At 43.8% G+C, this 57,671-nt stretch carries 56 protein-coding genes (2 of these 56 cut by a window edge); 14 read left to right on the top strand and 42 right to left on the bottom strand.

The features are described from left to right. The 7 genes from essC to hisS all read right to left on the bottom strand — a co-directional run. Positions 1-2,681 carry the 5' portion of a type VII secretion protein EssC gene (gene essC, locus FKX92_RS10955; RefSeq protein WP_149566320.1) on the bottom strand. It extends 1,747 nt beyond the left edge of the window, so the window shows 2,681 of its 4,428 coding nt (coding positions 1-2,681); the start codon lies at positions 2,679-2,681; the stop codon falls past the left edge of the window. A 2-nt stretch (positions 2,682-2,683) separates the two neighbouring features. Next, positions 2,684-3,943 carry a type VII secretion protein EssB gene (gene essB, locus FKX92_RS10950; protein WP_023917054.1) on the bottom strand — a complete coding sequence of 420 codons (1,260 nt, stop codon included), beginning with the start codon at positions 3,941-3,943 and terminating at the stop codon, positions 2,684-2,686. A 1-nt stretch (position 3,944) separates the two neighbouring features. Beyond that, positions 3,945-4,184, bottom strand: a complete 240-nt coding sequence (locus tag FKX92_RS10945; RefSeq protein ID WP_002894139.1) for an EsaB/YukD family protein — start codon at positions 4,182-4,184, stop codon at positions 3,945-3,947. 1 nt (position 4,185) lies between these two features. Next, positions 4,186-4,644, bottom strand: a complete 459-nt coding sequence (gene essA, locus FKX92_RS10940; protein WP_002911012.1) for a type VII secretion protein EssA — start codon at positions 4,642-4,644, stop codon at positions 4,186-4,188. A gap of 6 nt (positions 4,645-4,650) precedes the next feature. Next, a complete protein-coding gene (esaA, locus tag FKX92_RS10935; protein ID WP_149566319.1) occupies positions 4,651-7,551 on the bottom strand; it encodes a type VII secretion protein EsaA in 2,901 nt (966 codons plus the stop codon). A gap of 235 nt (positions 7,552-7,786) precedes the next feature. After that, positions 7,787-8,074 (bottom strand): WXG100 family type VII secretion target, encoded by a 288-nt coding sequence (locus FKX92_RS10930; RefSeq protein ID WP_032909143.1) that lies wholly within the window; start codon positions 8,072-8,074, stop codon positions 7,787-7,789. Between the two features lie 167 nt (positions 8,075-8,241). Further along, the gene (gene hisS / locus FKX92_RS10925; RefSeq protein WP_149566318.1) at positions 8,242-9,522 is read right to left on the bottom strand and encodes a histidine--tRNA ligase; all 1,281 of its coding nucleotides are present in this window, start codon (positions 9,520-9,522) and stop codon (positions 8,242-8,244) included. A 180-nt stretch (positions 9,523-9,702) separates the two neighbouring features. Between hisS and FKX92_RS10920 the strand changes: the two genes are divergently transcribed. Next, positions 9,703-10,044 (top strand): metal-sulfur cluster assembly factor, encoded by a 342-nt coding sequence (locus tag FKX92_RS10920; protein WP_002899327.1) that lies wholly within the window; start codon positions 9,703-9,705, stop codon positions 10,042-10,044. Positions 10,045-10,126: 82 nt separating this feature from the next. On the opposite strand, the gene ilvD is transcribed toward FKX92_RS10920, so the two are convergent. After that, positions 10,127-11,830, bottom strand: coding sequence for a dihydroxy-acid dehydratase (gene ilvD, locus FKX92_RS10915; RefSeq protein ID WP_032907459.1), 1,704 nt, complete (start codon positions 11,828-11,830; stop codon positions 10,127-10,129). A 288-nt stretch (positions 11,831-12,118) separates the two neighbouring features. On the opposite strand from ilvD, the gene rpmF reads away from it, so the two are divergent. Both rpmF and rpmG read left to right on the top strand, forming a co-directional pair. Continuing rightward, positions 12,119-12,301: a 50S ribosomal protein L32 gene (rpmF, locus tag FKX92_RS10910; RefSeq protein WP_002894148.1), complete on the top strand. Its 183-nt coding sequence runs from the start codon at positions 12,119-12,121 to the stop codon at positions 12,299-12,301. 15 nt (positions 12,302-12,316) lie between these two features. Continuing rightward, on the top strand, positions 12,317-12,466 hold the full coding sequence (rpmG, locus tag FKX92_RS10905) for a 50S ribosomal protein L33 (protein ID WP_001265622.1): 150 nt from the start codon (positions 12,317-12,319) through the stop codon (positions 12,464-12,466). A gap of 102 nt (positions 12,467-12,568) precedes the next feature. On the opposite strand, the gene FKX92_RS10900 is transcribed toward rpmG, so the two are convergent. The 23 genes from FKX92_RS10900 to FKX92_RS10790 form a co-directional block, all read right to left on the bottom strand. Then, positions 12,569-12,793 (bottom strand): helix-turn-helix transcriptional regulator, encoded by a 225-nt coding sequence (locus FKX92_RS10900; protein ID WP_061591895.1) that lies wholly within the window; start codon positions 12,791-12,793, stop codon positions 12,569-12,571. Between the two features lie 2 nt (positions 12,794-12,795). Next, the gene (locus FKX92_RS10895; protein ID WP_149566317.1) at positions 12,796-13,392 is read right to left on the bottom strand and encodes a DUF3796 domain-containing protein; all 597 of its coding nucleotides are present in this window, start codon (positions 13,390-13,392) and stop codon (positions 12,796-12,798) included. A 196-nt stretch (positions 13,393-13,588) separates the two neighbouring features. After that, complete coding sequence (locus FKX92_RS10890; RefSeq protein WP_002907534.1) at positions 13,589-14,623, bottom strand: SepM family pheromone-processing serine protease; 1,035 nt, start codon at positions 14,621-14,623, stop codon at positions 13,589-13,591. A gap of 51 nt (positions 14,624-14,674) precedes the next feature. Next, a complete protein-coding gene (locus FKX92_RS10885) occupies positions 14,675-15,565 on the bottom strand; it encodes a hypothetical protein (protein ID WP_002894163.1) in 891 nt (296 codons plus the stop codon). Between the two features lie 48 nt (positions 15,566-15,613). Next, positions 15,614-16,528 carry a hypothetical protein gene (locus tag FKX92_RS10880; protein ID WP_149566316.1) on the bottom strand — a complete coding sequence of 305 codons (915 nt, stop codon included), beginning with the start codon at positions 16,526-16,528 and terminating at the stop codon, positions 15,614-15,616. A gap of 160 nt (positions 16,529-16,688) precedes the next feature. After that, positions 16,689-17,288, bottom strand: coding sequence for a glucosaminidase domain-containing protein (locus FKX92_RS10875; RefSeq protein WP_002894168.1), 600 nt, complete (start codon positions 17,286-17,288; stop codon positions 16,689-16,691). A gap of 34 nt (positions 17,289-17,322) precedes the next feature. Then, positions 17,323-18,135: a prepilin peptidase gene (locus tag FKX92_RS10870; RefSeq protein ID WP_187759433.1), complete on the bottom strand. Its 813-nt coding sequence runs from the start codon at positions 18,133-18,135 to the stop codon at positions 17,323-17,325. Next, positions 18,132-19,196, bottom strand: a complete 1,065-nt coding sequence (locus FKX92_RS10865; protein WP_149566315.1) for a VanW family protein — start codon at positions 19,194-19,196, stop codon at positions 18,132-18,134. Before FKX92_RS10865 ends, FKX92_RS10870 begins: the two co-directional genes overlap by 4 nt. Positions 19,197-19,203: 7 nt before the next feature. Further along, positions 19,204-20,289 (bottom strand): PRC-barrel domain-containing protein, encoded by a 1,086-nt coding sequence (locus FKX92_RS10860; RefSeq protein WP_149566314.1) that lies wholly within the window; start codon positions 20,287-20,289, stop codon positions 19,204-19,206. A 55-nt stretch (positions 20,290-20,344) separates the two neighbouring features. Continuing rightward, a complete protein-coding gene (locus FKX92_RS10855) occupies positions 20,345-22,057 on the bottom strand; it encodes an SSA_2305 family type IV pilus system protein (protein WP_427150311.1) in 1,713 nt (570 codons plus the stop codon). Between the two features lie 289 nt (positions 22,058-22,346). Further along, the gene (locus FKX92_RS10850) at positions 22,347-23,933 is read right to left on the bottom strand and encodes a hypothetical protein (RefSeq protein WP_002899351.1); all 1,587 of its coding nucleotides are present in this window, start codon (positions 23,931-23,933) and stop codon (positions 22,347-22,349) included. After that, positions 23,917-24,498 (bottom strand): PilN domain-containing protein, encoded by a 582-nt coding sequence (locus FKX92_RS10845; protein WP_002899352.1) that lies wholly within the window; start codon positions 24,496-24,498, stop codon positions 23,917-23,919. The genes FKX92_RS10850 and FKX92_RS10845 overlap by 17 nt, the downstream gene beginning before the upstream one ends. Next, on the bottom strand, positions 24,498-25,910 hold the full coding sequence (pilM, locus tag FKX92_RS10840; RefSeq protein WP_002899606.1) for a pilus assembly protein PilM: 1,413 nt from the start codon (positions 25,908-25,910) through the stop codon (positions 24,498-24,500). The genes FKX92_RS10845 and pilM overlap by 1 nt, the downstream gene beginning before the upstream one ends. A 43-nt stretch (positions 25,911-25,953) precedes the next feature. Continuing rightward, complete coding sequence (locus FKX92_RS10835; protein ID WP_002899605.1) at positions 25,954-27,414, bottom strand: type II secretion system protein; 1,461 nt, start codon at positions 27,412-27,414, stop codon at positions 25,954-25,956. A 12-nt stretch (positions 27,415-27,426) separates the two neighbouring features. Next, complete coding sequence (locus FKX92_RS10830) at positions 27,427-28,815, bottom strand: prepilin-type N-terminal cleavage/methylation domain-containing protein (RefSeq protein ID WP_149566313.1); 1,389 nt, start codon at positions 28,813-28,815, stop codon at positions 27,427-27,429. A gap of 17 nt (positions 28,816-28,832) precedes the next feature. Continuing rightward, positions 28,833-29,327 (bottom strand): hypothetical protein, encoded by a 495-nt coding sequence (locus tag FKX92_RS10825; RefSeq protein WP_004184883.1) that lies wholly within the window; start codon positions 29,325-29,327, stop codon positions 28,833-28,835. 136 nt (positions 29,328-29,463) lie between these two features. After that, on the bottom strand, positions 29,464-29,910 hold the full coding sequence (locus FKX92_RS10820; RefSeq protein WP_004184884.1) for a prepilin-type N-terminal cleavage/methylation domain-containing protein: 447 nt from the start codon (positions 29,908-29,910) through the stop codon (positions 29,464-29,466). 71 nt (positions 29,911-29,981) lie between these two features. Continuing rightward, complete coding sequence (locus FKX92_RS10815) at positions 29,982-30,437, bottom strand: type II secretion system protein (RefSeq protein WP_004184885.1); 456 nt, start codon at positions 30,435-30,437, stop codon at positions 29,982-29,984. Between the two features lie 107 nt (positions 30,438-30,544). After that, the gene (locus tag FKX92_RS10810) at positions 30,545-31,039 is read right to left on the bottom strand and encodes a prepilin-type N-terminal cleavage/methylation domain-containing protein (RefSeq protein ID WP_004184886.1); all 495 of its coding nucleotides are present in this window, start codon (positions 31,037-31,039) and stop codon (positions 30,545-30,547) included. A 122-nt stretch (positions 31,040-31,161) separates the two neighbouring features. Continuing rightward, on the bottom strand, positions 31,162-32,388 hold the full coding sequence (locus FKX92_RS10805) for a type II secretion system F family protein (protein WP_004184887.1): 1,227 nt from the start codon (positions 32,386-32,388) through the stop codon (positions 31,162-31,164). 3 nt (positions 32,389-32,391) lie between these two features. Continuing rightward, a complete protein-coding gene (locus FKX92_RS10800; RefSeq protein ID WP_002894192.1) occupies positions 32,392-33,456 on the bottom strand; it encodes a type IV pilus twitching motility protein PilT in 1,065 nt (354 codons plus the stop codon). 1 nt (position 33,457) lies between these two features. Next, positions 33,458-35,140, bottom strand: a complete 1,683-nt coding sequence (locus tag FKX92_RS10795; RefSeq protein ID WP_002894193.1) for a GspE/PulE family protein — start codon at positions 35,138-35,140, stop codon at positions 33,458-33,460. 1,122 nt (positions 35,141-36,262) lie between these two features. Then, complete coding sequence (locus FKX92_RS10790) at positions 36,263-37,150, bottom strand: cation diffusion facilitator family transporter (protein ID WP_149566312.1); 888 nt, start codon at positions 37,148-37,150, stop codon at positions 36,263-36,265. 169 nt (positions 37,151-37,319) lie between these two features. On the opposite strand from FKX92_RS10790, the gene FKX92_RS10785 reads away from it, so the two are divergent. Then, the gene (locus FKX92_RS10785; RefSeq protein ID WP_023917100.1) at positions 37,320-37,841 is read left to right on the top strand and encodes a TetR/AcrR family transcriptional regulator; all 522 of its coding nucleotides are present in this window, start codon (positions 37,320-37,322) and stop codon (positions 37,839-37,841) included. A gap of 38 nt (positions 37,842-37,879) precedes the next feature. Further along, complete coding sequence (locus tag FKX92_RS10780) at positions 37,880-39,046, top strand: CynX/NimT family MFS transporter (protein ID WP_149566311.1); 1,167 nt, start codon at positions 37,880-37,882, stop codon at positions 39,044-39,046. Positions 39,047-39,071: 25 nt separating this feature from the next. Here the strand turns inward: FKX92_RS10780 and FKX92_RS10775 are convergent, their stop codons facing one another. Together FKX92_RS10775 and FKX92_RS10770 are read right to left on the bottom strand one after the other, a co-directional pair. Beyond that, complete coding sequence (locus FKX92_RS10775) at positions 39,072-40,334, bottom strand: S41 family peptidase (protein ID WP_149566310.1); 1,263 nt, start codon at positions 40,332-40,334, stop codon at positions 39,072-39,074. Between the two features lie 3 nt (positions 40,335-40,337). Next, positions 40,338-40,919, bottom strand: coding sequence for a DNA-3-methyladenine glycosylase (locus tag FKX92_RS10770; RefSeq protein WP_187759432.1), 582 nt, complete (start codon positions 40,917-40,919; stop codon positions 40,338-40,340). A gap of 280 nt (positions 40,920-41,199) precedes the next feature. On the opposite strand from FKX92_RS10770, the gene FKX92_RS10765 reads away from it, so the two are divergent. From FKX92_RS10765 to FKX92_RS10755, 3 genes are all read left to right on the top strand, one after another. After that, the gene (locus FKX92_RS10765) at positions 41,200-41,595 is read left to right on the top strand and encodes a hypothetical protein (RefSeq protein ID WP_002899368.1); all 396 of its coding nucleotides are present in this window, start codon (positions 41,200-41,202) and stop codon (positions 41,593-41,595) included. A 163-nt stretch (positions 41,596-41,758) separates the two neighbouring features. Then, positions 41,759-42,505 carry a DeoR/GlpR family DNA-binding transcription regulator gene (locus tag FKX92_RS10760; protein ID WP_149566308.1) on the top strand — a complete coding sequence of 249 codons (747 nt, stop codon included), beginning with the start codon at positions 41,759-41,761 and terminating at the stop codon, positions 42,503-42,505. Positions 42,506-42,537: 32 nt separating this feature from the next. Further along, complete coding sequence (locus tag FKX92_RS10755) at positions 42,538-43,362, top strand: Cof-type HAD-IIB family hydrolase (protein WP_149566307.1); 825 nt, start codon at positions 42,538-42,540, stop codon at positions 43,360-43,362. A 30-nt stretch (positions 43,363-43,392) separates the two neighbouring features. Here FKX92_RS10755 and FKX92_RS10750 read toward each other — a convergent pair whose 3' ends face one another. The 6 genes from FKX92_RS10750 to FKX92_RS10725 are packed head-to-tail and all read right to left on the bottom strand — an operon-like array spanning position 43,393 to position 48,381. Further along, a complete protein-coding gene (locus FKX92_RS10750; protein WP_149566306.1) occupies positions 43,393-43,878 on the bottom strand; it encodes a GNAT family N-acetyltransferase in 486 nt (161 codons plus the stop codon). Positions 43,879-43,918: 40 nt separating this feature from the next. Beyond that, entirely contained in the window at positions 43,919-45,187 is a 1,269-nt protein-coding gene (dltD, locus tag FKX92_RS10745; RefSeq protein ID WP_149566305.1) for a D-alanyl-lipoteichoic acid biosynthesis protein DltD, read from the bottom strand. After that, positions 45,180-45,419 carry a D-alanine--poly(phosphoribitol) ligase subunit DltC gene (dltC, locus tag FKX92_RS10740; RefSeq protein WP_002894204.1) on the bottom strand — a complete coding sequence of 80 codons (240 nt, stop codon included), beginning with the start codon at positions 45,417-45,419 and terminating at the stop codon, positions 45,180-45,182. Before dltC ends, dltD begins: the two co-directional genes overlap by 8 nt. Positions 45,420-45,438: 19 nt before the next feature. Beyond that, the gene (gene dltB / locus FKX92_RS10735) at positions 45,439-46,683 is read right to left on the bottom strand and encodes a D-alanyl-lipoteichoic acid biosynthesis protein DltB (protein ID WP_149566304.1); all 1,245 of its coding nucleotides are present in this window, start codon (positions 46,681-46,683) and stop codon (positions 45,439-45,441) included. Beyond that, on the bottom strand, positions 46,680-48,230 hold the full coding sequence (dltA, locus tag FKX92_RS10730) for a D-alanine--poly(phosphoribitol) ligase subunit DltA (RefSeq protein ID WP_002910971.1): 1,551 nt from the start codon (positions 48,228-48,230) through the stop codon (positions 46,680-46,682). The genes dltB and dltA overlap by 4 nt, the downstream gene beginning before the upstream one ends. A gap of 19 nt (positions 48,231-48,249) precedes the next feature. Next, positions 48,250-48,381, bottom strand: a complete 132-nt coding sequence (locus tag FKX92_RS10725; protein WP_002894209.1) for a teichoic acid D-Ala incorporation-associated protein DltX — start codon at positions 48,379-48,381, stop codon at positions 48,250-48,252. A 258-nt stretch (positions 48,382-48,639) separates the two neighbouring features. On the opposite strand from FKX92_RS10725, the gene FKX92_RS10720 reads away from it, so the two are divergent. The 4 genes from FKX92_RS10720 to FKX92_RS10705 all read left to right on the top strand — a co-directional run bounded on the left by FKX92_RS10720 (position 48,640) and on the right by FKX92_RS10705 (position 51,683). Beyond that, positions 48,640-48,978: a PadR family transcriptional regulator gene (locus tag FKX92_RS10720; protein WP_002899377.1), complete on the top strand. Its 339-nt coding sequence runs from the start codon at positions 48,640-48,642 to the stop codon at positions 48,976-48,978. Further along, positions 48,953-49,552: a DUF1700 domain-containing protein gene (locus FKX92_RS10715; protein WP_002910970.1), complete on the top strand. Its 600-nt coding sequence runs from the start codon at positions 48,953-48,955 to the stop codon at positions 49,550-49,552. The genes FKX92_RS10720 and FKX92_RS10715 overlap by 26 nt, the downstream gene beginning before the upstream one ends. After that, on the top strand, positions 49,545-50,585 hold the full coding sequence (locus FKX92_RS10710; protein ID WP_002927373.1) for a DUF4097 family beta strand repeat-containing protein: 1,041 nt from the start codon (positions 49,545-49,547) through the stop codon (positions 50,583-50,585). The genes FKX92_RS10715 and FKX92_RS10710 overlap by 8 nt, the downstream gene beginning before the upstream one ends. Positions 50,586-50,729: 144 nt before the next feature. Beyond that, positions 50,730-51,683: a S66 family peptidase gene (locus FKX92_RS10705; RefSeq protein ID WP_149566303.1), complete on the top strand. Its 954-nt coding sequence runs from the start codon at positions 50,730-50,732 to the stop codon at positions 51,681-51,683. A 79-nt stretch (positions 51,684-51,762) separates the two neighbouring features. Here the strand turns inward: FKX92_RS10705 and FKX92_RS10700 are convergent, their stop codons facing one another. The 3 genes from FKX92_RS10700 to FKX92_RS10690 form a co-directional block, all read right to left on the bottom strand. Beyond that, the gene (locus FKX92_RS10700) at positions 51,763-53,013 is read right to left on the bottom strand and encodes a carbohydrate-binding domain-containing protein (protein WP_187759431.1); all 1,251 of its coding nucleotides are present in this window, start codon (positions 53,011-53,013) and stop codon (positions 51,763-51,765) included. A gap of 19 nt (positions 53,014-53,032) precedes the next feature. Beyond that, positions 53,033-53,746 (bottom strand): polyphosphate polymerase domain-containing protein, encoded by a 714-nt coding sequence (locus FKX92_RS10695; protein ID WP_149566302.1) that lies wholly within the window; start codon positions 53,744-53,746, stop codon positions 53,033-53,035. 189 nt (positions 53,747-53,935) lie between these two features. Further along, the gene (locus FKX92_RS10690; protein ID WP_149566301.1) at positions 53,936-56,359 is read right to left on the bottom strand and encodes a YhgE/Pip domain-containing protein; all 2,424 of its coding nucleotides are present in this window, start codon (positions 56,357-56,359) and stop codon (positions 53,936-53,938) included. 373 nt (positions 56,360-56,732) lie between these two features. Between FKX92_RS10690 and FKX92_RS10680 the strand changes: the two genes are divergently transcribed. Both FKX92_RS10680 and FKX92_RS10675 read left to right on the top strand, forming a co-directional pair. Beyond that, positions 56,733-57,437 carry a DUF4947 domain-containing protein gene (locus tag FKX92_RS10680; protein WP_149566300.1) on the top strand — a complete coding sequence of 235 codons (705 nt, stop codon included), beginning with the start codon at positions 56,733-56,735 and terminating at the stop codon, positions 57,435-57,437. A gap of 232 nt (positions 57,438-57,669) precedes the next feature. Then, a protein-coding gene (locus tag FKX92_RS10675; RefSeq protein WP_002894223.1) for a TetR/AcrR family transcriptional regulator crosses the window boundary here: on the top strand, positions 57,670-57,671 show a 2-nt sliver of it. The gene runs 529 nt beyond the window's last position; only 2 of the gene's 531 nt are visible here; its start codon straddles the right edge of the window (only 2 of its three bases are visible, at positions 57,670-57,671); its stop codon lies beyond the right edge, outside the window.

Raw genomic sequence — 57,671 nt, 5'->3', positions numbered from 1 at the left:
TCGTTGATTAGGTAAATGGTATGGTCTTCGATACCCATCTCGTCCTTATCCGGCTGGTAGTCTGCCCCTGACCAGGCTGACTGGAAGAGTTCATAGACTTCATTATTGCCGACCTGCAGATAAGCCCGGCCAGTCTGGGTAATCTCTGCCGCATCTGGTGTCTTAAGCATTTCCATTGAGTCCGTCCGGTCTGCCACCTTGAGCGCCAGCTTAAAGCGGGAGTTGGACCAGATCTGGTCATCCACCACCCCAGAGGGCTTCTGAGTAGCTAGGATTAAGTGGACCCCGAGGGAACGCCCGACCCGAGCGATAGATACCAGCTCCTTGATAAAGTCAGGCTGGTTGACCTTGAGCTCTGCGAACTCATCCGAGATGAGGAAGAGATGAGGCAGAGGTTCAGTCGCTTCCCCGTTCTTAAATTTCTTTTGATATTGGTTGATATGATTGACTTCAAACTCTCTGAAGAGCCGCTCCCGACGGTGAATCTCCGCATTGATGGAAGCCAGCGCCCGCATGGATTGGGCCCCGTCCAAGTTGGTAATGGTGCCCAAGAGATGGGGCAGGTTTTTGAAGAGGTTGGCCATTCCCCCACCCTTGTAGTCGATGAGCAGGAAGGCCACATCGTGTGGGTGGAAGTTGACGGCTAGACTCAGGATATAGGATTGGATGGTCTCTGACTTCCCAGATCCGGTTGTCCCGGCAATCAGCCCGTGCGGGCCGTGAGCTTTTTCATGCAGGTTGAGGTAGACCAGGTCTTCCTTGCCCCGCAGGCCGATAGGCACCGCCAAACTCTTATAAGGCGCATTCTGTTGCCACTTTTGCAAGACTTGCAGGTCTGAGAAGGTCTCTGCCCCATACATCTCCATAAAGGTCACAGTATCAGGGATTGAGCTCTTGAGATTCTGTAAGTGGTTGAGTGGCGCCAAGGTCCGAGCGATTCGCTCCTTGTCATAGCCTTCTGGGAAATGATCCAAGCGGAAATCAATCTCTCTAAGGATTCCTTCTTCCATGACCAACTGCCCAGTGTTGCGGTCCTTGATATTGACAACCGTCTTGATATTCTCAGACAGCGAGCTCATCACATCCTGCACGAAGATCAGTGAGCAGCCCAGGTCAGTCGGATCCTCTGTGAAGAACTCCATGATGATATGGTCGAGAATCAGCTTTTCATCTGTGACCAAGACCACATAGTGAGGGCTGTAAAGCGTCGTCTCCTGCCGAGTCGCTTCTTCCTTCTGCGCCTTGCGCAATTTCAGGATTTGGTTGAGACTGTTTAGAACCTGATCGTGCGTCCGTTGGTTATAGACAAAGCCACGGACGTTCAGCTCTTGCAGAGTTGCATGCGGCAGCCAGCGCAGCCAATCCCACTGGTCGCGCTCCTCCTCTGGCATGATGGTAATCACCTGCACATCGTGGTAGGAGTGAAAGACCGCTAACTGCATGACCAAGAGCTGGAGCTGTTCTAGGACCAGATTGCGCGGACCGATATAGCCGACCGGCCCATGGCTGAGATTAGCCACGATAGGAAGATCGGGAATTTTCTTATGCCGAGTGTAGAGAGCATAGCCTTCCTCTTCCAGCGCATCTTTCTTTCCGCTCCGCTCCTCTTGACCATAGGTCAGCTTATAGGAGGTTGGCACCTGGCCAAGTCCCAAGCGATAGTAAAGAAAGTCAAAGTGAAGCGGTGTCTTCTCGTAGATGCGGTGGCTGTAGTCTGTCACCAGACCTGTCAGTTCGTTAATGTTTGGGAAATGGTAAAGCATGCCATCACGCTGCTCACGTTCCAGCTTGTTCAGCTCAATAGCCTTGTCTTTTAGATAGAGGTGATAAAGATCAATGCGCTCTTTCTTGTCTTCCTTGAACTTCTTGCGGTTTTTGAAGAAACCTCGAACCGAAAAGATAGCACTGGCGATTGACATAGTAACTGTAACGAGGATATAAATCCCCCGCGGCTGAACTAGTGTAATCAGTACCGTCACCCCAACCATAAGAAGCGGCGGCACAATCAGTCTCAAGAGCTCATCATTGGGCTTTTGAGGCTCCTTGCTTGGCGGAGCAATCTGGATTTTGTCCTCTGAGCTCCGATAGATAATCCGTGGTGAGCGGTGATAGTCTGGATAGTCTGGGTAAAAACCATGGCGAGAAGCGCCCCGCAAGGTCAGGTTAGAACTGACCGTAGCTGGACCAGTCACCCAGATTTCTTCTGAATAGACCTTGAGACAAATACCTTCCAAGCTCAGCTCGTCGCCGGCTTCCAACTGGATTTGGTCTCCCGTCCACTCAACGTGATTGAGATAAACTTGACCTCGCATCTTGGTCAAAAGCCAAGAATCATTCGTTCGTTTCAAGAGCAATTCCAAAGGCGCTTCCAGACTGATGTCTGCTCCCTTCTGGTCACTGATGAGTAATTCTTTTCTGTCCAGCAGGTCGTAAACGGCCGGTTCTGAATCAGATTGATACAAGGTCAGATTACCCAAGGTCAGGCCGTCAGTTACGACACCCGTTTCTTCCCCCATCTGATAAAAGACTTGCCCTTTAGCTAGCTGAAGCTGGATAGGAGTCTCCTGATGGGGCAGATAAAGCTGAGCCTTCTCGCTCGCTGCCAAGAGAACTTTCTTGTCCTCTGTCAGCTGCAGCTCATAGCGCAGATGGTCTGTATAGATGATGATTGTCTTGCTCATACTTACTCCTTCGCGCTACTGCTAGATGACGCTTCACTGCTGGAGGAAGAGCTTGCTCCTGAAGAACCTTCCTCGCCAGAAGCGCTTGAGCTAGAATCACCAGTTAGAAGCTCCTTGCGGCTATCCCAGTATTTCTTATACTCGCCTTCCAAGGACTCAAGCTTAGTCTCCCGATCCTTACCAGACAAACTATCGTCCTCACGCACCTTTTTCATCTCCTGCGTCAAGGCGTAGATGATTAGATCTGAGTCATTAATCCGTTTGGCTGTGTCTAAAGCATCTTCAAAATCATTACGTCCAACTTGAATCCAGTAATTGAGATACAAATCATCTGATTTTAGTGTGACATTGTTCAAGATGACCTTACGCTGATCATCGGAAAATTCCAGCCCCTGGATATAAGAATAGGCTAGTTCATATTTCTGTGTATTCGGCAGACTCTTAGGAGAGATTCCCTCCAGCTCATCGATGACTTTACTGTAGTCCACTTTGATGAAGGCAGTATCCGCCTGTAACAGCTTTTCCTTGAAAGGATTTTGTATGAAAATCAAGTAAATCAAAGGAATGGTCAAAATCACAACAGCTGCTGTCAGCCAGATGGTCGCCAGTTTGAAAATCTTATGCTGGCGCTTGGAGACCAGTGTCTGCTTCTCTGCTTCTTCTGCAGCCTTTTCCTGATAAGATTTCTCCAAAACAGCAACTGCATCTTCCAAACTGTCAGCCTCACGCAGTTCCACTAGGAAATCTGGCAGAGTTTCTAGCTCCAACGAGCCCTTGTAAAGCTCCATAAAGTCCAGATCTGCAAAGAGCGTCACCGCAAAGCACTTGGCCTGACGCAAAAAGTCCTCCCGAGAAATAGCCTGAGGTGTCATGATGCTGGGAACTCCGCGATAAGCAATCTTCGCCTGCGCATCCTTGGTAATAAAGAGATTGCTAGGATGCAACAAAAAAGTAACCGGCAATTCCAGTGCCGCTTCTAGAGCAAACACATTGAGAGCCAGACGAATCCGCTCAGAAATCGTGCGCTTTTCAATCTCTTCTTTAGAAAGCCCTAAAGGCTCAATCTGATAGGTGAAGTAGACACTATCGTGGTCGGCCTTAGTCTCCTGTTCCAAGAAAAGCGGATGGTGCAGGTCCAAAAGCAAGAGCTCCCGCAAATCCTGCGTTGCTACATCCGAACGCTTCAGTGTTAGGCTCCAATTCTTATCATTTTTTTCATAGATAAACTCTTGTTCAGCAAATACAAATTTTTCCTCAGTCACCTTAAATCTCCTCAATCTCTACTAAATCTCCTGTTGTGACTGGATAATCAGCCAAAACCTTGCCCTCATCCAGTATCAGCCCCTTGTTAATAATCCGCAGCTGATACTTATGGCGCTTTCCTTCGATATTGAAAATCTGATCAATCTCCCGAATGAAACGACGGACCTCAATCCGCTTAGGAATGCGAATATCCACGTCCTTATCCCGCAAACGGAGGGTGATATTGATATGTCCTTCCATTTTATACTTCTCCCTTACTGATACGATAGCTGACAAAGACAGTCATACTGACCAAGAGTATGGCTGCTACAAAGTAGACTACTCCTGGCAGAAAATCATCCCAGCTGCTTTCATCATCGCTTTTCAAACTCGTCTGCAGCTTGGACAATTTTTCCGTTCCCGGCTGAAAAAGCTCCTTGGAATGGTAAATATCCGTCGGCCCCTGTATAGCAGAAAACAGTTGTCCCGCTTCTGTGGCCAACTGTTTATTTTGATACTGCTTCATTTCCTGAATTTTTTCCTGATTCTCAGCAACGAAAAGAGACTTGGTGCCTTCCGATTGTGCACCAAAGTTCAGTTCTTGCTCTTTTTCAATCCGCGAATTATCTATCTGCAGACGATTATCCTTTAGCTCATCTGCGGCGACAGCCGTCACCGCAAACGAACTTAGGAGTAGGAATAAAAACAGAATTCTTTTCATACTCTTTTAAACTTCCTCAGTTTTTAATGTTCTAGTCTTGATAAAGATATTAGCTGCAACTAGCAGAGCCAGCAAGACAATCAAACCAAAGATGGCAAAGAAGCCAGCGGTCTTGCCGTCAAAGTAACCTGACAGCATGCCTTCTAGCACAGACAAGGCATTCAAGCTCTTGATAAAGGCTGGGAAGCCAGTCAGACTAGCTGTCGTACCAATAGCATTAGATAGGTAGACAAAGCTGATAATCATGAAGAAAGCCAAGCCCATGCCCATCACGCGCAGATGCTTGAGGAACAAATACTGTCCCTGAATCAAGACAAAGCTAGCAACCACAATCAACAAGACCCAAGATGGAACATATTCCTTGCCGATATGAAGCTGCATGCTGGAGACAATCCCAATGACCAGACCAATCGTCAGAGACAGGAAGCCTAGAATGCCCACAGTCGTAATATCTGTATCTTGTAGTTTATTAAGCTTAAAGCGGTCTTTAACCTTGCGCACAATATTTTGCGTTGCAAAGAGATAAGCCGTAAAGAGACTGACAATCTCCAACAAGAGAATCCAAGTAAATGGACGGTAAACATTGACAGTCGCTTTGACAGATGAAGAAGATTGAGCAACTGGATTAGATAGGAAGTCCAGCAATACTTCATTAGGAACACCGTTCTCATAGGCATTGTTAAGAACCTTGACAAAGGACTCCACAAAGTTGCCATTATCTTCCAATTCCTTATTGAATTGCCCCATCAAGCTTTCAGCATTCGCAGACAGTTTCTCTGTCGTTCCTTGCGCATTTTCCAACTCACGATTGAAGCTGCTGAAGATCTGGTTGACACTATCAGCTGCCTGCACATTGGTCTGTGAAGAAGACTTAACGCCAGAAGTCGAAGACAGCAAGGATGAGAATTCTGAATTCAGAGATGACAAATCGGTGTCTGTTTTAGCCAATGCCTCTGTAGAAGAAGCCTGAGCTTTTGAAATATCTGACATTCTAGTTTGTAGATTTTCATAAAGTTTGAGCTGTTCTCCAATCTCTGCTGCGAGTTTAGAGTTCGTTCCTTTGACATCTTCAATCTTGTTTTTCAAGTTACTAATCGTTTCATCCAAGGTTTCTTTAACCCCTTGACTCTTACCATCGTTACTTTTAGACAAGCTATTTTGATAACTATCTAGATTCGAATTAATAGCATTTATCAAAAGGGTAGATAAAGATTCGGACATATCTTTATTTTTTAACTCATCAAAAGAATTATAAACTTGGATTAAAGACATAACGTGTTGATAGGCAGAAGAAATCTCCTGTACTTTAGCTCCATATGCCGCTGCCGCTTTTTGTGCATCCTCTACATTCACCGGCGCACTTGCAACCTTAATACCATTCAGAGAAATATCAATTGAGCTGTCAACTGAAGTGGCTGCAGCATCACTAGCTACACTGAACTGCACATTAAAATTAGCGCCTTCAGCCAAATTAATTTCTTGCCCATTTGTTACTGTTTCGCCATTGTATGTAATAGTTTTAATTGTTACACCTGTTGGTGGAGTGACTGACAAAGTAGCCTTTCCAACCTGGCTATTAACCGGGCCGGCTGTAGAGCTAGCCGCTTTCTCTGCAGCTGCTGCCAAATTGTCTAACTCAGCACTTCCATTTCCTTGTGGTGTTCCAAATTGCGAAATGGTTGAATAGTCAAGAGCAGGAACAGGCAATCCAAATTTCACCTCTGTTGGTTGAGAAGCTGGCAAAGCTTTTACTGCTTCAGCTATTTGTGCCTTCAAAGAAGCATCGTAGCTTGTTATAGCATCTCCTAACACTGCGCTAAGAGTAATAGGCTTGCCTTCTTCAACACCATAGTAAGTTCTTAATTTATTATCAACAAAGTCCTTAATCTGCTGTTTATGGACATCTAATTGACCACGTTCAGTTTCCAAAGCAGTTTCCAAATCCTGTAATTGCTGACTGACATTATCAACATCCACATCTTTCACATCATCTGTTGAGCCAAGCTGTTTAGTGAAATCTTTTTGTGTTTCTTCTAACTTAGCGTAGAGTTTTTGAGTATCATCATGGACAACTTTTTCGTCCATTTCCATCAGTTGCTTCATAAATGCGGCATAGTTAACTTGGTCATCCGCTCGCTGTTTGAGAAGACTATCAAAATTCTTGCCATAAGTGGCCTGAGAGTTATCCAAGTCATCAAAAGCCTTAGCATAAGTTTCCAGAGTCGTCTTCAGAGAGTTATTGGCTTCAACAGATGAAGCAGACATACTGACTAATGTTGGGAAGATATTCTTAGAGCCAATGGCAGACTCCAACAAGTTGGTTCGATAATTGCCAATATTGGTAACTTGCACCTCTGAACTAGCCTGCACATTTTGCTGAGCTGTATATAGATTGCTCAAGATACTTGCCATATACATATCAACCAACTGGCTATTCAGATCTGCGATAATATCCTTAGCCAGACTATTGGCCTCATTTTCAATCTGCTGATTTCCTGCAGCGTTAACTTTATAAGTGACGATTGTCCGATCTGCACTGATAGCATTGACATCTAGCACTTTTTCCGAAAAGTCACTTGGAATCGTCACGACCAGTTGGTATTTCCCATTTTCCAGGCCAGCATCTGCAGCTCCACGCGTCACGATGTACCAGTTTTGAGAGTCATCCCGTTCTAGATTTTTGACATAGCTAGCTCCAAGATTATACTCTTTCTTGTCAACCTTAACAGCCCGATCTTCATTGACGACCGCGACATTCAGTTTAGTCTTTTGATCTGTTTTGATTTTGCTGTCTCTAGCGCTGCTTGTATTCTTCTGCACTGCGACATTCAGCGTCACTACTGCAGCCAGCAAGGCAATGACTAAAACAACGTTTCCTATATACTTAAGTAATTTTTTATTTCCCATGGATGTAAATTTCTTTTTCTTTTTAAATTTCTTTAGTTTATTGTTACATAAAAAAGCACACAGAAAGACACAAACAGCTCTAACAGTCTAATTCAGATATTGATTCAGATTGTCAGAGCTTGCCTTTACATTGCAGCGATTTTCTTATCAAACATGAAAGAAACTGCCATTTTTTCATTTTTAATCTTTACAAAAATAGGAAGGCTCTTGCCTTCCTAAAGCCGTTATAACAAAATTAGTGAATTTGTGCAGCGATATCTTGGTCAGTTTGCTCAACAATGTCAGCAACTTTAACCAATTGAGCATTAATATCTTGAAGCAAGGTTGCAAATTCTCTGATTTTTGGAGTCAATTCATTGAATTGTGCTTCAAAGCTATCAAATGCAGAACCATCCCAGTTATCTGAGATAATACCTTGTTCACGAGTCAATTCATTAAGAACTTGAGTTACATTTTCAGAACCTTGAGTGTATCTTTGCGCAGATGTGCGTAGATCTTCTGGAGTTAATTTAATTTGTGCCATAGTTGTTTCTCCTTTAGCAAATTTATATAACGGGTACATTATATCAATAATCACTTTATGTTTCAAGTTTTTAAAGATATTTTTTTAGAAAATATATTGACATGTTGTCAACTAAGTTCGTTCAAGCCTCTGATACTATAGCGTTTTTGACTGTCAAGTTCAAATCTTTAAAACCCCAATTTCTCAAAAATAAGCTGATAGTTTTCTTGGATTTGGTATAGGCTAACAGTAATCTCCTCACGATTATGATTGTTCTTAACAGTCACCTGACCGCTCTCCACTTCGCTTTCACCCAAGGTGATAAGAGTTTTAGCTTTAAAGATATCAGCCGACTTAAACTGGGCCTTGAGCTTGCGGTCTAGATAATCCCTTTCTGCCGCAAATCCTTGTGCGCGGAGAGCCTGCACTAACTCCAAAGCTCTGCCATTAGCACCAGCTCCTAAAACAGCTACATAAACATCCAGAGCGGTTTCAATCGGCAGCTCTACTCCTTGCTTGTCAAGTACGAGAAGTAGGCGTTCTAAGCCCATACCAAAGCCAACACCTGGAGTTTCAGGGCCACCAAAGTAGGCCACCAGCCCATCATAACGGCCGCCAGCACAAATAGTCAGCTGACTACCAGCCACCTCTGTCGTAAACTCGAAAATTGTGTGATTATAGTAGTCCAAGCCACGGACCATATTGGTATTGATGACATAAGGAATCTGTAAGGTCTCTAGCATGGAACGAACGGCCGCAAAGTAGGTACTGCTCTCCTCATCCAGATAGTCCAGAATAGACGGAGCACCTTGTACAGCCGCCTTGTCTTCAGGTTCCTTAGAATCCAGCACGCGCAGCGGATTCTCCTCCAAGCGCCGTTGGCTATCGGCTGAGAGGCTAGCCTTCAGTGGAGTCAGATAATCAATCAAGGCCTGACGGTAAGCAGCTCTGCTCTCAGGATTCCCCAGCGAGTTAAGCTCCAAGATGACATTGGTAATGCCAATATCCTTGAAAAATTGAGCCGCCATGGCAATCATTTCTACATCTGTAGCAGGATTACTGGATCCAAAACACTCTGCTCCAATCTGGTGAAATTCCCGCAGACGGCCAGCCTGAGGCCGCTCATAGCGGAACATAGAGCCCATATAGTAGACTTTGACAGGCTTTTGCACTTCAGGAGCAAAAAGCTTGTTCTCCACATAAGAACGCACCACAGGCGCTGTCCCCTCTGGACGCAGCGTGATATGGCGGTCGCCCTTGTCATAGAAGTCATACATTTCCTTAGTCACAATGTCTGTCGTATCCCCGACCGAGCGGCTAATGACTTCATAGTGCTCAAAAATTGGCGTGCGGATTTCGCCGTAATTGTATTTTCTAAATGTCTTGCGGGCAAAGTCTTCTACATACTGCCACTTGGCTGATTCTTGAGGAAGAATGTCCTGAGTTCCTTTAGGTTTTTGTAATTTCATCTTCTGACCTCCGCCTTCTTTAGTACTTATATTCTATCATAAGTCCGCCATTTTGAGGAGCCCGAAAGGGATTTTTCATTTGGAAGAACTAAATCCGTTTTCATGTTCCAAAATAGCTTGAAAAAAAGTCAGAATTGTGAGAAAATAAAAACAATTCAAATCAGATAGAAGGGAATAGCCATGAGAGACGATATCAAAATCAATGATCGAGCAGCTGCAATTCAGGATAAGTTGGTGGAGAAGCTCGAGCGTATTTACGATCCGGATGTAGAGCTGGATGTCTATAACTTAGGGCTGATTTATGAAATCAACTTAGACGAAAACGGCCACTGCAAGGTTGTCATGACCTTTACCGATACAGCCTGTGACTGTGCTGAGAGCCTGCCCATCGCCATTATGGACTCTCTTAAAAAAATAGATGAGATTGAAAGTGCCTCTGTCGAAGTTACTTGGTCTCCTGCTTGGAAAATCACCCGTATCAGCCGCTTCGGCCGCATTGCCTTGGGGATTAGTCCCAGATAAGAAGGTACTTAGTTTATCTACATTTAAAATAAAAATATCAAACCCGCTAGAAAAACCAGCGGGTTCTTTTATCATATATAAGCTATTTCTTGCCCGTTTCTTCTGGTTTCCAGAAATCAGTAACAGCACCTTTAGCTGCAGAGGATACCATGTGAGCATATTTACCAAGTACCCCGCGACTATAAAGCGGTGGAATGGTTGTTTCTGCCTTACGTTTCGCCAGCTCTTCGTCAGAGACTGCCATGGAAATTTCCTTGGTATCTTGGTCAACCGTGACCATATCACCTGTACGAAGATAGGCAATCGGACCACCATCCTGAGCTTCTGGAGCAATGTGTCCGACAACCAAGCCGTAAGTACCGCCTGAGAAGCGACCGTCGGTTAGAAGGGCCACCTTGTCCCCTTGGCCTTTCCCTACAATGATAGACGAAAGTGACAGCATTTCTGGCATACCAGGACCACCCTTTGGTCCAACGTAGCGAACTACAACCACATCGCCATCGACCACCTCATCGGCAAGTACCGCATCAATAGCAGCTTCTTCCGAGTCAAAGACCTTAGCCGGTCCGACGTGACGGCGTACTTTAACACCAGAAACCTTAGCAACAGCGCCGTCTGGAGCCAGATTACCATGCAAGATAATGAGTGGACCGTCTGCACGTTTTGGATTTTCAAGCGGCATAATGACCTTTTGACCTGGTGTCAGATCAGCAAATTCTGCCAGATTCTCCGCTACCGTCTTACCTGTACAAGTGATGCGATCACCGTGCAGGAAGCCGTTTGCCAAGAGATATTTCATCACAGCCGGCACCCCACCAACCTCATAAAGGTCTTGGAAAACATACTGACCAGATGGTTTCAAGTCAGCCAAATGCGGTACCTTCTCTTGAATGACATTAAAGTCATCAAGCGTCAATTCAACATTGGCTGCATGAGCCATGGCCAGCAAGTGCAGGGTAGCATTTGTAGAACCACCCAGAGCCATGGTCACCGTGATTGCATCTTCAAAGGCTTCACGTGTCAAGATGTCAGACGGCTTCAGCCCCATTTTCAGCATTTTTACAACAGCACGGCCAGCTGCTTCGATATCCTCTTGCTTGTCTTTCGACTCAGCAGGGTGAGAAGAGGAGCCTGGCAGACTCATGCCCAGAACTTCAATAGCCGTCGCCATAGTATTGGCTGTATACATACCACCACAGCCACCAGGGCCAGGGCAGGCATTACACTCAATGCGCCGTACTTCCTCAGCCGTCAAGTCACCATGGTTCCATTTCCCGATTCCTTCAAAGACAGAAACCAAGTCAATGTCCTTACCATCCAGATTCCCCGGCGCAATCGTTCCGCCGTAGGCAAAGATAGCAGGAATATCCATGTTAGCAATGGCAATCATGGAGCCTGGCATATTTTTATCACAGCCCCCGATAGCTACAAAGGCATCCACATTGTGCCCGCCCATGGCAGCTTCGATGGAGTCTGCGATGATGTCGCGTGAGGTCAGAGAGAAGCGCATGCCCGGTGTTCCCATGGCAATCCCGTCCGCAACGGTAATAGTCCCGTACTGAACAGGCCAAGCGCCCTCTGCTTTGATGCCTTCCTTGGCCAGCTTGCCCAAGTCATGCAAATGGATGTTACAAGGTGTATTTTCCGCCCAAGTGGAAATCACCCCAACAATAGGCGTTTCAAAATCTTTATCAGTCATCCCCGTCGCGCGAAGCATGGCACGGTTAGGAGATTTAACCATACTGTCATAAATCTTACTTCTGTGACGAATATCCTTATCTGTCATAGCTTTCCCTTTCATTGCAGTAATCTTTGTGCTTTATTATACCACACTTAGGCTGTATTTTACAGAGGAAAATTTTTAAATTTTCAGAAGATTAGGAAAATATAGAGACGAATTTGAAACTTTTTCCTCTCAAGCAGAAAGATGACAACTAGAAGCTCAGTTTTTTCTCAAAAAGAAGAAAAAATCTGTCAAGTAACTTTACTTTACAAAAAAGTTTTGTTATACTGTTAAAGTTGATGAAAATCATCAAATTGAATCGAATTCACAATCTAAAAGGAGAAACAAACAATGGCAGTACCTGCACGTCGCACTTCCAAAGCGAAGAAAAACAAACGCCGCACTCACTACAAAGTGACAGCTCCAACTGTAACTTTTGACGAAACTACTGGTGATTACTCACGCTCTCACCGTGTATCCCTTAAAGGATATTACAAGGGCCGTAAGATTGCCAAAGCTGCTGCAGCAGAATAATAGAAGGGAGCTACCATGCGCGTAAATATCACACTTGAACACAAAGAATCTGGTGAACGCTTGTACCTTACTTCTAAAAACAAACGCAACACACCAGACCGTCTTCAATTGAAGAAATATTCACCAAAACTTCGCAAGCACGTTGTGTTTACAGAGGTTAAGTAATTTATATAACAAAAATCCTTTGAAATCAACGTTTCAAAGGATTTTTCTTTTTGCTTCAAGCCCTAGCTGAACAACAAACTTAATAGCAAGTCTCGAAAAGAATTATGCCTCCTCTTTCTGTCTGAGTTCAAAGAGATCTTCTACTTTTAGATTGAAGACTTGAGCAATTTTGAGAGCCATTTCCAGCGAAGGGTTGTAGCGGTTATTTTCCAAGTGCAGAATTGTCTCGCGCCGCATGCCGATGCGGTCGGCTAGCTCCTGCTGAGTCATACCCATAGACTCACGAACGGATTTGAGATTGGTGATAATCTTGCTTTCTCTGGCCATGTTTATCCTCTCCGTTCTAAGATAAGATAGACAACCGCAAAGATGCAAATCAAGGCAGCTATGCTAATAAAGATCTGACCCATGTAAAGATTGAAAGAACCCACGTACCCAATGATAACTGCTAGGATCATCAGTGCGCCTAGTATAAAGACAAACATCAAGCTAGCTGCCTTAGCTAGATTAGCATAGAAGCGTTCGTCTGGAGTTTCCTTGACATTTTTCAAAGAGAAAAAACCAAATACAATCACTTCAATAACGAGGCCAACTCCCAAAATCCATTCTTTAATGCCGAATCTTTCGCTTGGGGTCGCAACCCAAATCCCTACTGTATAAAAAATGGTTGCTGCAAACAAAAGCATCGTGTACAGCTTAGCAGACAAGTCAAAAATAGTCCTTCCCTTACCTTTCTGACTCTTATGAGGCCATGGTTTCATGTGTAGCCAGCCCCAAATAGCTACAATCTGACCTAACACTGAAATACCAGCAATAACTAACTTGGGTCCCCAACTAAGACTAGAACCAAATAAAACAGTAAAATCAATAAAGAGAGCTGCGGCAATCATCGCAATGAGGCCACCCGTTTTTTGACTTTTTTTCATGATAGACTCCTTTCCTTGTGTTAGAAATATTTAACACTCTTTATGTTATAAATATATCACACTTCAATTTGGAAAGCAAGAATTTATGTGCCAAGGTGGCAATTATTTGAAAAAATTTTATAATAAAAGCCCTTGCCAGATAAATAACCAGCAAGGTCCTATGTTTTTATTGATTATTCAAGAATAGCAAAGTCCCTTATTCCATCTCTCTGAGATAGTTCAAAGCTTCGTTGAAGGTTTTGACAGGGACGATTTTCATTTTACTCTTGATTTTGATAGAAGCACGAAGTGCCTCATGGTAGTTAGAGCGCAACTTGGGATTGTACTGGGCAATATCGGCGTCAATAGTATCATCAGGAACAAAGAAAATCTCAGCGCCTGCCTTATCTGCAGCCATGACCTTCATCTCTATCCCGCCAATCCGGCCAACATTTCCCTTGTGGTCAATCGTTCCAGTACCAGCAATAGTTTTTCCTTTAGTAATGTCTTCAGACACGAGCTGATTGTAAAGCTCCAAACTGAACATGAGTCCACCAGAGGGACCTGCTACACCGTTGCTCTTAAACTCCGTCAGAGGATTCATGGCAACACTAGCTTTAGAACCCAATTCGATTCCCAAACCAGGCTTACCAGTTGTCTCATCCACAATCACAGGACCGCTAGCCAAACCGATTACACCATTACGACTGTACTCAATGGATACCACATCGCCAACTGGCCGCTGTTCCATCTGATCAACGATGTCGTATGGGCTAGTGTAAGTCTGATTGTCAATCTTTAAAATCACATCGCCTCGCTGCAACTCCTTTGACAGAGGCGTCTCGCTGCTGATACCACCTACGTAAATCTCTTTATGCCTAATCTCAACTGTACGACCAGCAGCCTGATAAGCCACCTGCAAGGCATTAAGATGGGAAGACCCCATTGTGCTGTTCTCTCGCTCTTCCCGTCCCTTCTCCTTATCGAAATAGTTTTCAGGAACAGAGACATACTCTGTTTCCAGCCTGTAATTAGGCAGCAGAGTCAAAAAGAGACTGAACACTCGGGCCTTGGAAACACCAACAGCCATGACATAGATTTTACCTTTTCCTTTATCAGTTCCTCCTTGAACTTGGACAAAGTCTTTGGCATTCAAAGCCGGCCTCACGGTCTCTAATTCATAAGGGAGAGGAATAAAGCCTATCCCAGTTAGCACCAAAGCTGTTATTAAGATTCTTGTTACTGATTTCATATCCTTCCTCTTGTTTCTATCAAGTATTGTCTGGTCTTGCTACTTCCTAAATTAATCACCAAAATCCACCACTTCTGCATCATTTTCCATCAGAGTATCAGCAAAAACTGTCCGAACAACCAGAACAAATACACAGTAAAAGCTACTGAAAACTAGGACAGGAATCATCTGAATCAGGCCAAGTAAATCATCCAGTTCCCCCAGCAAGGGACCAATATACTGCCTTATCAGATCCATCAGGAGATGAGTGCCCAGCCCAATCAGCCCACCAAAAGAAGCTAGAAAAAAGCTGAGCAGAACATAACGACCCCTGCGCTCCTTCATCAACAGGACTGACTTTCTCAAACAGCCATAAAAAGAAAGCGGCTTGGCCAGATTGTCCCTGGAGCTAGTATCCTGAATGATATAAGACAGCAAAAAGAAGTGCGAATCAACCAGATAAGTGAAGAGCAGGTAAAAAACCATGAACAAGAAAGGAAAAAGAAACTGGAAAATTACAATGGCCTCTGGACTTACTGCTCTCCGATAAAAGGCAAAGAGACTAGCCACCCCAAGATTGATGCCGATTGCCGACCAACCCATGTACAAAATCAGAACCTGGACTGCACTGACAATGAAGGAATAAAAGAGGCGAGTAAGCAAGCCATCTGAGATACTGTACCAAACCGCATAGCCAAAATAGAGCTTAACCATCTGCGGATTTCGTATCACTGTCAAGGCAAATTTATTGACGTAAGCAAAACCGAAGGCAATTATAAATGCCAAACAAGTCAAGACTAAAATGGACCGGTAAGACCAACTCGAAACCAGCGGAAAAAGAAACCAGCCCAGCACTGCAAGCGGGATTCCGACCAGCAAAAGGCCTTTCAGCCAGACAAAATAATATTCTGTAACAAAAATCCAAGCTTCTCTGAAAACCCTTGTTACTTTTACATCATTCATCGTTCATTATCCTAAATCCTAAAACCCTTTCTAATTTTTTCATAAATATTAATCTCCAAAATTAACTATTTCCCGATCATAAGACATCAGGATGTCAGCCATAACCGAGCGGGCTGCCAAGGTATAAATCAGCAAAAAGCCATTAATCATACTAACAATCATTCCCACAATATTAGACACACCAGCACTAAAAAGTAAACTCAGAACTTCTATCAGACCCAATACTACAGGAATAAGCTTTAAGACAAGCTCTACCAGTAAGTAACGCCCCCTCTGACCATTCATACAAGAAAAGGACTTGCCCAAGCTGCCAAAGGCTGACAGAGGACGCAAGAGGTTATCAGAGGAGTTGGTATCCTGAATAATATAGGGCAACAAGAAGAAGTGAGAGACTATAAAATAACTGTAAAACAAATGGAATACCAAGTTAAACATTGGTGCTATTAAAAAAAGCAGGAAGAGCATGCTAGCTATCTTCTCTTGGTTATTTGCAACCCAAATCATCCAAGTTCCCATATTCTCTCGAAAATTTGCATCTGGCATCAAGACATTATAGAAGTATACAAAAAGAAGTAACATAGCCAAGAAAAACATGAATACGTAAATAGACACAGAAAGTAAACGCCCAAAAAAGCCATCAGAAATACTGTAGCCAACAGCTCTCCAGAAGTTTCTTCGCACCATCTGCGGATTACGAACCATGGTCAAGGAAAACTTATGGATATAAGCAATCACAAAAGAACATAGAAATCCCAGCAGAATTATACTTGGAAGAAATGTAGAAGTCAATGGAGAAAAAAATAGAATTAACAGCCCCAGAATAAAAAATGGCAGTTGAATGATAGCAAGCCCTGCTGTCCATACAAAAAAGTAATCAACAGTCAGTCCCCAGGCTTCCTTTAAAACATCGCTTACATCAAACTTTCTTTTCATAAATCCCCTAATTAAGTCATTTTTCGCCATAAAAGACGATGTCGCAGAAGCAAGTTTTTATTTTTTAGTCCTGAGAGGATGATTAGGAATTTTTAGAGCCCCAGAGAACAAGAAAAACCCCGTCATCCACCTCACCAAAAGAAATTCTTTCTATAATAAAGCAAGCTGAGACATGATTGTCCCAGCCTCCTTAACCTTTTTTCAAAAAATTTCGAATACGAATCATAATCTTGCTTGACCAAGTTTTGTCAGATGCGTATCTTACATTGATAGCAGCCATGCTCTTACCATTGTAGAACTGACCGCCAGGCTTGAGATAGTGTTCGCTGAGATAGCGGGCAACGGTATCTATGCCATCGTCAAATGTTGCGAAATTTCCTGCACTGGAAAAAGGACTGGAGTCATAAGCCATGAAACCAAACAAGTTGTGCTTGGCCTGAGCAATCTGACTGCGGCCGTAATCCGATTCGTGAATAGCCAGCCCTACGAGAAAAATTGCATTAACTCCATGATCTTTCTCTGCTTTTTTGAAAGCTTTTCCCAATCCAGCCATCGGTGTGCCAGCCAGACGACTATCAATGAAATCAGCTGACACTGTGCTTGGCACTGTTACATCTTCTGAAAAGACGACTGCTCCTGTTTTCTTGGCCTGAAACTGATCTGACACCTGCACTAAAGACGGATCCAGACTTGCCTTTTCATTTGCCGCTAGGCGGCTGACAGGCAGTACACTGCCTGAAAGAACAGTAGCTGTCGCTAATGCTATGATAACTTTTTTCTTCCTAAACATTTTTTCTATCCATTTCTATGTCGCTTTTGGTTTCCTAGATTCCTCCCCAGAAATATAGGATGACCGCCATGATACTCATAGCAGGACCAAAAGGGACTTCTTCTTTCAACTTAAATTTGAATTTCTTAAAGATGGTTGCGATTAAGAGAATCGCTCCAGCTACAAAGAAAGAACCATATCCCAAAATCAGCGTATTCAAGGGGCTAAACCAACTGCTCAGGGCAGCTAAGTAGAGAATATCCCCCATCCCGAAAGCCTCTTTCTTGTAATAAGCCTTGGCCCCAAAATAAATGAGAGAGTAGAGACCAGCACCTACTAGCAGCGAAAGGAGCAGTTCCCAATTGAACTCATTGGTAAAAAACGTAACAGCCATGCGGCCCAGCCAGAAGACCAGCAGAACCGAGTCCGAGATGTACTGAGTATCAAAATCGATATAACCGATAATGAGGCAAAGCGACACCAAGAGACAGGCTGAAACAACCATCCATGGCCCCTGATCCTGAAAGATCAGATAAGAGGCTAGCCAGAGCAGACCTGTCAGGAGCTCCACAATGAGATAGCGCGGTGAAATCGGCTCCTTGCAGTGCTTGCATTTAAAGCCCTGCATGATAATCGACACAACCGGAATCAGCTCCACCGAAGTCAAGACATGGCCGCAGGACGGGCACATAGACCGACCTTTGGCAATGCTCTTTTCCAGTGGCACACGGTAGATGACGACATTGAAAAAGCTCCCAAATACGACACCTAATATAAATACTAAACTTGCAATCATAATTTTTCCCTTTTTATACTCTTTGAAAATCTCAGATGACGGTGTCAAACTTAGACTTCCCTTGAGTATCACTTAGATGCCAAAATAATGGATACTTGCCCCTCCTCCAAACTTAATGAAAATACCATATCTGTTTCTGTATTGTTTTGAATGGTCAATTCGGTCAAACCTTCAGCAGGCGTTCCGATGTTGAAATACTGTCCTCGATAGGAAATAACATTGGTCCGTGAAAAGGCGAGCTGCTGAATGGCATCTACAATCTGCTCAGCACCCTGACCGTAAACTTCTTTATTATCCTTGCCCTTGACTGGCAGATAGCCAGACTCTGCATTCAAAGCACCCAGCAACTCTGAGATAGACTTGGTCTCACCAGGAGCCAAGTAAACATTCTGCAGCTTGTAAAAGGCTGTCTTCATGTTTTGAGCTTGAGCAGCGTTAGTCGGCAGCGGTACTTCCTTACGCTCTATAAAGTGCGTATACTGGCTCAGAAGCTCACTCTGATCTTCTGCTTCGACAGACATACTCTCAACCTTGACATCATCAAATTTACCAGTCTTGGCAATCTCCTCAGATGCTTGGATAAAAGCAGCAGGGTCAATCTTATAGCCATTAGACTTGTCTCCCACCTTTACATTAGACTCGCCGTCCATGATCAGATGATTGGTCGTTGGAAGCTGACTGAGAACATCAGGATGGGCAGCTAAGACATCGTTTAAAGGTCTAAGCCAAAAGAGTCGATTGGGATAGATGGAAATCTGCAGGTTTTCCTTGGTATCGAAAAACGGTGTAAACTTATCCCAGACTGTCTTGGCTGAAATATTATCCAGCCGCTTGAGCTCTTCTTCTGTGAAATAGCTCAGTCCTAAAAAGCGCATATCTACAGAGAAGTGTTGCCCCGTAGACAGCTGAAATGTCGCCTTATAGGGCAGCTCCCTGTAAACTTCAATCTCAGCTTCGCTCCGAGAGCGTACCTTCATAGAGGGACGGCCATTGATACTCAGGTCAATCGTTGGATTAAAGACAAAAATGACATAAAATAAACTACCCAGCAGAAAGGCAGCAAGTGTCGCTGCTGGAAGTAGTTTTTGATATTTTGATGAAACCTTTCTTTTTCTTCTTGACATGAATCTCATCCCAACCTTATACTACGCATTCAGCTAAGCGGATAAGGAATTTACGGTCGATACGGCGAAGAAAATCAATGATGTCATCTGAAACAGTATCTCCGGCATTCAGGATAACTCCTCCATCTGCATTAACAAGATCTTTTTGCAGTGTTTTGCCTACTAGAAGACGTTTTTGCCGATCGATAAAGTCGTTAACAGCTTTCTTTGCTCCTGACTCTTCTTCAGCAACTGGCGCTGTGCTGATAGTTGTTTCTACTTCCTCAGCAGGAGCTGCCAATACTTCTTCCAAAGCAGCATCCAGACTCAGTGCTGCATCTGTTTCTTCAACTTCTTCTTCAGCTGGAGCTGCCATATCTACCAAGTCTTGAACTTCTGGTTCTTCTGCTGTCTCTACGACTGCTTCAGAAAACTCCAACTCAGGAGCAGCAGATCCCAGACCTACAGCAGCCAAGGCCTCTGTCAAATCTGTCGCAGCTTCTTCTTTCACATCTGCTTTTTCATCTACAACTGGCTCGAATACAGGTGCTTCAGCAACTATTTCTTCAATTTTTTCGGCAGGTTCTGCAGCTTCAGTTTCATGAAGCAGATCTGCTGCAGCCAGACGGCCCATTTCTACATCTGCTTCAAGATGAGGAGCTGTCTTTTTTTCATCATTGAGGATGATGTACTCTTTACCAATCATCAAGATGCGTGATTTAGGAATCTGAATTTCCTCGCTGGCATCTTCAGAATTAACCACCAAGTAGCCAATTTCATTCTTTTCGTCAATATGATAGTCAACAACAGTTCCCACCTTGTTTCCATCAATTGTGATGACAATTTCGTCAAAGACGCTACCCTGCTTGTCGTTCAAGACCTTCAGATCTGCCTCTTCCAGCTCTTGAAAGACTGTGCTGTTCTCTACCATGACCGCAAAGTCACCGATGCCTTGGATGTTCTTGCTAGACAGCAAGGCAAAAGGCTGTTCAGACTGCTTTGACTTAATGACAAAAGTCAGATTGACCCCCTCGTCAACAAAGACTTCATGGACTTCACCCAGTCCCATCCCTTTTTCAATCTCAATGACAACGGTCCCTGTGATTGTTTTACAACTTTTCATAATTTCCCCTAAAACCCTTCTAATTGATTACAATCAATTGTATGTTTATATAGTATTAATTTTTCACGATTTTGTCCAGCATGTTGAACGCTTCTTGACGAAGATTTTGATCTGAGCTGCCTTGGACAATTTCTTTCAGATAGCTCTCAGCTTCTTGAACTGCATTAGAAGCCAATAATTCCTGACTTTCCAGTAGGAGGAATTGGAAATAGACTTCTTTATCTCCCGCAGTTGCTGCAGCTGGTCTTGCTTCTGCCGCTTCCTCAGCCTTGAGGATGTCAGTGATTTTCTGAAGCAAATCTTCTTCTGTCTCATCTGTAGCCGGAACGACTGGAGCCGCTTTGACTTGTGCTTCCTCAGCTTTGAGGATGTCAGCAATTCCCTTGAGCAAGTCTTCTTCTGTTTCATCTGCAACTGCTTCTTGGATAGGCTCAGCCTGTGTCCAAAGAGCGTCTTCAGAAACTGATTGAACAACTGTTGGTTCAGCAGCTGCTTCAAACTCAAACGTTTCTGCAGCAGGTTCGAAGCTGCTTTCTTCCTCCCAAGTCTCTGCCACTTCAGCAGTCAAATCTTCCTCTTCAGCCCCAAGCAAATCATGCTGAATCTGGCTAAGAATATCTTGATAACCCTGAATATCAGCACGATCACGGCTAACCATAGACTCTTCAGAAGCAGAAAACTCTGGCTCTGCAGCAGCTTGGCTGAAGGCTGAATCCATCTTAGCTTGTGGCTCAGTGTCTGAATCAGCAAAGAAGAGAGATTCTAAGCTGTTTGTTGCTCTTGACTCTTCTGCTCTAACTGGCTTGATATCTCCCGTAGCAGCAAAAACATCTTCTAGGCTGTTGCCTACTTCTTCTGCCACTGGCTGCTGAGCTTGTTCTTGCTCAGTGAAGAATTCTTCCTCATCTTGAGAAACAACACCTGTCACCTCAACCGCCTGCGGTCTGAAGTTGCCATAGCTAGACTCCGTATAGGACATCGGTCTGATCTTAGACAGAACAGCAGTCTCAAAGGCTGGATCATCTATATCTGTATAGCCTTGATTGCCGGCTGCATTTGCTTCCGTAGGCTGAATCAGAGAGTTGGCCACCTTAATCTTAGTAGAACCCTTTCGGTGATGAAGCAGGGACTGCAAAAATTCATCATTGGCCTTTTGTGCGCTGTGGTCCATACCCACCATACCGACCTCAGCTGCCGCTAGCTGACTGTTTGGCTCATATTCTCCAAAGGCAGGAGCTGTAGCCAGATTATCAACCGGGTAGAGAGGTTTTACTTTCTCAAATCTTGTCATATCCTTTTTGATAGAACGGTCTGCTAGGGTACGACCAGAAGCAGATACTCTCTGCCTTGCCGGACTTTCCTCAGCCTGAACCCTTTCTTTACTTTCCTTTCTCATCCTACCGGTTGAAGCATTGGAAAAGTTCAAATCTCTAGCAGATGACAAGCCTGCGCTCGTCGCTTCCACTTTTTTGCGTGAGCTCTTAGCATGCTTCTGGCTTCTGCTTCGCGCAGAAGCAGTTGCTCTCTTCTTGACTGGAGCTAGCTCCTGTGAAAAGAGCAGCACCATATAGACAGCCAAAGCCAAGGCACAGAGCCCAACAAAGGCTATGCCAGGAACTTGTTGAAAGAGGAATGGAGCACCAATCGCAAATAGCATGACCCATACTACGAGAAAAAGGCGCTTTATTAATGAAATCCTAGAAACAAATAAAATGCTAATCGTATGCAGCGCTATAAGCCCTGCTCCAAAAGGTAAAAAATATGCCATTTGAATATTTTCGACACCCCCCACTTTCTAAATGATATTAAACTTTTTCAATGCAAAACCAGTCTTGATTTTGTTTTTCCATAAACTCCATTAAAACCCAGAATAGACTCGGACATCTATTCTGAGTTTGCTTGTATTATACTTCAAATATCTCTATGTTTTAGTTTACTATAAATGCACCGTGAATACTAGTCTAATAACTTGGTTTTTAGCATTTTTTTAAGAAAAAATTTAGCCATGCTCTTGAAATTTTAAACCATAGACTTATTTGGTATTTTTTCAAAGTATTTTAGCTAACTACCAAGTTATTCACAGATAGGTTATCCAGCTTCATAGTCGTTTCAGGGCTTTCTCCGCTCGGAGTTTCGAAGTAGTAACCCACAATAGTCATTGGATAGCTGAATCCTGGAATGTTTTCAGGATCGAAGCTAACTTCGCGCCAGCCAGTCCAGCTGTTGGGACGAATGACGTGAAGGTAAATCTTCTGCCCACTGGCATTCTTGACAATCAAGCCAATCTTGCCCTGCCATTGATTAGACAGAGATAGAGAGAAGCTGATAGCATCAGGCTTATTGTTCAAGGATACATACGGTGCTGCAAATTCCATTTCATACATAGTAGAAGACTTGGTTGCTGGAATCTTAACTACATTGGAACCTGAACCCTCAAGGAAGTCCGTATTGTCAACCGTCACATCATACTGATTGCTGCCGCCTGACTGAGTCAGCTTAAGAGGTGACTCGAAGCGGTAGATAGTTGATGAATTGTAATAAGCTGACAGACCATCGTTCCGACTAGACTGAGTGCTAAGCTGCTCCAGATAAGACGGAGCCAGATTGGTACTGCTGTTAGCATTCGCGCTGCTAGTTGTATTGGTTGTTGCAGCCCCCAAACTGCCCTTATTGCCAGTTGCATCTGTGCCGCCACCAGCTGTTGTTACAGATATAGAGCCTGCCTGCCAAGTCGGAATCGCAAATGGAGACTCCCAATTGGCAAATTGAATCGGTGTCTTATCGACATTACTCTCCAGAGTCACATAGCGCTCAACGTCTTTAACCTGATAGAAACGCAGCTTGATTTTACCACTGGTTAGATCAGGGTTTTTGTTTTCCTCTGTGCTAGATAGGCTTTTCTTTCCGCCCAATTCCAGCTCACTGGAAACGATTTTTTGTTGATTGCCATCAATCAATTCCAACAATTTCAGAACCTGTGTATAAGTTCCTTCGAACTCAATGTCCGCTGTCATCTGAGTGATGTTGGTATTATTGGTCGTTCCGTTCCCTGGTGTCGCTGTATTAGCTGCAGTTGTTGTTGCAGTATTCGCATCAGATGAAGAACTGCTGCTAGATGAAGATGAGGACGATGTACCAGACGAGCTAGAGGTCGTACTGGATGAAGAAGACGTCTCACTCGAGCTTGAACTGCTAGTCGTACCAGAAGAGTTGGAGTTTTGACCCTTAGACGAAGTCGCAGCCAATCCCTCCTGCTGGAGTTCCAACTCTGTGCTCTCAGTGTAGTTGACAGACTTGAATTTAATACCGCTTTCGTTGACCAACTTGTCAATCAAGAAGATGAACTCCCCTTGATTGGTCGTACCATAGTATTTCTTAGCCTGATCCAGAGTCTTAGCATTCAAAGTTTGGAGCTGTTTGGTAAGAGACTTTCTCTGACTAATCTTGGCATTCTTGCCTTCCAACTCTGTCGAGATAGTTGCATGCTCTTCAGCTAACTGCGCCATCCGTGTATAAGAATTTGTTACCAGATAACCACCACCAGCAAGTACCGCTACTCCTCCGACACAGGCCAACAATTTCTTGTCACGCTCATTTAAATTACTCAGGATTTTTTTCTTTTCTTTCTCATTTTTGCTCTTCATTGAAATCTACATCCTTCGTCAAAATTTTAATGTTAAACTTGTACACTGTATTATTATCCTTTTCCTCGCGAGTAATGTTATCCACAAAAATATGGTTAAACTTCTCAGACTTACGAAGCTCTTCCTCAAACTTAGCGATAGAAAGATGCTCTTGAGACGAACCATTGATTTCTACATTGTCGTTATTAATCTTGATATCGTCAAAGACCAGGTTCCGTGTCACGTTTTTATTAAGGAAGTCCATAAAGGCTTTGTTTACTCGGTGCAGGCGGCGGAAGTCGCCTTCCAGGCTGGTAAAGAGAAGTTCGTCATTCTTGACCGTAACAATCTTATCTTCAGTCTCAGAGACCGCCTTCAGCTCTTGAGCCATCTCTGGACTCTTGAGTGTCTGCTCCGCTCGGTCAATCTCGCCTTGGAGGTGCATAGCGCTAAACTGGAAGAAGCCAATCAGCACAATCATAATCGCTGCAATCCCAGCAAAAGCGGAAATAGCAGCAAGTTTTAGTGGACTGGTTTTAGCCGGTGCCACATGATATTTTGAAAAGTAGTTTAAATCTCTCCGCATTAGTTTGCTCTCCTAATCAACATGGCTGTAGCCGGAATGAACTCCGCATTAAACTCGGCCGAACCTTCCCACAGTACATTCTCATAATCTACGTTATCAATTGAGATGAATTCTCGATTCATGTTCTGCTTCAGAATAGCAGCCAACTGCCAGCAGATGTCTTGATCACCAAAGACATAGAAACTGTCAATGTTGAGACCAGTTGACCCGCTAAAGAAGTTTTCAGTATTGAGAATGTGGTTCTTAGCATCAGCCACCCACTCATCTAAGGCCCTCTTCAAGAGACCTGTATCCAGATCATCTGAAGCCACTGCCGGAAGCTTCTGTAGCAGGCTAGCGTCGTCTGCATAGCTCAGGATGTCCTTATAACCACGGTTGAGATAGTTGCTGGTCACAAACTTGCCTTCTGAGTAGAGATAAACACCAATGAAGCTCTTGCTCAGATGTACCATGCCGACATTTTCCTTGGTCAGCTTCTTAGCGCGATTGTTAACCGCCTGAACGCGTTCCAGCCATTTTTCAAAGGTATTAGACTGAAGATCAAAGACATAAGGTGTCAGCTTCAAATTCTCAGCCAAGCCCAGATATTGCTCTACCACGCCTTTTGGCACAGCATAGACCATGAGTGAGCGAGTATCTTCATCAAGCGGAAAAGCTGAATTAGACTCCTGCTCTTGGAATTGAATAACATAAGAAGTCGGATCAATATCCAGGTATTGCTGGAGCTCGTAAGATACCAAGCCCTCAATATCCTCATCATTCTGCACACTAGCTGCCACATCAACCGAACGGGCGATGATATTGGTATTGCCAAGTGCAAAGAATGCATACTTAGCAGTGATCGCATGCTGCTCCATCAGGTCACTGATAATATTTTTGAGAGTAATCGGGTCGATAATCTCACTATTCAGTACAACACCTTCTGGCAGATTGGCAGATGCCATCTTGATAATCTCCAGTTCATTGCGCTTCTGTCTAGCAACAACCAGATAGACTGATTCGTCAGTGAAGTCAATGGCCATCAGATTGCCCTTGATTGGTTTACCAAACATAGTGTAAGGTGCATGCATTCTAGTAACCGGTTGGCTCACCGCACCACTGCCTTTCTTAGCAAAGAGCGAACGATTACCAGACTTAGCAGGCATATCATCACTGCCACTATTCTTAGAAAAGAGCGGTTTGTTGAGCTTGGTTAAGAAGCTCCCTTTTGCTGTTGACTTTTCCTCGTCGTCAAAGTCTTCTTGACGATCTGACTTGATCTGAACTCCTTGAATAGATAAGTGTTCTTTATGTTTCCCTTTTGATGAGAAGAGCGGTTTATTTAATTTTCCTAAAAATGAGCCTTTTTTCTCATTATCTTCTTCGTCCAGAGCTCTTCTGCGCCCCTTGGACGAAAACATATTTTTTGCCATAATCTCCTAATCTCCCTTATTTTTCCTAAAAACTATTTCACTATTAGCTTGCCTTATACTTATCGCGGAAGTATTCAGCAAGTTTTTGTATATTGCTGTTATTCAGACTTTCAGTATAAACTGCAAACTCATTAATATAAGTATTGCCACCAAAGATAATCTGACCACTACTAATATTATGCGTCGTTCTGTTTCTGGTCAGCGAAACTGTTTTATTATAGACTGATTGTCCATTGATAAAAATTTCAATCCCTAAAGAGCCATTCTTCGCAGCACTGCGCACTTGTATAGAATTATCATTACTATAGTCTAACTTAACATTTTGTATATATTCCTGACCACCGTTATTAGCTGTAGTTGTATCTACTGTTTTAATAGCAATTCTACCATCGTTTTCCAGATTAATCCCCCAAGTTAGTGTATCATCTAGTTTATAGGTTAGAAGCGGTCCGGTCTGCTGACGATTCCCAATCAATACAGAAGTCGTATAGCCATTATTAAAATTATGATTACTAAACTGCATCGTACGGCCATCAAGTGCTATTAACTGTCGAGTCTGGTTAATTGCAGGCTCTTTATAATTCAGAACAGGGATAGTCGCGCCATAAACAACATCATTAAAATAATCTCTTACTTCTGTATTAGTATGTAACTGATTATCCGTTGGTATAAGCGAGGTAGTATTTCCATTCTTAAGCAGAGCCAAGTCGGCATCTGTATGAAGACGCACGTTCTGTGTAACTGGCAGACCCATAATCCAGATACGGTCTGCTTCCTGATAATTTCCTACCCGTCCATAAGAGTTAATGGCTCGAGCAGCAAAAGTCAGGTACTTCCCTCTCATATCATCTGTAATATGTATCCCGGTTTCTAACTTTGATAATTGTTTAAAATCTGTCGGCATTTCTGGAAAAAGCGTCTGAGATATAGTGCCGTCACCTTTTTGGCCTATCGTTCCCACTGGGACAATGCCAGACACCCCTTGTCCTATAGCACGATCACTTAGAAACCATCCAGATTCTGTGTAAATCCTAGTTTTACTCTTTTTCTTACTATCAGCTATATCTACTTTGCCGCCGGGAGTCGTTATCCCCATACCAGCATAATAATACCTTTTTCCACTAGGGATAGTAACCTTCATATCAGGAAGTCCCAGCGGGGTTTCGATTGCATTAGCAGCAAAAAGATGGATTTTTTTGATTCTATCATTATAAGACAGATTTGTACCTTTTACATCAATACTCTGCTTGGTTCCATTACCGATTTGGTAAGTAAAGGTTTCAATATCTGTTCCTGTACCTTCGTGTTTCTTGCTTTCAGCCAGTTGTTTCTCGAAAGACTCCTGAATATCAAAGTTGATAGCATTCTGACTTCGCTGACGGAGAATATTATTAAAACTCCCAGAAAAGAAGGTCAAGAACCCTGCCGCAATAACTCCAATCAGAATCAGAGAAACCAAGACTTCGACCAGTGTAATCCCTCTGTGTCTCTTTAATCTTTTCATCTCTGCTCCCTTCTACGGCCCTGATACAAACCACAAATCCTGTTGAATTTGCTTTTTAATGTCAGAAAAGGTCTTTTGCAAAGCTTCTTCATTCGTAGCTGATACATATTTAGTCTCCATACCACCCTCGCCAATCCTATCTGTCAAGCTTTGACCATAAGCGATTTCATGGTCCACACCAGAAAAACCAATCACATTGACCCGCTTAATACCAAGGCCAAATTTTTTAGACACTTCTCCAGCATAAGCAATAGAGTTTTCACGCGTTATCGAGTCTCTAGAATACAAATCATAGCCCAGACGACTGTACTCATACCCTAAAGTTGGGGACAGATCATAAATAGGATTGTTAAAAGTTACACGACCAGCTCCCTGGCTAAGATCTACTCTATTGCCAGCGTACAAGGCCCTTGAATCTACTAAATAAGCATTAGGTATGCCATCTGTCAATAGAACTATATATTTAAGCTGAGCTGGTTGAGACTGCAGACTAATCATCCCATAGCGAAGTCCATCCCCTGGATTTGTAACACCATCCGGGTTTAAATTTTCACGTTTAGTTATGGTGGCTATAATAGTATTTGTACCGTTATCTAAATTAGAAAAATTTTGTTGAATATATTTTGCTGAAGTAGAGAAGCCCACTAAGTTCACACTAATATTCCCAATTTCCGCAAGGTCCTTGATCATGATTACGGATTTCTTTCGTAGAATATCCATACGACTCTCATTACCAGTTTTTTTAACATTTCTTCCCTGCAAATCCCAATCCATGGAACCAGATGTATCAAAAACAAAAGAAACAGCAATATTCATCTGCCCTTGAATAGGGTCAGTTCGATAAGCAATAGCAATCCCTTTCTTGCCTTTAGCAACTTTAGAGAAGACCTGCTTAGTATTAAGAGCTGATATAGCTGTATCAATAGACAACTTATTGTTAGTATCTGGATATTTACCAGACAGGTTATAACTAATCAAGCGATTGTCTTGATAGGCACCTTCTGTCTTAAATTCCAAGTCCAACTTCATATTATAGAGAGATTTGGTTCCCAACTCGCTGACATCCCAGTCCTGTTTTTGCTTGTTCCAGACATAGTTCATGACCTTCTTGCCATCCGCAGATAGGCCGATATAGCTCCATTCTCTGCTTAGTCCTTGCTTAGAACCTTTGAACTTGCTATCATCCAAGATAAAGATTGAGGTTGCCTTACCAACGGTCCGATCCACGTACTGCATGGATGTTCGCATTTCCGCTTGGATACTCGCTTCACGCTCGATCAATTCTCGGCTGGAAAACATGGTGTTAAATATAACACCAATGATGAGTGCTATCATGCTCATCAACATGATAGCCATAATCATCTCGACCAGGGTAAAACCTTTTTGTATTTGTTTCATCATTCCTACCTAAATTATTTTTACTTCTGCGCCGATCTCAAATGTCCTTCTTCTGAGCGAATTCCTTTTGTGTCAAAGTTGAAGGTTACAATATGCTCGTAATAGTCATTGGAGCCAGCTAATTTTGACTTCGATTTGATCGTGATATTATAATTTTCAGGACCAGTCAGACCATCTACAAGCTGACCATTCATCTCGATCTCTGCTACACCGCCATCCTTAAAAGTATGGGTTGACTTAATCGGCACGCTTGAAGGATTCATGCTATGGGCCCGCTCGTAAAACTCTTCATAAACTGATGACGGATTGCCGTCAACAGGGTCCAAATAGGCACCCCAAGCCAACTGCGTACCGGAAGTCGCTGTGTACTTAGCTTTTAGGTAGCTAAACATCCGCTGAGTCTGACTTTGCCCAGTATCTACGATAGATGCTAAAATTCCAATCATAGCAACCAGTATTACAATAGTCACAATGACCATGGGCAAGGTTGATCCCTGTCTTTTTTTTCCTTTCATTTTATTACTCTCCTAATACTTCTACTTTTGATATTGCCAAAATAGTTGTCACAGTCTGACAACTACTTTGGTAATATCCGACTGCCCAAGCAGTCGGAGTAAAAATAATTTTTTCAAGTCTTATTTCAGCAGTCTATTAATTTTGATTAACTCCATTTGCTGACCAGTCGTAAGTCCATACTTTGTTGTCACCACCGCCTGAAGGTTTAAAGGTTGAAGTCAGGGTTGTACCATTAATAACATGTGCTGCCTCAGTACCATTTTTAGCCAAGGCATCCTCAATCTTTGTTGAATTCTTAGTCGCATTTTTAGAAATGTATGGCGCCAGTTTTTCAATGGTAATATTCTTAACATCTGATGGATCATCTTGTGCTCCGATATAAGACTGGATTGCTGATACCAACTCACGGTGTTCAGACTGGATACGACTCTTACGAGCGTTGTCTTGGAAGGAAGTGATAGCTGGGATTGCTACAGCTGCAATGATGGCGATAATGATAATTACCACGATCAACTCAACCAAGGTAAAACCTTTACCTTTTTTCTTCAAGTCCTGACGGAATTTTTGCAATTTGTTTAACATTTAAATATTCTCCTATTTCTTTTTATCTTTATTATTCGCTGAATACAGCTTAACTTTTAAACTACATTTAGCTAGTTGGTATGTGAACTACTATATCTCCAATCGTAAAGCCAAGTTTTGTCCTTGGTTTTACTAGCACCAGCTCCTGAAGGATGGAAGGTCGAAACCAAGGTTGTTCCATCAATTTTATGAGCCGGCTCCTTATCATTCTTAGCAAGGGCATCCATAATTTTAGTTGAATTTCCCTTGGAATTTTTAGAAATATAGGGTGCCAGTTGTTCCATTGTAATTGATGTTACAGTTTCCGGATCATCCTGCGATCCGATATAAGACTGAATAGCAGTTGCCAACTCACGGTGTTCAGATTGGATACGGCTCTTACGAGCGTTATCTTGGAAGGAAGTGAGAGCCGGAACCGCTACAGCTGTGATAATCGCGATAATGATGATGACCACAATCAACTCAACCAAGGTAAAACCTTTACTTTTTTTAAAATTATGACGAAATTTTTGCAATTTGTTTCGCACTAACTTCTCCTAATTCTTTTTCACAAGGGCTGCTGAGCAACCTTTTTAAATATCTCTCAAATGTAGGGTTTTAATTCATCATTTCTTAGATGATTTGATGATTTGCGTTAGTTCTTATTAACCCCGTTTGCTGACCAGTCATAAGTCCATACTTTGTTCTCACCACCGCCTGAGGGTTTAAAGGTTGAAGTCAGGGTTGTACCATTAATAACATGTGCTGCCTCATCACCATTCTTAGCCAAGGCATCCGCAATACTTGTTGAATTCTTAGTCGCATTTTTAGAAATGTATGGCGCCAGTTTTTCAATGGTAATATTCTTAACATCTGATGGATCATCTTGTGCTCCGATATAAGACTGGATAGCTGATACCAACTCACGGTGTTCAGATTGGATACGGCTCTTACGAGCGTTGTCTTGGAAAGAAGTGATAGCTGGAATCGCTACTGCTGCGATGATAGCGATAATGATAATTACCACGATCAACTCAACCAAGGTAAAACCTTTACCTTTTTTCTTCAAATCCTGACGGAATTTTTGCAATTTGTTTAACATTTTGAATAGATCTCCTATTTTTTCACAATTTTTACTATTTTCGCCCACAGGGGCATTTGTTTTGTTCCTAGCTGGGAGACCCTACAAACTCCCAGCATCAGAACGGTTTTCCTAACTTTTTGTGCAGAGCAGTTGCCCTGCTATCTCCTAAACTTTTCTGAAGCGCCTTCCTACTGGTCAGCTCCAGATCCTGCATCCACAGCGTGAGCAAGCTCAAACATTGGCAGCATGACAGAGGCGACGATACCTCCGATGATAACTCCCATGACGATAATCATGGCTGGCTCCAAGAGTGAGAGCAACTGCTTGATCGCTGTTTCAAGCTCTTCTTCATAATAATCTGATGTCTTGACCAGCATGGACTCCAGAGACCCAGACTCCTCACCAATCTTGACCATGGAGAGCATCATAGGCGGGAAGAGACCAGTTGCGGTAATCATCCCTGTCAGACGCTCCCCTTTTTGCAGACCTTCATTAGCGATCTTCATCTTTTCAATGACGACAGCGTTGTTGGTCGTTGCGGCAGCTGACTCGATAGCCTCGACCAGAGGGATACCCGCACTGGTCAGGATAGCCAAGGTGCTGGCAAAGCGAGCAGTGACAATCTTCTGCATTGGCCCCTTGATGACCGGCAGCCAAAGCTTAAGTCGGTCCAGCTGGTAGCGACCTACCTCTGTGCTGCGATAACGCAGGAAGAGGAAGACTAGAATCCCTGTCACACCGAAGAGGATATACCAGTAAGAGCGGACAAAGTTACTAGCTGCTAGGACGATACGCGTTGGCAACGGCATGGCCATCCCACTCTGCTCAAAGATTCCTGAAAAGCTTGGGATAACGACATAGAGCAAGGCCAGGACTGCCGCCACAGCTAGAAAGGCTAGGACTGCGGGATAGATCATAGCTCCACGAATCTGGCGGCTGGTCTTGAGCTCTTTATTATAGTGCTCAGACATCTTTTCCAGCACCTCGTCCAGCTTACCAGTCTTTTCACCAGCCTGTACCATACGGATCAGGAGATCGGGAAACATCCCTTCCTGATCTATCATGGCCTTGGACAGCTGGCTACCTTCTTTTAGGCTCTTGCTGACGATTTTAAGGCTAGATTTGAGGTTCTTTGAAGTAGCCTGTTGTTCTAGGATATCCACTGCATTATTGAGGGGAATCCCTGACTCCAGCATAACTGACATCTGCTTACAGAAGAGCGATATGTCCTTGAGCTTGATCTTCTTGCTTTGGAAAAGGACAATCTCCTTAGAGCCCATGACCTTTTCTTCGACACTGATTGGCTTCCCTTTGAGACGGATCCGATTGACGGCGTCAGTCCGGTTAGGCGCATCCACCTCTAGTGTGACGACCCCTTGCCTAGTGTCTAAGTATTTACAAACATATACTGTCATGCTCTAGTACCCCACTATTCCTAGGGATTTTTCAACTTGAGCGCGATCCACTGAGTAGGACAGCAGTGTTCTCTGATCAATGACATTGCGACGGTAGAGTCCCATGAGCGAAGTGTCCATGGTAATCATGCCTAGCTGAGCCCCTGTTTGGATTGGCGTCAGCAGCTGGTGGGTCTTTCCTTCGCGAATGAGGTTGCGAATAGCGGGTGTTCCCAGCATGATTTCAAAGGCGGCCACACGACCCTTGCCGGTCGCTGTACGCATGAGCTGCTGCGATACAACCCCTTCCATAACGGCTGAAAGCTGTACACGGATCTGCTCTTGCTGCTCGGCTGGAAATACGTCGATAATCCGGTCCATGGTGTTTACGGCACCGACCGTGTGGAGAGTTGACAGGACCAAGTGACCTGTTTCCGCCGCACGCAGAGCGATTTCAATTGTTTCCTTATCCCGCATCTCACCGACTAAGATGACATCCGGGTCCTGACGAAGGGCGCCGCGGAGGGCATTGCCGAAGCTTTGCGTATCCGCTCCCAGCTCACGCTGGTTGACCAAGCACTTATTATGCGTGTGCATGTACTCGATCGGATCTTCAATCGTGATGATGTGCTCGTCCCGCAAGCTATTCATGTAGTTGATCATGGTTGCCAGGGTCGTTGACTTTCCGCTTCCTGTTGGCCCGGTAACCAATATCAGCCCCCGGCGTTTCTCAGCCAGCTTTTTGATAACTGGTGGCAATCCCAGAGATTCCATAGATGGAATATCCTTGGGAATGACCCGCAAGGCAATTCCGCAGTTATTTTTCTGCTTAAAGATATTGACCCGCAAGCGATAGCCATTATCGACCTCGTAGGCACAGTCCACTTCACCGACTTCTAAAAGATGGGCAATCTGCTTATCATTTAAAATGTGCTTGGTGAAGCGAACCGTGTCTTCGTTGGTCAAAATTGTATTGTTGAGTTGTGTTAACCTCCCGTGCAGACGCATGGTTGGTTCAGCGCCAACCGTGAAGTGGATATCTGATGCACCCGCTTCAATCGCCTGCTTAATTAACTCATCCAAATTCATCCTAAACTTCCCCTTCTAGACTAAAGGCAATCTTCATTGCTTCTTCAATCGTTGTAGTCCCCTGTTTTGCGATATCAATGGCCTCCTCCGCCAAGTCTCGCATACCATTTTTCTTAGCTTCTGCTCGAAGCTGTGCTGTTGTTCCACCATCATTAATTAGTGACTTAATCTCCCGTGTCACTGCCATGATTTCGTGGATAGCGATACGTCCATAGTATCCCGTACCGCTGCAGTAGTTGCAGCCGCGTCCGCGATACAAGGTGTCTCCCTTGTGAATACCGATACCTGCATGTTCATTTGTTTCTACAGTGTACTCAGTCTTACACTTAGGACAGATGCGCTTAATCAAGCGCTGTGCGATAATACCGACAGTCGCCGTTGAGACCAGATAAGGCTTGATGCCCATATCGACCAAACGGTTGACTGTACTAGCTGTGTCATTGGTGTGGATAGTCGAGAGAACGACGTGACCAGTGATAGCGGCCCGAACCGCGATACTAGCTGTCTCTTCGTCCCGAATCTCCCCCAAAAGAACGATGTCCGGGTCCTGACGCAGGATACTTCTCAAACCACTCGCAAAGGTCAGTCCAGCTTTGTTATTTACCTGAACTTGGTTGACCCCTTCCAATCGGTACTCAACCGGATCTTCAACAGTGATGATATTTTTTCCTACATCATTGAGCTCACGGAGCGCTGTGTAGAGAGTGGTTGTCTTTCCGCTTCCTGTAGGACCAGTCAGCAAGATAATGCCTTCTGGCGCCTTAAGAATATCTTCAAAGAGCTTCTGATTGGTTGGCGAGAATCCCAGCTCCTCTTTACTGAGGAGAGTTGCATTCCGGCTCAAAATCCGAATAACGATTTTTTCACCGAATACAGTAGGCAAGACTGAAACCCGCATATCGACTTCTTTGCCGTCGATGGTTGTTTCAATCCGTCCATCCTGAGGAATCCGTCGCTCGGCGATGTCCAGACCACTCATGATCTTAATCCGTGTCGCAATGGCTGAGTGAGCATTGGCTTTCAACTGCATATTTTCCACCAAGGTCCCGTCAACCCGGAAACGAACACGAACAACTTTTTCAAAGGGCTCAATATGGATATCGCTGGTCCGCGTCTTGATTGCCTGACTGATAATCGAGTCAATCAAACGTACAACCGGAGCGTTTTTGATTTCGAGATCTTCTTCGACAATCTCTTCATCCACATTAAAACCTTCGATTTCGGTCGCTGCCTGTTGGGCTTCTTCTCCTTTAGAATAGTATTGATCGATATACTTCTCAATATCATCCCGAAAAGTTACATAAGGTTCTACCGCCATCTTAGAAACGATTTTAACGTCGTCTAGGGCGATATAGTTGCTTGGGTCTGCCATCGCAACTACTAACTTGGGTTCTTCTCCCTCTTCCCCATCTGTGAAAGAGATCGGAATCAATCCATGACGTTTAGCAACTTTTTCTGAAACCTTCTCGACAGCTTCCTTTTCTATCACAAACTGTGATAGATTGACATGAGGTACACGATAATAGTAACTCATGACTTTCAGCATATCTTCTTCTGTCACATAGCCCTTGCTGATTAGATATCTCTCTAACTGCATGTTTGATTGTGGCATATCTTGAAGAATTTCTTCTTTTTGAGCTGCCGTTATCAGATTGAATTGAACCAATATAGCGATTAGTGCCATTTGTTTCTCCTGTCTGTGATTTTTTTGTAAAAATCCTTCAATTCTTTCTATGCGTTAATAGATAACAGCTTTCTTAAAAAAATCTCCCTCGCTTAAAGCTTCCTTTAAGGTTTCTTTAAGCTTTTTAAGTTAGGCTAGTACATGGAAAATTTACCAATAGAACCAAACTTAATGTTTTAAGTTAGATGCTTTGAGCAGTATCTCCATTTGATAAACCTAGTAAACAATCCTTAAACCAATCCTAGGATTGATAAGGGCGTTTTAGTTTTGTCAAAAGGGGCGCAAAAAAGCAGATGCCAAAAACATTTGTTCTTGCGTTCTTAAATACTATACAAAGCAAGTTCTCTTGCAAAAATTTCTCATGCTTTTAGATGCAGGTTAAACCGTGTGTGTGTGAAGTTGGTTTAACCCGAATCATCAAGCAGCCAGTGCCATAAGATAAGAATTCTTGTCTTATGGTTTTTCTTTTTACCGATATGCATATTTTGGTAGGAAATGCTAGGAACAAAAGCTTTATTTGCTTTAAAAAACATTTACCTATCACAGTATATGACATAATTGACATCTTGTCAACAGGTTTGCTTCGAAAAAAATGATTACATTTAAAAAAATGTTTAATTTTGACAAAACCTTGTTATATCAAGCTTTTTGACACTTTTTTAAAGCGTTTTTTTACTTCGAGGATAAAAAAACAGCAAATTTTTTTGAGGAATTTTCCCCTTTACTGCTTCTTTTTCAACCTTCAGATGGACAGTGTGACAGCATCTGTCCTCTTCTGATCGGTAGTCGATATGCTTAGGAAAGGCGCTTCAGGACAAGGCTTAGCAAGCTTTGCCTGTTTCTTCCTACCCAATAGTATATGCTAAAGAAAAAGCATTGTCAATACATTTGCATTTTATTATATGTAAAACCTATCTAAAAATGCACATTGTGCGCGGCTTGTCTATTTTTTATAGAAAAACTACAAAATCAAAAAGGCTAGAATTTTCAAAAAGGGAAAAAGACATATTAAATAAGAAGAAAATTGTAAAAATAGAACCAGTTAAGTGATGAAAATTAGACTGCAAAACGAAAAACAGCCCGAAATATCGGACTGCAGAGATATAATTTACACTAGTACTATTAAGTATGAGGTTTTAAATCACTCTCCCCACCTAAACACCACTCTTCATGCTCTTCCAAGCTGCTATCCGTCTGGATAGTGATTTTGGTGATGCCATAGGCTTGCAGTTCTTGACGCAGAGTAGTCTGAGTCTCGGCCAGCAGCTCTGGATTTTCAAGACAGATATGGATCATGGCAAATTTTTCCAAACCATCTGTGGTCCAGACATTGAGCTGGGTAATAGCCTGAACGTTTTCAACCGCCAAAATTTCCTGATAAAGCTGACTCAAATCAATATCGCTAGGGATATGATCCAGAAAAATCTTGATGTTTTCCCAGAACTTAGGCAGGGCCTTGCTGAGGATGAAGCCCGCGATAAGCAGGGAGAGCAGCGGATCTAGAAAATACCAATCGGTAAAGCGCAGAACGATAGAGACCAGAATAACAGCCACCCAGCCCAAAATGTCCTCTAAGAAATGGAGACTGAGAATAGACTCATTATGACTGTGTCCATGACCATGGCCGACTACCTTGCTGGCTGCTAGATTGACTATAATGGCGAAAATACCCAGCACCAGCATCCCGTCATAATTAACCTTTTCAGGCGCAAAGACCTTGGGTACGTTTTCGATAATCACCAAGGTCGAGCCGACTAGCAAGATGACCGAGGTCAGCAGGGCTCCCAAAAGGCTGTAGCGCTTATAGCCCAGAGTGTATTTCTTGTCTTCTTTTTTATTAGAAATTTTTTCAAAAAGGGTGGAAAGTCCGATGGCCATCGCATCTCCCGTGTCATGCACGGCATCGGCTAATACAGCGCTGGAATTGAACATGAAACCAAAGATAAACTCAAGAATGGCAAAGGAAAAGTTTAACAGAAAGGCAATAGTCATATTTTTACTAGATTTCACGGCAGCCTCCTTTCAGTTTGGCTAAATTTATAGTATAATGTAATCAAAACGGAACACCTTGTTCAGTTTTCTTCATCTTTATTATCCCTTATTCTCAGAAAGGAAACAAGAAGCAATTGAGGGGCTTTGTCTGTTATTGAACAATCCTGCTCTTTTGTTCCGAAACGCTATGGACAGACGAGTCAAGAAATCACGCGCAGCTATTTACCAAGCTTTTATCAGCCTGCTGCATCAAAAAAGCTATGAAAGCATCACCGTGCAAGAAATCATCGACCTGGCAGACGTTGGCCGGTCGACTTTTTATGCCCATTTCGATACTAAGGAAGCTTTGCTAGAGGAGGTTTGCCAAGACCTCTTTCAGCATACCTTTCTTGAACGCGACGACGGCAAGGATCTCTTTGAAGCAACCACCCACATTTTCAAGCATTTCCAAAAGAATCAGGACAAGATTGCAACCTTGCTGCTTTCGAAAAATATCTATTTCACCAATCGCTTAAAGATTGAGCTGGAAAACTATCTCTTTCCGATGATTCAGGAGCAGCTCCTGCAGAAAAAATCTCAGCTGCCAGAGCCCTTTCTGAGAAATTATGTGACTTCTACCTTTGTGGAGACGGTCAGTTGGTGGCTCCAGCAAAAGAAAACATTACCAGAAACAGTTATCAGCCAATATTTTCTGGATTTGATGGACTGATTTTATTTTGATATTTATATAGGAGGAAACTTTACTTTATGAAAAAGAAACATTCGACATTTTTGCTTCCAGGTATTTTGATGGTGGGGGTTGTCCTACGGGCGCCTTTTGCAGTGCTGCCCGTTGTGCTGGGCGATATTGCCAAGGGGCTGCAAGTTCCTGTCAACTCTCTGGGACTGCTGACTAGCCTGCCCTTGATCATGTTTGCCCTCTGCTCAGCCTTTTCCCCACGCCTAGCTCAAAAGGTCGGTCTGGAAAAGCTCTTTACCCTAGCCATGATTGTGCTGACTCTGGGCTCTTTTATTCGTATCTTTAACCTGCCTCTACTCTATGCAGGTACAATCATGCTAGGGGCCGCCATCGCCGTCTTAAATGTGCTCCTGCCTAATGTTATTCAGGCCAATCAGCCAGAAAAAATTGGATTTTTAACCACGCTTTATATCACTTCTATGGGACTGGCCATCTCAGTCATGTCTCCCTTGGCTGCGCCTATTGTCCGCTTAGCTGGCTGGAAAGGACTGATTCTCGTCCTGACCTTTATCTGCTTACTGGCCTGCTTGGTGTGGATTCCCAACAGCCGGCACAATCACAAACTGACTGGTAAAAATCGCGAGCAGCAAATGGGCTCCCTGCTAAAAAATCCTAGAGTATGGGCTCTGATTGTTTTCGGTGGTCTGCAGTCCTTACTCTTTTATACGGCTATCACTTGGCTGCCGACTCTTGGTCAGTTGGCAGGACTTTCAGATGATGCTACTGGTTTCTTGGCCTCTGTCTTTTCCTTTATCAGTCTTCCTTTGGCCATGACGATACCTAGTCTGACAACGCGTCTATCCGCTAAAAAACGCTTGGGAATGATCGCTCTCTTTTCTGTAACTGGTATGGTTGGCCTAGGTATGCTGCTGGTCAGGACAGATTCCTTTGTCTACTGGCTCATCCTCAATCTGCTAATCGGTATGTCCGTCAGCGCCCTCTTCCCCTACCTCATGGTCACTTTCTCGCTGAAAACCACTACTCCTGAGCAAACCGCTCAGCTATCTGGCTTGGCCCAGACTGGTGGTTATATTCTGGCCGCCTTTGGACCTAGCCTCTTTGGATACAGCTTTGATTTATTCCATTCCTGGACTCCAGCCATCCTCATTCTCATTGGCTTGGCTGCCATCGTGACACTAACTCTCTTTTACATTGAGAAGTTTGACAAGATATAATAAAGACGAAAAACGCTTAGAAATCCTAAGCGTTTTTGCAATAGTTGAGGCACTCTTCCAGGTCCACATCCCGCTCTAAGTGTTCTGGTGTCCAAGGAATCAGGATATCCGGTTCAACTCCCTTGTCATTCATGCCCTTTCCTTGATCAATCCTAATGTCACGTGAAGTGGGAAACAGGAGCTCATAGTCACCAAAATCCTTCACGCAGCAATTGGAATAATCTAGAATGCCCATAGTCGGACGCCCTAGAACCGTAACCTTGGGCATCTTTTTCATAGTATCAACAAAATTGTCACCTGAAGACCCACAGGTAACATCTGCTAGCACAAAGACTTTTTCAGGTCGAGCTAGGCCTAGGACATCTGGCAGAAAGTTTTGATTGCTGTCTTCATCGCCATAGAGGACATAACCTTTCCCCCGATTTTCTTCTAGCTCTTTTAGAAATTCTTTGATAATTTGGTGAGTTTCTGCTGACAAGTTTGGATCTTTCAGGATATTTTGCATCAGTTGCTGACGCAAATCAACATTTCTATCGGTATAGAGAATCTCCATCCCATCATCGTTTGGCAAATCTAAGTCACTGAAGGCCTTCCCCTGAGGGAGAGTATATTTGAAAAGTGGATAATAAAGCGAGTCCGTCCCGCCATAATTGACTCGAACATCAATGATTAAATACTTGGCCTGCTCAATAGCTGCTTGGCTGTCTGCATATAGCTGAGTGATAGCAGCCTCATCCGTAAAATCTTCTAACTTAAGATAGACGATGTCCTCAGAAAGATTGTGCCATTCAAACTGCGGTGGCTTCTTTGTGTGAGCGGTCGGCTGAACATGCAGTTGCTCTTCCTTGCCATTGCGTACCACTGTAACTTCTCCGGCATGCCCCACAAAGTAAGCCCACTCCTTGTGCTGGCGCTCTGGTGTGGAACTGACAAAATAATCCTTGTGCTCTTGATACACCTGAGGCAAGGCTTTTCCATCTAAAGCTAGAATCTGGTCTCCACGTTTCAGCCCCGTATCGCTATTTGCCTGCAGAACATAGAGGCGATCTTGGTAGTATCTCAGTTTAAAACCGGGCGTTTGCGTTTCCTTAAGCCCAAACCAAACATGAGACAAAATCCCAAAACTGGCTATATAACAATGCATCTGGTAAAGAAAGTCCTCTTGGCTCATCTGGTCTGTGATACGCGCTCTATATTCCTCGGGATTTGCACCCGTGATGTCTTTCTTTGTAGAGGAATCCTCTCGCATAATTTCTACAACTTGCTCAAAAATCTCTGTTTTCTTCATCTTTTACTCCTTCTTCCAGGTGTCCTCATCATCCAGCAGGCCTCGCTTAGGAATTTTTGAGACATGACGATTGCCGGCCACATAAAAACCTAAAGGCTCCTCTCGCCAGGCATCTGTGCAGGTCACGCCAATCCGCGGACGACTGGCAATCTGATTGGGAGTCAGATCATGGGCTAATTGCAGACTGGAAGTCGCTAAACTCTGGCCATCAAAGCGCTTATCAATCCCAGCATACTTTGTTAGCTTGCCAGGGCCGTTAGCTAAAAGTCGGCCATCCGGAAGCTCCAAGGCTCGAATCAGTACGGCTTCGGCTACATTTTCAGCCTTGGTCACCAGATTCAGCATCTGATGACCATAAATCTGATAAACATACCAGTGACCTGCTGACAGATACATGGATTCATTCTTAGGAGAGCGGCGCCCTCTAGCCGAATGACAGGCACTATCCTGACTTCCTAGATAGGCTTCTGTTTCGACAATTCGGCCTAACTTCTGGCCATTTAGAATCAGCTGCATACCTAGCAAAGCTCGCGCTGCCGCAACTGTGTCCACCTCGATTAGTTTCTGAAAATCTCTTGATAACATAGGTTGATTATAGCATGATTTCTCCATTTAAAGAGGAAAAGAAATGTTGCAAAAATGTTATTTTTCTCCTTCTCACGGACAAGAATTTTGTTACAAAACAATTACACACTAAATAAGCGGAAAATCGTGGAAAAGCTTATAAAATCTATGTATTGTCTAATTAACTTGCATATATTTTGTAACATTTTTATTAACAGAGCATGTTATTTATGTATCAATCCAGTTTTTCATTGCTTCAAATGAAATATTTGTTTAATATTATACTAGAAGGAGGGGTAAGATGAAAAAATTATCTAAAATTTCTTTATTTTTATTACCACTAATTGCACTTTTCTTTTTAGCAGCTTGCGGAAATTCTGCGGATAAGAAGACTGAAGAAAGCTCAAGTTCCAGCTCAAGCGTATCTTCTTCATCTAAAGCTAAAACAAGCTCTAGCAGCACATCTGAAGAAAGCGGCAGTGCCAAAGTCAACGTAAACGGCGGTGATACTAGCGTTAATGTAAATGGCGATGACGAAAGCGGCGATGCTTCTGTTGAAACTAACGGAGACGGTGCTGCTAATGTACAAACTGATAACGCTGGTGTTAGCGTAAATGAAGATGGCGTTCATGTTCAAGGAGGCGGTGTTGATGTTAAGGTCGGCAGCGATGGATCTGTCAATATTCAAACACCTTAATTGAAAAATATCTTTTGATTATTATAAATCATAAAAACCGAGTTTTGCTCGGTTTTTTTGTCTTTCTCCTATGCATTTCAAAAAACTTGTAAAACATTAAAAATACTTGTAAAAACTTATCCGTCGTGTTATACTCTATTTAGAAAAGCAAGGAGGGACATGCATGTACCAAGAACAACGCTTAGCTGAAATCTTAGAGCTTTTGGCTGAGAAAAAACAGCTGTCAGCCAAGGATATGATTGAACATTTTCAGGTCTCTAAAGATACCATCCGGCGAGATTTTTCGATTTTGAGCGAGCGTAGACTTGTGCAGCGCACCCACGGAGGTATTATCCCGCTGGATACTAGACGGCAAATCCCCTCCTTTAACGACCGTATCAACCAACTAAGTCAAGAAAAAAAGGCTATTGCTCAGAAGGCTCATGACTTTCTCAAGCCGGAGCAGATTGCTTTCTTTGATGTCTCAACCATCGTTCTCCATCTGGCTCAGCGCATCAAGGAGCCTATGACAATCTATTCCCATTCTCTGGATAATGCAATCATGCTGAGCAGTCAGGACAAAGTGAACTTTCACCTCTTAGGCGGGAAATTTTATCCCAAAAACCGATTCTACTACGCGCTCAATGAAGCAGAGCTGTTGCAGCAAATTTCTTTTGACATTGCCTTTATCGGAGCAGCTAGTGTCTCTGACGGTCTAGTCAGCTTTGAAGACGAAGCTGATGCCCATCTGAAAAAACTGGCTTTGAAGCACGCCAAGACTAAGATTCTGCTGGCCGAACAAGACAAGTGGCAGAAAGAGTCTAAGTACATCCTGGGTCCTGTCAGCGACTTTGACTACTGGATTACGGACCAAGAGCCCAGCCCTGAAGTCCAAAAACTGCTCGGAGACAAGGTTAAAATAATTTATTAAATCGATCTTTTAGACACAAAGGAGGAAGAGCTATGACACAACCGATTCGTCTGATTATCAGCGATATTGACGGCACCATTTTGGATGACCAGCACCAAGTAGATTCTGAGCTCAAGGACATGATTCCCCCGCTAAGCCGAGAAAAAATCCCTTTCGTCCTCGCTTCTGCCCGATCTCCTCTAGGCATGGAGCCGATTGCCCGTGAGCTGGGGCTGGGAGATAATCCGCTGGCCTGCTACAATGGCGCTCTGGTCATCAAGGGTGAACCGCAAGCTTATGAAACTATTATCGAGCATCCTCTGGACAAGAAAGAAATCCGCACTTTTCTGGAACTTGTCAAGGCTGAATTTCCTAGTGTGTCCATCAATCTCTATTCTGGTAAGGATTGGATCGCTGACCGTCTGGATAAGTGGGTGCAGATAGAGGCAGCTATTACAGGTGAGCAGCCGATAATTCAGAATGTACTAATGCCGGTGCTGGATGTGCTAATGCCTGCTCACAAGTTACTCCTCATTGATGAAGCGCCTATCATCCAGAAACTCCATGACTACCTACAGACCTTGGACTTTGCCAAGACAGCCTTCTATCTCTCTAAGGACAACTACATGGAAGTCACGGCCAAGCATGTCTCCAAGGAGCAAGCCTTATACGAAATTGCCCAGCACTATCAAGTGCCACTAGAGCAGGTTATGACAATCGGAGACAACTTCAATGACCTTCCTATGCTCCGCCTGGCTGGACTTGGAGTCGCTATGGGCAATGCCCCCGAAGTAGTCAAAACCGAGGCAAAAGCCGTGACCAAAAGCAACAATGAGCACGGAGTTGCAGAAGCTGTAGAAAAGTATGTTTTGATATAACGCAAAAAATCTGCTCAAGGGCAGATTTTTTTATTGATGATAGTCATAAGCCAGGCGAGGACTGCCATCAGCCACATAAATAATGCCACACTCCCTAAAGCCGTAGTTCAGCACAGCTGCCTGCATAGGCTGATTGTCCGCATGGGTATCGATTCGCAAGTAGGGAAGCTGCTGGCAACAAAAATCAAAGACCTGACGGGACAGGCCTCTGACTTGGCCATTTGAAGCGATGCGGTGAATGGTGCCGTAAGGCTCCGCAAAATGCCAGGCTCCCTTTTCGATGACCCGATAGGTCGGGTCTTCTCCAATGATAAAGGCAAAAGTGCCGACCAGCTGCTCTTCTTCCTCGACAACAAAGGAATGGCCAGCCGCAATGTCATCCTCAATCAAGCTCGCGCTGGGATAGCCTCCATCCCACTGAGTCGGATTGCCTTGGTCTTTCATGAACTGACGAGCCACATCATAAATCGCCATAATGGCTGGGATATCTTCTATTTGGGACAAACGAATCTTCATCTTTCCTCCTTTATAAAAATAAGGCTGGAAAGTCCCAACCTTATTTGAATTCTTCTGGTTTGCCAGTATACTGAGACCATTCCTTAGTGAAGAAGCGGTCATTGATCTGGTAGTTTGGCGCCGGCTGTGGATTGGCTACAAAAGGATCAACCGCCTTGTCAAAGGCCAGCCAGCCATTCCAGCCCATGTGAATAGTGTCCTGCATGAAGTAAGGCTTGTCTCCGTCCTTAGAAAAGTCAGCAATATTGGTAAAACCCTGACTTTCCAGCTGGTAGCGAATCTTGGCAACCGTCCGCTGGTACATTTCAGGACTAAGTCCTGTATACTCCATCCACTTAGAATTAACCGGTGGAATGATAAAGATGACATTAGTCTTTGACTTGGCGAACTGGTCCAGAACCAGCTGCAAGTCGTTGTACTCAGGGGATTTTTCATAAGATTGCTTGGTTTGAAAACCTCTTAGCTTGGCAACCTTGCCGGCCAGACGGGTCTTGTAAAATTGATTGTCTATGCCGAATTGATTGTTATTGGTCTTCTTCTTGGCTTCTGCTGTAGCAATCTCTTCCAAAGCCTGATAGGAGAAGGTGTCTGGCAAATCAGCCATATAAGGCAAAATTCGCTGGTCATAATTTTCATTATTAAGGGCAGCAAAGTTGCTGAAAAAAGCATCTTGGCGCTCATTAAGATGAGCCATCATCTCAATATGACGCTCTTCAAAGCTACTCAGTTTTTTACCTTCAGACAGCTTCTGCACACTCTCTGCCATAGCGACATCTGGATAGAGCTGCAGGAGGCGCTGGGCTGCATATTGTGCCGCCGCATCTCCTTGCTGCTGAGACAGATAAGCCGTCAGCTGATCGCTGTTGAAGTACTGCTGAAAGGCCGAAGCATCATAGCCAGTCTTGGTAAACCACTGGGGCGACACTACATAGACCGCCGTTTGTCCCTCCAACTCAGAGGACATCTGCTGCATACCAAAGTACTGATTAAATGATGCTGCTCCGCGCTGGCCTAGAAAATAAGGTCGATAGGAGCGGTCGTACTTCTCAGCAAGGACCGCCGGATGCATGCTATCAAAGCGCAGCCATTCGCTAGAGCCAAAAAAGGGAACAAAGCGCATCTTCTTATCGGTCAAGGCTGTCACCTTCTTACTGCGGCTCTTGAAGTTTTCTGCTGTCAGGGTCACTGCCGAGCGCTTCTCTGCTTCTATATCATGCTTTTTTTCAAGCGGATAGAAGAAAAAGAGCAGGGCAACCATGGCCATGGCGCAGAAAACTGGCCCCAGAATCAGCCAGAGTCGTTTAAGCATTGCGAAGCTCCGTCACGCCTTCAACGATTTTATTGGCTGTGTTCCAGTCATCGCGGCCAAACTCTGACACTGGCACGCGAATGTCAAAACGGTTTTCCAGCTCAACAATCAGCTCGACCGTTCCCATACTGTCTAGGACACCAGCGTCAAACAAATCCTCGTCCATCATGTCTGACACATCTTCCATAAATAGTTCTTCAATAATTTCAATTACTTCTGCTTTTATATCCATTTTTCTTCCTCATTCATTTTTATTTTTTAAACCAAAGCTCATTTAAAAATCCCGAAAAGATCAAAAATGAGAACATGACTGCGTGAAAGGTCACCACAATCCCCAAAGCTTGAGTCCATTTATTGTCTGGCAGAGGCGGAAGCCCCTTAGCCTTGCGCTCTTTGTTTAGCGTTTTCTTCTTGCGCAGCCAGGCATCATTGACCACCAAGCCAGCTCCATGAAAGAGACCGTAGGCGATATAGTACCAGGTTACACCATGCCAGAAGCCCATAATCAGCATGTTGATCAGATAGGCCACACTAGAGGTCGTGTTGCGGTTTTTAAAGACCTTATTGCGCATCAGGACCATGACCAGCCGCATAAAGACAAAGTCACGGAACCAAAAGGACAGACTCATGTGCCAGCGATTCCAAAATTCTTTCAAATCGCGAGAGAGAAAAGGCTTATCAAAGTTGATAGGGCTCTTGATTCCCATGAGATTGGAAATAGCTAGCGCAAACATCGAATAACCGGCAAAGTCAAAGAAGAGATCCAGACCAAAGACATACATGACGCCCAGAGTCCCCAGATTAAAGAAACCGCCGGTATAGAGAGCGTAGGTCTTGACATGCCCCAGCAAGAGATGTCCAAAGATATGTGCCAGGATAAACTTATAAAGGAAGCCTAGCATGATATACTTGACAGACTGCTCTAGCATATCCAGCAGCTCATCGCGCTCGGGAATGTTCAAATAGTCTTCATTGAAACGCTTGAAACGATCAATGGGTCCGCTCGAAAAGGTCGGCATGAAGAGCAGGAAACGCAGGAACTCCGAGAGCGTGAATTCTGTCAGAACTCCATCGCGCATCTCAATCATCATCCCTACCGAACGAAAGGTCAGATAGGAAATCCCCAAAAAGCCAAAGAGAGACTGATGACCGCTGATTGCGGGCTCTACCTTGACAAGCACAAGTGGCAGAACCGCCAGCAAGGTATGCAGATAAAAGATCCACTTGCTGTCCCGCGACCGGCGATAGAACTTGTATGAATAAACCCAAACTATCTGCCAGATGACATAGCCTAACAAAGCACAAAGCTGCGCCAGACTAGGACCTGTCAGCATCAGGATGATAAAGACCAAGCTGACCAATGCTTCATAAAGGGGAAAGCGTTTCTTAAAGAAAAGTCCAACAAAAATTGGCAGAACTGCTAGAACGATATAGACAAAGTAAACTGGATTGCCGTAGGGTTCCAAGTGAGGCAGCTGTTTCAAGAAATCTATCATCGCTTATTGACCTCGCTAATCAGCCCCTTGATGTCAATCTTGCCATTCGGGGTCAAAGGCAGGGTCTCTCGATAAAGGAACTTGGACGGCATCATGTAGGACATCATGATATCCTGCAGATCTTCCTTGATTGCCTTGGTAATATCGATTTCTCGCTCAAACTGCTCAGCCACACCGTCTTTGAGAATGACATAGGCCAGCAGATTTTGGACCTTGTGATCCTTGTTGTAGCGGGGCACAGCCACCGCAGACTCAACGTATTTAGATTTGTTCAGGTTCTGAGACACATCCTCCAGCTCAATACGGAAACCATTAAACTTGATCTGGAAGTCCATCCGGCCTCCGTAGAGCAGCAGGCCTTCATCTGTCATTGAGCCGACATCTCCTGTATGATAAGCTGGCAGACCTTCAAATTCAAAGAAGGCCTCCGCTGTCTTCTCAGGATTATTCAGATAGCCCTTGGATACGGCTGGGCCGCAGACGATGATTTCTCCCTGTTGACCATTCGGCACTTTCCGTCCCTCTTCGTCAATGACAAAGGTCGGAGAGTCCGCCTTGGTATAGCCAATCGGCAGGCGCTTGCAATTTTGCAGCATCTCATCTGTCACTGCTACCGCAGACAGGGCCACTGTTGCCTCAGTCGGACCGTAAGCATTGATGATGCGTGCTTGAGGGAAGCGATCGCGCAGCTTCTGAGCTGTCTTGACTGTCAACTCCTCGCCGTCAAAGTAGAAATGTGTCAGCTGAGGCAGCTTCTGGCTATTAAAGTCATCCGACAGCAAGGCCATATCTGCGAAGGAAGGCGTCGAAGTCCATATAGCAATAGGCAGACTGAGAATCGTCTCAAACAGCTGCTTGAAATCCTGAGTCACAGCCGAAGGTAGGGCAAAAAGAGTCCCTCCCAAGGCCAAAGTCGGTGCCCAGTACATGACTGACAAGTCAAAAGAATATGGAGGCTGAGCCAACATTTGAGGACGCTCCGGAGTCGCAAACTCCTTATCCGTAATCATCCAATTCGTAAAGCTGAGCAAATTATTGTGGGAAATCTGCACTCCCTTAGGTTTGCCAGTCGTTCCCGATGTGAAAATGATGTAATAGTTGTCATCTCCCTGCACCGGATGGCTAAGCTCATAGGACGCTCCCTCTCTGAAGGCTGTCTGAACTTGCTCCGCACTGAAAATAGGAGCAGCTACATCTGCCAGCGGAAAATCATTGATGGCAATAATCAAGCTTGGCTCAGCAACTTCCACAATCGCTGCCACGCGCTCCAAGGCTGAATGGCTGTCGATAGGAATGTAGGCATGACCAGACTTAGTCAAGGCCACAAAGGTAGCCAGCATCTCGTATTCCTGGCCGCCAAAGACCACAACCGGAGACTTGTCAGGAAGTCCCAGACGGTCAATCTGAGCCGCCAACGAATCGGAATCCTTCTTTAAATCGCCATAAGTATGAACTTGACCTAAAATATCATAGACCGGAAAATCCGGCTGCACCTGAGCAAAATGCTCAATCGCTTCAATCATATCTTGTATAACTTTATTTGACATTGTTTCCTACTCTCTCACATTAAAATTCATTATAGATAAAGCCGCCCTGACCCTGACCCAGATAGCTAAAGAAATAAAGCAAGGCCAGAAAGATAACAAAATATAGTAGGGTTTGGCCCAAAAACTTATATAGGGTTTGATGTTTTTTCATTGATCTCTCTTATATTTTTAGTTAGACTTACACCATTTTACCATTTTATGGAAGATGTTTTCAACACAAAAGCTAAGGAAGATGTAAAGTTCTTGTAAGGAAGAAATGTACTTTGATGTGCCTTATAAACAGCCATTAAAAGACTTTTTCAAAAAATATATAAAAATTTTATATATTTTGCTTGACTTTTTTCCTAAGAGGTTGTAGACTATATATAGAAAGATTATATATAAATATTTTACACAAGGAGGTGGTCCTATGTCTTTCCCCACATCATCGGCTTTGATTGAGTTTCTCATCTTAGCCATCCTTGAAAAAGACGATTCCTACGGTTATGAAATCAGCCAGACAATCAAGCTGATTGCCAATATCAAAGAATCAACACTTTACCCCATTCTGAAGAAGCTGGAGCAAAATGACTGCCTCACGACTTATTCGCAGGAGTACCAAGGACGAAAACGAAAATACTATTCACTCACTGCCTACGGGCACGAACATCTACTCACTCTAAAAGAAGAGTGGCAAACTTATACCATGACCATCAGCGGTATCATAGAAGGGAGCATCCGTCATGACAAGAACCGAGTATCTAGCTGAGCTAGAAAAATATCTAAAAAAACTGCCACGCAAGGACTATGAAGAAACTATGGATTACTTCACTGAGTACTTCGACGAGGTAGGCCCAGAGGGCGAGGCAGCCGCTATTGCTGATTTAGGCAGCCCTAAGGAAGCGGCCCACGAGATTATGTTGAATCTTTTGGACAAAAAAGTCGAGGAAGATAATCAAGACAGCAGTTCCTCAAAAAACACTAAGAACATCGTCCAGATTGCTATCCTATCCATTTTGGCAGCACCCTTGGCTATTCCGCTCTTTATAGTAGCAGCTCTTTTGACTTTCGTTTTCTTCCTCTTAGTCTTTATCTTTGCTCTCGTCATGGCTATAGGTGCCTTTGCCTTCTTTATTTTTGGAATCAGCCTGATCTGGGACACTTTGACAGTGGGACTGACGACATCGATCCCGGCCTTCCTGTTCACTCTGGGGCTCAGTGTTCTAGCTCTGGGACTGTCCGGCATCTTCTACGCAGGCATTTCTCCTGTTACTCAGTTTGGCAAGGCTGGCTTTGTCAAACTAGCTCAACTTTTCGCAAAGAAAGGAGCACGTCATGGCTAACATCAAATTGAAAAAACCTCTTTTATCTGCAGCTATTTTAGCCTGCCTCTTTGGTGGAGCCTTGACAACTATCGGCTCCATGACAGGCGGTGTCAATGACTTGGTCAATTCTGCCAAAAGCAAGGTAAAACTCACGAAAAAAGAAGAAAGCTTCTCTGATCTTTCTTCCCTAAATATTAACTTAGCGGCTAGAAACCTCGTCATCAGCGAATCTCCTGATGACAAGGCTCACTTGACCTATTACCAAAGCGATGGTAACTATCAGATTGATGGAAGCTCGCTTGGAAAAATCACGACAAGTTCTGAAAACGGAAACTTAAACATCAAGGAAGACGGTGCAGGCTCCTTCCACATAAGCGCTGGTATCCGCTCCTTACTCAGCTTATTTGACCAAGAATCTCAAGGAAAGCGTACTGTGCAGCTTTCCCTGCCTAAGGGGACCAAGCTTGAGACATTCAGCGGCAGTTCGTCACTAGGAGATGTTACGCTGTCCAATCTATCAGCCCAAAATGCTGACTTCTCTCTATCCAATGGCTCGTTGACTGTGAATGATAGCCAATTCGCATCTGGTAAATTTAAGAACTCTCTGGGAGACATTACCCTTAATAACAGTCAGATTAACGCTGGAAAAATCAATGCTTCTTCGGGTACCATCACTCTGAGCAACAGCCAGTTCGCATCTGGCGAAATAGCAAGCTCTCTAGGAGAAGTAAACCTAAACACCAGCAAAATCTCCGACAGCACTCTGAAAATCTCAAGTGGCTCACTGAACTCTGAACAGTTGGAATTAGCTGGTACAATCTCTATCACTGACCAATTGGGCGATATTAATCTGCATCTGGTTTCTGGCAGTTTGTCGCAGCTATCCTTTGATCTGAAAACGGATCTAGGTGAAATTGACATCCCTAGTGGTATGAGTGTAGAGCACACCAAAGGCGATGAACTTGGCGGCTCTGCCATCCGTAAAGTCGAAAATCCGACAACTACACTTACTGCCAACGCTCAAAGCGGCAGCATTAAGCTCAGCGAATAAATCATAGAAAAGAATATATACAATCAGGGAGTCCTCAGCGGCTCCCTTTTTTAATAAAAATTCCCGTAATGCCCTAAGATTGCTTTACAGGCCTTGGCCTTTGTGCTATGATATTCTATAAAAATTTATCACAAGGAGGTCCCTATGAAAAAACTCACACCTGGTATGCACATTCGGGTCGTCAGCCCCTCGTTGTCAATCGAACACATCGGTGGCTTTGAGGCCAATCTAGCCGCCAAGGAGCGTTTGGAAAAGCTAGGATTTACCGTGTCTTTTTCGGAGCATTATCTGGAAAATGATATATTAGGCTCTGCCTCCATCGAAAGCCGGGTGGCAGACATTCATGCTGCCTTTTCGGATGACTCCGTTGATGCCATTCTGGCTACTATCGGCGGTTTCAACTGCAATGAGCTCCTGCCCTACCTGGACTTTGAATTAATTGCTAGAAATCCTAAGATTTTCTGCGGCTACTCAGACACGACAGCCTTGCTCAGCGCCATCTATAGCAAGACCGGCATGAAAACTTATATGGGACCGTCTTACTCTAGCTTTAAGATGGATGCTCTGCAGGACTACCAGACCGAGAGCTGGCTCAAGGCCGTCAGCCAGACTTCTTATGAATTGACTCCTAGTGAAAAATGGGGCGACAATGCCTGGTATCTGCCCGATGCGCCACTGACCTTCCATGAAACTGAGTGGAAAGTCTATCATCACGGACAAGCCCAAGCCACTGTTATCGGCGGTAATCTTTCCACCTTCTCACTCCTGCGTGGAACACCCTATGACCCAACAGATGAGAACTATGTCCTCTTTGTTGAAGAGGCGGAGGAAGATGATTATGTGGAGTTTGAACGCAATCTAGCTGCCCTCCTTCAGGCCTATCCTAACCCGCAGGCCCTTCTCATTGGCCGCTTCCCAAAAGAATGTCAGATGACAGAGGAGTTGCTCCTTTATATCTTGGACAAACATCCTATTCTAAAGACAATTCCTGTCCTCTATGACTTGGACTTTGCTCATACTCAGCCACTCTTTACCATTACCATCGGTGCTCAAGTGACCGTGGATACAGAAAAATTATCTATCAGAATTGATGAATAGCAAGAAATCCTCATTCCAGCCGGAATGAGGATTCTTCTTTTTCATTAGGCACTATTTCATTGTTATCTCATCGGCTTTTTTATCGTCCACCAAAACCGCCTTGGCCGCCTGGGGCACCGCCGCCACCAGAGCCAGGTCCGTCTGCTGTGATTTCTGTCCGGCTTTCACCATTGACCGTGATAGTACCGCCAGTGTAGGTAGCTGTTCCGTCAAAGTCAAAGGCAGATACCGTAGAAGTAATATCCAAGTTTCCTCCTGACATAATGACATCGCCGTTGGAGTCGATAGCGTCTGTATCACCTTCACCGACCTCGACCTTGATATCGCCACCGGTAATCTTGATAAAGATATCAGCGCCAGTTACATCACTAGCTGCATTGATCCCATCATCCGTCGCATAAAGATCCAGTTTACCGCCGTTAATGGTAACATTGGTTCCTTCCAGAGCTTCTACACTCTTAGAAACCGTAATCGTTCCACCATCAATCAAAGCGATATTGCTAGCGTGCAGACCATCATCACCAGCATTGATCGTGATGGTGCCGGACTGGATATAGAGATTCCCCAGAGAAGTGTCTTCATCATTGTCCGCGTGGATAGCATCTTCTGTCGCTGTGATATCAATAGTAGCGTCCTTGATATTAATGGCTGAAGCTGCAGACAGACCATTCTTAGCTGCCTCGAGTGTATAAGTTCCACCTGTTACCCGCAAGGTCTGCTCAGACTTGATCGCTGTTTCATACTTGCCGTCAACTTTCAGGCTTCCAGAGCCGTTGAGAGTCAGGTCAGAGTTACTGTAGATAGCTGCATCTGCATCTTTATTGCTGTGATTTGATGAGTCTGAGATTGTGTTTTGGCTGCCGTCAGCCAGAGTCAGGCTTGTTTTACCCGCATTTTCTACCAGAATAGCTGCGTCTGTCCCGCTCATGGTTACGCCATTTAGGACGATTTGAACCTTGTCGCTATCACCTGCTTTGACGACAATCTGCACATTTTCACTCGTTCCGGAAACAACATAGGTTCCAGCTTCTGAGATTGTCACAGTAGAGCCGGAGACGCTAGCGCCGTCACCAGAGGTCTTAGCACTAGAGCCGCTCAAACTGATAGTCGTCGCCTTTGACTCATCATAAGAAGCGTCTGAGTCTTCTGAAGCAAAGTAATCAGAAGTATTGGTCTTGATCTGACTGGTGCTTGTAGCATTAGCAGCTTGGGTGTTGCTTGAAGCTGTAGAGCTGCTGGCGTTTGCACTGTATGCTCCTAGCACTGCTGTCATCAAGACCAGTGGAATCATCAATTTAATTTCTTTAAGAGTTGATTTTGATTGTTTCATTTTTCTTTTCCCATCTATTTTATTTACTGCTGATACAGTTTGCCTTTTTATAGGCAAAGCCGTATTTGGAGAAAGAGCTCGGAGACAGCTGGTAGCGATCCATGATCTCACTGAGCCATAGCGGACAAACTTCTGGAATCTTAACTTCCATAATGACGTGATTGGCTGGCAGGAGATGATCCCCATGGCGACCAGCCAAGAGACTCAGATCATAAGGACGGTAGGTCAGGTCGTGATCAAAGGTAATCCGAATCCGTTCATCCTCAATCCCCTTCATAGAATAACGATTATAGCCGATATACATCATAGGCTGAATATGGCCAAAATGCTGGGTCAGCCAAGCCATTTCCTTATCTATCTGAAGGTCAGTCAGCTGACTGTAATCACCGTCCAAGTAGGCTTCCGCTGTCAGCAAATCTGCTGCAAGCCGGCGTTTGGTGACCAGATTCTCCGTCTTTTTCTTGATTTCCAAAAAGACTTGACTATCCTCGGTCGGATGCTCCTGATAGGTTCGCAAACGCACCTTCTCGTCAAAGTGAGGATTTTCCAAGGACTCACGAATAAGCTGATAGGACGGCGTATCGTAGTAGAGATTGTTAATGGTCGAATAAGCTCGCTCATCCTCCACCAGATAGCCTTCAAACTCTAGCAATAGATCCAGCAAGGTTTCCTTGGAAATGATGTATTTGGTTTCAAAGCGCTGAAAATGATTTTGAAAAAATTTTTCTGTCATGGGCTTCTCCCCTCTCTATCTTTCTTGAATGTAATGCAATTTTAAAGATGAAAACTTAAAAGAAAGATAAAGAAAACTTAAAGAAAACAAAACATCTCCCTTTTCAGGAGATGTTGGTTAGAGAAAAAGTAAACGAATTACAGATAGACTTTTCATCTACATTTTTACAGATTCATAAGAATAAGAACCCTAAGCTAACTGTTTTTTATCTGTTCGATAGACCAGAGTACCAAGTGCCATGAAAAGAACTAAAACAAAAGCAAGGAAGAGCACTTGACTACCAATTTGGCCGTTCATAGAAATCGTTTGGCGTAAGCCCGATACAGAATAGCTCATTGGCAGCCAAGGGTTGATAACTTGGAAAATCTTACTAGTCAGCTCCAATGGATAAGTTCCTGCACTAGAAGCCAGCTGTAAAAGCAAAAGAATCAGAGAAGCAAAGGCGCCGAGCTTGCTATCCCAAGTAACCAAAGCCGTCACAAGAGCCATAAAGGTCATGCTAGCTAGGACAATCAAACCGAGGGTTGCCCACTCATGGTTAGCAGATAAGCCTATCAAGTGCACAGCACCATAGACCAAAACACCCGCCACGACAGAAATGACTCCATTTACCTCTATACGGGCCTTCAGCCAATCTCGTTTCGTCTTAGGTTCTTCCCCTGATGGAAGTGTGCTAAAAATGATGTTGGTTGAAATAGCCGCCACAAATAAAGCTACTGAAATCATATATGGCGCCATCCCAATGCCGTTTTTTTCTACCTTATTCTCATCTGTCTTGCTCAGTGTCAGAGGATCTGCTAGAGTTTTTGCATTGTCTTCCCTAGTAGAAACAGTCGACAATTTATCGCCTGCATCCACAAGGCCATTGGACAAATCGCTCGTTCCCACAGTAAGTTTAGAGAGATTATCTGTTAAAGCACTGCTGCCATCAGCCAGCTTTTCTGTACCGCTCGCTAATTGATTGGTTCCATCTGCTAATTTCCCGAAACTAGAGGTCAATTCTGGAGATTTGTCTGTTAATTGGGCTGCCCCGTTTGCTAATTTTGTTGTATTTGCTAGCAAATCAGGATTCTTACTTGCCAAAGCTGATGTCCCCTCAGATAGCTGAACGACTGCATTGGTATAACTTGTCACCCCTTGTTCCAATTGTGTCGCGCCAGTCGTTAGTTTCTCATTTAGGGTGTCTACACCTGCGACTAGTTGATTGGCTCCTCCGCTTGCTGAACCGAGGCCAGTACTCACCGTTGATAAGCCATTATAAAGGCCATTAATCATGTTAGCTGCCTGTGGCAGAACTTGATTTGATGCACCTTCTAACTGACTAAGTTTTGTTTGACTAGCGCCTTTTATCGTTTCAAGAGAAGCCCTCATCGTATCGATTTCTGATAAAATCGTCTGAGCAGATTGATCACTTCCCGCTTGACTAGCACCAACTGCTGCATCAATCTCAGCCTTAGCCTCACTAGAAAGCCCTTGATAAGAGCTCGTAGCTTGAACACTTGCCAAAGCTGCGGCCTTGGCATCTTGATTATTATTGATAATGGCTTGAGCGGATGCTGCTATGCTAGTCAGTGAAGCCTCAATGCTGTCTGTCGAAACAGCTGAGTCACTTGCTGCAGCTTGAATACTAGCATTCAACTGTGTCAAACCATTTGCTAAATCACTCACATTTTGCTGGTTGTTAGCTAAGGTGGTATCTACCGATGACTTTAATGTAGCCAAGCCCGTATTCAGATTTGTCACACCTGTCGATAAGGCCTGAACTCCATCTCCTGACTGAGTGAGCTGTTGGACTCCACCCAATAAGTCTGCTGATCGACCCGACAGCTGATTTGCACCTGCGGCCACGGTACTTACACCATTAGCATAAGTGTTTATCCCATTTGACAAACTACCCAGTCCAGACGATACTTGTGCAACACTCCCAGTATAAGTCTGTAGTCCTGTGTTAAATTGAGCTGCACCGGATGATAATTTGCTCGTAGCTTGATTCAAAGTTCTTAAATTATTTGCAATTGTCTGACTGCCTGAGCCTAGTTGTTGGCTGCCAGATGCTAATTGCTGAGCACCATCAGATGCCTTAACCAAGCCAGTTTTTAGATCTCCCATATTCTTAAATATGGCGCTTGTATAAGTATCCGTCACATTTTGCGCCACCGTCTGCTTCAAAGAAGCCATGGCTGAATCACTCATCTTACCAGCAATAAAACTGTGGCCGCTAGACGTTTGATAGTCAATCTTCATTTGCTGAGGATTATCAGTCAAAATACTGGCTGCACGTTCAGATAAATCACTTGGAAGCGTCACAACCATGTAGTAATCACCCTTTTCCAGACCATTTTGAGCATCTTCTTTACTGACGAAGTGAAAATCCAGATTTTTATTTTCCTTGAGGCTGGAAACAACATCCTCGCCTATAGACAAGGTCTTACCACTAGCAGTTACAGCTTTATCCTGATTGACGACCGCCACTGGCAAGTCTGAAACCTTTCCATATGGATCCCACATGGAGCTTAAGAAAATAACGTTATACAAGGCTGGAATCATAGAGACTCCTAACATCACAATGATAAAAGCCGGCTTTTTTAAAATAGCTTTCCATTCTCTTAACATATCTTCCTCCTAAAATTATACACAGTGTCCAAATTTCAATAAAATTGATTATACACCAATCGAAGATTATTACAAGTTTATTCTTTAAAAATTGGACACCGTGTCTAATTTTGTTTAAAAAGATTGTAGGGAAGCGGAATAAGTTCGCCCTACTGTCTTTAATCTCTGAACAATCTGTAAATAAAAAGTATTTTCCCATAGGTAGGTACACAGAAAATCAGCATTATGTTAGAATGATAAGCGAGGTAAATGGAGTCAAGCATCGAGATCTTAACTTGACGGTACGGTTCCATGTGAAACACTGCTGCCAGCAGATGCCTCACATCACAATAGCTCAAGTCAGATTGAGCATAGTAAAGAAAGGTTTAAGACAATGAAAAAAAGAACACCATTTAGCTTATTTGCTCTAGTTGCAGCACTATTTCTGCTGTCAGCCTGCCGTTTCCTTGTACCATCTAACTCAGAATCAACCACTCGCTCTTCTAATTCAGATAAATCAGGAAAAAAAGTTAGTTTAAAGGATTCCTCAAGCTCATCAAAGCAATCTTCCAAAAGCAAAAGCAGCTCCTCTAGCAGCAGTAGTTCTTCCAGAAGTTCTAGTAAAGAAAATAGTAGTTCTAGTAAGGATATAGAAAAAACCACAGATGGTCTTCCAGAAGATGCCGATCATGCTAAGAAAGATAAGATTTATGCGACTGGCGATGCCAAGGTTTATTACCAATCCTATGAATCTGGCGGTTTTGAAGCTCAAATTCCTGAATTTAAAGGATATACCCAAGAAAAAGTTAAAAGTATTCTCGGCGAACCAGAAAAAATAAGCACCGATCTCGCTTCTGAATATGAAGCCTTCCAAAACAAAGAATTAGAAAATCTTAAAAGACTGATTCAGGAGCAAAAAATAAGTACCGAACAAGCGCGTGCTTTCTTAGCGGGTGTAGTTGACATTGCTCAAGCATCAAGATTACAAAATACCTACACAATTTACTCTTATAAAAATGAACAAATTTCTATTATCTTCTCACAGGAAGGCGAGCTACTTTATGTCACTCCTGACCCTGACTACCTCTACTTTAAATAATGTTCATAACAAAAGCCGAGACTTTACTTTAAGCCTCGGCTTTATTATTTTACCAGTCGACTAAGCCTAATCAGATAAAATTTTGACTATCTATGCTTAATTCCGGAATTTAACTCTTTTCCACTGGAAAAACATTTGATATAATAGTACACGGAGAAAAAGAAAAAGTAGTTTGCTATGACGGCTATTCGCTTGAAGAGCAGACTGAGGCTTAGCCTCAAAGGGAGATTTTAT

Source organism: Streptococcus sanguinis, from assembly GCF_008329445.1.
Classification (GTDB): Bacteria; Bacillota; Bacilli; order Lactobacillales; family Streptococcaceae; genus Streptococcus; species Streptococcus sanguinis_O.
This window is presented reverse-complemented; position numbering and strand designations above follow the sequence as displayed.

Bases quoted from the DNA above. Each gene is read 5' to 3' on its own strand.
- FKX92_RS10945 (WP_002894139.1), bottom strand. From the start codon at position 4,184: ATGGAAGGACATATCAATATCACCCTCCGTTTGCGGGATAAGGACGTG.
- essA (WP_002911012.1), bottom strand. From the start codon at position 4,644: ATGAAAAGAATTCTGTTTTTATTCCTACTCCTAAGTTCGTTTGCGGTG.
- esaA (WP_149566319.1), bottom strand. From the start codon at position 7,551: ATGGGAAATAAAAAATTACTTAAGTATATAGGAAACGTTGTTTTAGTC.
- FKX92_RS10930 (WP_032909143.1), bottom strand. From the start codon at position 8,074: ATGGCACAAATTAAATTAACTCCAGAAGATCTACGCACATCTGCGCAA.
- hisS (WP_149566318.1), bottom strand. From the start codon at position 9,522: ATGAAATTACAAAAACCTAAAGGAACTCAGGACATTCTTCCTCAAGAA.
- FKX92_RS10920 (WP_002899327.1), top strand. From the start codon at position 9,703: ATGAGAGACGATATCAAAATCAATGATCGAGCAGCTGCAATTCAGGAT.
- ilvD (WP_032907459.1), bottom strand. From the start codon at position 11,830: ATGACAGATAAGGATATTCGTCACAGAAGTAAGATTTATGACAGTATG.
- rpmF (WP_002894148.1), top strand. From the start codon at position 12,119: ATGGCAGTACCTGCACGTCGCACTTCCAAAGCGAAGAAAAACAAACGC.
- rpmG (WP_001265622.1), top strand. From the start codon at position 12,317: ATGCGCGTAAATATCACACTTGAACACAAAGAATCTGGTGAACGCTTG.
- FKX92_RS10900 (WP_061591895.1), bottom strand. From the start codon at position 12,793: ATGGCCAGAGAAAGCAAGATTATCACCAATCTCAAATCCGTTCGTGAG.
- FKX92_RS10895 (WP_149566317.1), bottom strand. From the start codon at position 13,392: ATGAAAAAAAGTCAAAAAACGGGTGGCCTCATTGCGATGATTGCCGCA.
- FKX92_RS10890 (WP_002907534.1), bottom strand. From the start codon at position 14,623: ATGAAATCAGTAACAAGAATCTTAATAACAGCTTTGGTGCTAACTGGG.
- FKX92_RS10885 (WP_002894163.1), bottom strand. From the start codon at position 15,565: ATGAATGATGTAAAAGTAACAAGGGTTTTCAGAGAAGCTTGGATTTTT.
- FKX92_RS10880 (WP_149566316.1), bottom strand. From the start codon at position 16,528: ATGGCGAAAAATGACTTAATTAGGGGATTTATGAAAAGAAAGTTTGAT.
- FKX92_RS10875 (WP_002894168.1), bottom strand. From the start codon at position 17,288: ATGTTTAGGAAGAAAAAAGTTATCATAGCATTAGCGACAGCTACTGTT.
- FKX92_RS10865 (WP_149566315.1), bottom strand. From the start codon at position 19,196: ATGAGATTCATGTCAAGAAGAAAAAGAAAGGTTTCATCAAAATATCAA.
- FKX92_RS10860 (WP_149566314.1), bottom strand. From the start codon at position 20,289: ATGAAAAGTTGTAAAACAATCACAGGGACCGTTGTCATTGAGATTGAA.
- FKX92_RS10855 (WP_427150311.1), bottom strand. From the start codon at position 22,057: ATGGCATATTTTTTACCTTTTGGAGCAGGGCTTATAGCGCTGCATACG.
- FKX92_RS10850 (WP_002899351.1), bottom strand. From the start codon at position 23,933: ATGAAGAGCAAAAATGAGAAAGAAAAGAAAAAAATCCTGAGTAATTTA.
- FKX92_RS10845 (WP_002899352.1), bottom strand. From the start codon at position 24,498: ATGCGGAGAGATTTAAACTACTTTTCAAAATATCATGTGGCACCGGCT.
- pilM (WP_002899606.1), bottom strand. From the start codon at position 25,910: ATGGCAAAAAATATGTTTTCGTCCAAGGGGCGCAGAAGAGCTCTGGAC.
- FKX92_RS10835 (WP_002899605.1), bottom strand. From the start codon at position 27,414: ATGAAAAGATTAAAGAGACACAGAGGGATTACACTGGTCGAAGTCTTG.
- FKX92_RS10830 (WP_149566313.1), bottom strand. From the start codon at position 28,815: ATGATGAAACAAATACAAAAAGGTTTTACCCTGGTCGAGATGATTATG.
- FKX92_RS10825 (WP_004184883.1), bottom strand. From the start codon at position 29,327: ATGAAAGGAAAAAAAAGACAGGGATCAACCTTGCCCATGGTCATTGTG.
- FKX92_RS10820 (WP_004184884.1), bottom strand. From the start codon at position 29,910: ATGTTAAACAAATTGCAAAAATTCCGTCAGGACTTGAAGAAAAAAGGT.
- FKX92_RS10805 (WP_004184887.1), bottom strand. From the start codon at position 32,388: ATGACAGTATATGTTTGTAAATACTTAGACACTAGGCAAGGGGTCGTC.
- FKX92_RS10800 (WP_002894192.1), bottom strand. From the start codon at position 33,456: ATGAATTTGGATGAGTTAATTAAGCAGGCGATTGAAGCGGGTGCATCA.
- FKX92_RS10795 (WP_002894193.1), bottom strand. From the start codon at position 35,140: ATGGCACTAATCGCTATATTGGTTCAATTCAATCTGATAACGGCAGCT.
- FKX92_RS10785 (WP_023917100.1), top strand. From the start codon at position 37,320: ATGGACAGACGAGTCAAGAAATCACGCGCAGCTATTTACCAAGCTTTT.
- FKX92_RS10780 (WP_149566311.1), top strand. From the start codon at position 37,880: ATGAAAAAGAAACATTCGACATTTTTGCTTCCAGGTATTTTGATGGTG.
- FKX92_RS10775 (WP_149566310.1), bottom strand. From the start codon at position 40,334: ATGAAGAAAACAGAGATTTTTGAGCAAGTTGTAGAAATTATGCGAGAG.
- FKX92_RS10770 (WP_187759432.1), bottom strand. From the start codon at position 40,919: ATGTTATCAAGAGATTTTCAGAAACTAATCGAGGTGGACACAGTTGCG.
- FKX92_RS10765 (WP_002899368.1), top strand. From the start codon at position 41,200: ATGAAAAAATTATCTAAAATTTCTTTATTTTTATTACCACTAATTGCA.
- FKX92_RS10760 (WP_149566308.1), top strand. From the start codon at position 41,759: ATGTACCAAGAACAACGCTTAGCTGAAATCTTAGAGCTTTTGGCTGAG.
- FKX92_RS10755 (WP_149566307.1), top strand. From the start codon at position 42,538: ATGACACAACCGATTCGTCTGATTATCAGCGATATTGACGGCACCATT.
- FKX92_RS10750 (WP_149566306.1), bottom strand. From the start codon at position 43,878: ATGAAGATTCGTTTGTCCCAAATAGAAGATATCCCAGCCATTATGGCG.
- dltD (WP_149566305.1), bottom strand. From the start codon at position 45,187: ATGCTTAAACGACTCTGGCTGATTCTGGGGCCAGTTTTCTGCGCCATG.
- dltC (WP_002894204.1), bottom strand. From the start codon at position 45,419: ATGGATATAAAAGCAGAAGTAATTGAAATTATTGAAGAACTATTTATG.
- dltB (WP_149566304.1), bottom strand. From the start codon at position 46,683: ATGATAGATTTCTTGAAACAGCTGCCTCACTTGGAACCCTACGGCAAT.
- dltA (WP_002910971.1), bottom strand. From the start codon at position 48,230: ATGTCAAATAAAGTTATACAAGATATGATTGAAGCGATTGAGCATTTT.
- FKX92_RS10725 (WP_002894209.1), bottom strand. From the start codon at position 48,381: ATGAAAAAACATCAAACCCTATATAAGTTTTTGGGCCAAACCCTACTA.
- FKX92_RS10720 (WP_002899377.1), top strand. From the start codon at position 48,640: ATGTCTTTCCCCACATCATCGGCTTTGATTGAGTTTCTCATCTTAGCC.
- FKX92_RS10715 (WP_002910970.1), top strand. From the start codon at position 48,953: ATGACAAGAACCGAGTATCTAGCTGAGCTAGAAAAATATCTAAAAAAA.
- FKX92_RS10710 (WP_002927373.1), top strand. From the start codon at position 49,545: ATGGCTAACATCAAATTGAAAAAACCTCTTTTATCTGCAGCTATTTTA.
- FKX92_RS10705 (WP_149566303.1), top strand. From the start codon at position 50,730: ATGAAAAAACTCACACCTGGTATGCACATTCGGGTCGTCAGCCCCTCG.
- FKX92_RS10700 (WP_187759431.1), bottom strand. From the start codon at position 53,013: ATGAAACAATCAAAATCAACTCTTAAAGAAATTAAATTGATGATTCCA.
- FKX92_RS10695 (WP_149566302.1), bottom strand. From the start codon at position 53,746: ATGACAGAAAAATTTTTTCAAAATCATTTTCAGCGCTTTGAAACCAAA.
- FKX92_RS10690 (WP_149566301.1), bottom strand. From the start codon at position 56,359: ATGTTAAGAGAATGGAAAGCTATTTTAAAAAAGCCGGCTTTTATCATT.
- FKX92_RS10680 (WP_149566300.1), top strand. From the start codon at position 56,733: ATGAAAAAAAGAACACCATTTAGCTTATTTGCTCTAGTTGCAGCACTA.